The sequence below is a fragment of the Pseudarthrobacter sp. SL88 genome (assembly GCF_026672455.1).
Taxonomy (GTDB): Bacteria; Actinomycetota; Actinomycetes; order Actinomycetales; family Micrococcaceae; genus Arthrobacter.
Map to the genome: position 1 here is coordinate 1536490 of NZ_JAPPRD010000001.1, position 55723 is coordinate 1592212.

The 55723-nt window shown below is 65.9% G+C and carries 55 protein-coding genes, 3 tRNA genes, 1 other RNA gene, 2 pseudogenes and 1 riboswitch (2 of these 62 running past the window's edge); of the genes and pseudogenes, 39 read left to right on the forward strand and 22 right to left on the reverse strand.

Translation table 11 applies throughout. The features are described 5' to 3' along the window. Positions 1-839, reverse strand: the beginning of a protein-coding gene (gene thiC / locus OVA06_RS07040; protein WP_326493573.1) for a phosphomethylpyrimidine synthase ThiC. Its footprint begins 991 nt before the window's first position; 839 of the gene's 1830 nt are visible here — the first part of the coding sequence; its start codon is at positions 837-839; its stop codon lies beyond the left edge, outside the window. Further along, positions 834-941: riboswitch (TPP riboswitch) on the reverse strand. Its footprint overlaps the gene before it by 6 nt. Positions 942-1033: 92 nt before the next feature. On the opposite strand from thiC, the gene OVA06_RS07045 reads away from it, so the two are divergent. From OVA06_RS07045 to OVA06_RS07125, 17 genes are all read left to right on the forward strand, one after another. Next, positions 1034-2116, forward strand: a complete 1083-nt coding sequence (locus OVA06_RS07045) for an amidohydrolase family protein (protein ID WP_268157240.1) — start codon at positions 1034-1036, stop codon at positions 2114-2116. 101 nt (positions 2117-2217) lie between these two features. Beyond that, positions 2218-3093 (forward strand): VOC family protein, encoded by an 876-nt coding sequence (locus OVA06_RS07050; protein ID WP_056085344.1) that lies wholly within the window; start codon positions 2218-2220, stop codon positions 3091-3093. 96 nt (positions 3094-3189) lie between these two features. Next, positions 3190-3630: a hypothetical protein gene (locus OVA06_RS07055; protein WP_268157242.1), complete on the forward strand. Its 441-nt coding sequence runs from the start codon at positions 3190-3192 to the stop codon at positions 3628-3630. Between the two features lie 225 nt (positions 3631-3855). Next, complete coding sequence (gene rpsP, locus OVA06_RS07060; protein ID WP_056085347.1) at positions 3856-4266, forward strand: 30S ribosomal protein S16; 411 nt, start codon at positions 3856-3858, stop codon at positions 4264-4266. Position 4267: 1 nt separating this feature from the next. Then, positions 4268-4510 (forward strand): RNA-binding protein, encoded by a 243-nt coding sequence (locus OVA06_RS07065; RefSeq protein ID WP_015937404.1) that lies wholly within the window; start codon positions 4268-4270, stop codon positions 4508-4510. 108 nt (positions 4511-4618) lie between these two features. Next, positions 4619-5164: a ribosome maturation factor RimM gene (rimM, locus tag OVA06_RS07070; RefSeq protein WP_268157245.1), complete on the forward strand. Its 546-nt coding sequence runs from the start codon at positions 4619-4621 to the stop codon at positions 5162-5164. After that, positions 5165-5974 carry a tRNA (guanosine(37)-N1)-methyltransferase TrmD gene (gene trmD, locus OVA06_RS07075; protein ID WP_261621042.1) on the forward strand — a complete coding sequence of 270 codons (810 nt, stop codon included), beginning with the start codon at positions 5165-5167 and terminating at the stop codon, positions 5972-5974. A 237-nt stretch (positions 5975-6211) separates the two neighbouring features. Then, complete coding sequence (gene rplS / locus OVA06_RS07080; RefSeq protein ID WP_015937401.1) at positions 6212-6571, forward strand: 50S ribosomal protein L19; 360 nt, start codon at positions 6212-6214, stop codon at positions 6569-6571. Positions 6572-6656: 85 nt separating this feature from the next. Then, the gene (lepB, locus tag OVA06_RS07085; protein WP_268157247.1) at positions 6657-7334 is read left to right on the forward strand and encodes a signal peptidase I; all 678 of its coding nucleotides are present in this window, start codon (positions 6657-6659) and stop codon (positions 7332-7334) included. After that, positions 7335-8210: a signal peptidase I gene (gene lepB / locus OVA06_RS07090; protein ID WP_268157249.1), complete on the forward strand. Its 876-nt coding sequence runs from the start codon at positions 7335-7337 to the stop codon at positions 8208-8210. It begins immediately after the preceding gene. A 2-nt stretch (positions 8211-8212) separates the two neighbouring features. Further along, positions 8213-8995 (forward strand): ribonuclease HII, encoded by a 783-nt coding sequence (locus OVA06_RS07095; protein ID WP_268157250.1) that lies wholly within the window; start codon positions 8213-8215, stop codon positions 8993-8995. A gap of 80 nt (positions 8996-9075) precedes the next feature. Then, complete coding sequence (locus tag OVA06_RS07100; protein ID WP_015937397.1) at positions 9076-9402, forward strand: DUF2469 domain-containing protein; 327 nt, start codon at positions 9076-9078, stop codon at positions 9400-9402. Positions 9403-9550: 148 nt separating this feature from the next. Next, complete coding sequence (locus OVA06_RS07105; RefSeq protein WP_268157253.1) at positions 9551-9907, forward strand: YraN family protein; 357 nt, start codon at positions 9551-9553, stop codon at positions 9905-9907. Continuing rightward, complete coding sequence (locus tag OVA06_RS07110; protein ID WP_268157256.1) at positions 9908-11452, forward strand: YifB family Mg chelatase-like AAA ATPase; 1545 nt, start codon at positions 9908-9910, stop codon at positions 11450-11452. It begins immediately after the preceding gene. A gap of 20 nt (positions 11453-11472) precedes the next feature. Further along, entirely contained in the window at positions 11473-12657 is a 1185-nt protein-coding gene (gene dprA, locus OVA06_RS07115) for a DNA-processing protein DprA (protein WP_056085437.1), read from the forward strand. A gap of 167 nt (positions 12658-12824) precedes the next feature. After that, complete coding sequence (locus OVA06_RS07120; protein WP_268157260.1) at positions 12825-13712, forward strand: tyrosine recombinase XerC; 888 nt, start codon at positions 12825-12827, stop codon at positions 13710-13712. A 245-nt stretch (positions 13713-13957) separates the two neighbouring features. After that, positions 13958-14461: a DUF3145 domain-containing protein gene (locus OVA06_RS07125; protein ID WP_268157262.1), complete on the forward strand. Its 504-nt coding sequence runs from the start codon at positions 13958-13960 to the stop codon at positions 14459-14461. A gap of 119 nt (positions 14462-14580) precedes the next feature. Here OVA06_RS07125 and OVA06_RS07130 read toward each other — a convergent pair. From OVA06_RS07130 to aceE, 6 genes and pseudogenes are all read right to left on the reverse strand, one after another. Beyond that, positions 14581-15817, reverse strand: a pseudogene (locus OVA06_RS07130) (beta-ketoacyl-[acyl-carrier-protein] synthase family protein). A 189-nt stretch (positions 15818-16006) separates the two neighbouring features. After that, complete coding sequence (locus OVA06_RS07135; protein ID WP_009359314.1) at positions 16007-16252, reverse strand: acyl carrier protein; 246 nt, start codon at positions 16250-16252, stop codon at positions 16007-16009. Positions 16253-16335: 83 nt separating this feature from the next. Beyond that, positions 16336-17397 carry a beta-ketoacyl-ACP synthase III gene (locus tag OVA06_RS07140; RefSeq protein ID WP_056085368.1) on the reverse strand — a complete coding sequence of 354 codons (1062 nt, stop codon included), beginning with the start codon at positions 17395-17397 and terminating at the stop codon, positions 16336-16338. Next, positions 17394-18323, reverse strand: a complete 930-nt coding sequence (locus OVA06_RS07145; protein WP_268157266.1) for an ACP S-malonyltransferase — start codon at positions 18321-18323, stop codon at positions 17394-17396. The genes OVA06_RS07140 and OVA06_RS07145 overlap by 4 nt, the downstream gene beginning before the upstream one ends. 88 nt (positions 18324-18411) lie before the next feature. After that, the gene (locus OVA06_RS07150) at positions 18412-19656 is read right to left on the reverse strand and encodes a PucR family transcriptional regulator (RefSeq protein ID WP_268157268.1); all 1245 of its coding nucleotides are present in this window, start codon (positions 19654-19656) and stop codon (positions 18412-18414) included. A gap of 224 nt (positions 19657-19880) precedes the next feature. Continuing rightward, entirely contained in the window at positions 19881-22622 is a 2742-nt protein-coding gene (gene aceE / locus OVA06_RS07155) for a pyruvate dehydrogenase (acetyl-transferring), homodimeric type (RefSeq protein WP_268157270.1), read from the reverse strand. Between the two features lie 427 nt (positions 22623-23049). Between aceE and OVA06_RS07160 the strand changes: the two genes are divergently transcribed. From OVA06_RS07160 to OVA06_RS07180, 5 genes are all read left to right on the forward strand, one after another. Next, positions 23050-23469, forward strand: a complete 420-nt coding sequence (locus OVA06_RS07160; protein ID WP_015937387.1) for a DUF3052 domain-containing protein — start codon at positions 23050-23052, stop codon at positions 23467-23469. Continuing rightward, positions 23466-23957, forward strand: coding sequence for a peroxiredoxin (locus tag OVA06_RS07165; protein ID WP_056079876.1), 492 nt, complete (start codon positions 23466-23468; stop codon positions 23955-23957). Before OVA06_RS07160 ends, OVA06_RS07165 begins: the two co-directional genes overlap by 4 nt. Before the next feature lie 50 nt (positions 23958-24007). Then, positions 24008-24883 carry a Sir2 family NAD-dependent protein deacetylase gene (locus OVA06_RS07170; RefSeq protein ID WP_056079988.1) on the forward strand — a complete coding sequence of 292 codons (876 nt, stop codon included), beginning with the start codon at positions 24008-24010 and terminating at the stop codon, positions 24881-24883. 114 nt (positions 24884-24997) lie between these two features. Then, positions 24998-25073 (forward strand) — tRNA-Val (locus OVA06_RS07175). A 122-nt stretch (positions 25074-25195) separates the two neighbouring features. After that, the gene (locus OVA06_RS07180; RefSeq protein WP_268157275.1) at positions 25196-25486 is read left to right on the forward strand and encodes a hypothetical protein; all 291 of its coding nucleotides are present in this window, start codon (positions 25196-25198) and stop codon (positions 25484-25486) included. Between the two features lie 184 nt (positions 25487-25670). Here OVA06_RS07180 and OVA06_RS07185 read toward each other — a convergent pair whose 3' ends face one another. Further along, a complete protein-coding gene (locus OVA06_RS07185) occupies positions 25671-26396 on the reverse strand; it encodes a FadR/GntR family transcriptional regulator (protein ID WP_268157278.1) in 726 nt (241 codons plus the stop codon). Positions 26397-26599: 203 nt separating this feature from the next. Here OVA06_RS07185 and gndA point away from each other — a divergent pair, with 203 nt between their 5' ends. Then, entirely contained in the window at positions 26600-28036 is a 1437-nt protein-coding gene (gndA, locus tag OVA06_RS07190) for an NADP-dependent phosphogluconate dehydrogenase (protein ID WP_268157280.1), read from the forward strand. Positions 28037-28152: 116 nt separating this feature from the next. On the opposite strand, the gene epsC is transcribed toward gndA, so the two are convergent. From epsC to msrA, 3 genes are all read right to left on the reverse strand, one after another. After that, positions 28153-28737, reverse strand: coding sequence for a serine O-acetyltransferase EpsC (gene epsC / locus OVA06_RS07195; RefSeq protein ID WP_091720860.1), 585 nt, complete (start codon positions 28735-28737; stop codon positions 28153-28155). Positions 28738-28776: 39 nt separating this feature from the next. After that, positions 28777-29712: a cysteine synthase A gene (gene cysK, locus OVA06_RS07200; protein ID WP_268157285.1), complete on the reverse strand. Its 936-nt coding sequence runs from the start codon at positions 29710-29712 to the stop codon at positions 28777-28779. A gap of 64 nt (positions 29713-29776) precedes the next feature. Then, a complete protein-coding gene (msrA, locus tag OVA06_RS07205) occupies positions 29777-30301 on the reverse strand; it encodes a peptide-methionine (S)-S-oxide reductase MsrA (protein ID WP_015937379.1) in 525 nt (174 codons plus the stop codon). 101 nt (positions 30302-30402) lie between these two features. Here msrA and OVA06_RS07210 point away from each other — a divergent pair, with 101 nt between their 5' ends. Together OVA06_RS07210 and OVA06_RS07215 are read left to right on the forward strand one after the other, a co-directional pair. Then, positions 30403-31326, forward strand: coding sequence for a Nif3-like dinuclear metal center hexameric protein (locus OVA06_RS07210; RefSeq protein WP_268157288.1), 924 nt, complete (start codon positions 30403-30405; stop codon positions 31324-31326). 103 nt (positions 31327-31429) lie between these two features. Further along, the gene (locus OVA06_RS07215; RefSeq protein WP_268157291.1) at positions 31430-32167 is read left to right on the forward strand and encodes a zinc ribbon domain-containing protein; all 738 of its coding nucleotides are present in this window, start codon (positions 31430-31432) and stop codon (positions 32165-32167) included. Positions 32168-32241: 74 nt separating this feature from the next. On the opposite strand, the gene OVA06_RS07220 is transcribed toward OVA06_RS07215, so the two are convergent. Continuing rightward, entirely contained in the window at positions 32242-33006 is a 765-nt protein-coding gene (locus tag OVA06_RS07220) for a YaaA family protein (RefSeq protein WP_268157293.1), read from the reverse strand. Positions 33007-33062: 56 nt separating this feature from the next. Here OVA06_RS07220 and rnpB point away from each other — a divergent pair. The 5 genes from rnpB (at position 33063) to OVA06_RS07245 (ending at position 36949) form a co-directional block, all read left to right on the forward strand. After that, positions 33063-33448, forward strand: an RNA gene (rnpB, locus tag OVA06_RS07225) — RNase P RNA component class A. 44 nt (positions 33449-33492) lie between these two features. Continuing rightward, on the forward strand, positions 33493-34035 hold the full coding sequence (locus OVA06_RS07230) for a TspO/MBR family protein (protein ID WP_261619016.1): 543 nt from the start codon (positions 33493-33495) through the stop codon (positions 34033-34035). A 239-nt stretch (positions 34036-34274) separates the two neighbouring features. Further along, positions 34275-35753, forward strand: a complete 1479-nt coding sequence (locus tag OVA06_RS07235; RefSeq protein ID WP_082497388.1) for a glyceraldehyde-3-phosphate dehydrogenase — start codon at positions 34275-34277, stop codon at positions 35751-35753. Positions 35754-35828: 75 nt separating this feature from the next. Continuing rightward, positions 35829-36038 (forward strand): hypothetical protein, encoded by a 210-nt coding sequence (locus OVA06_RS07240; RefSeq protein WP_268157296.1) that lies wholly within the window; start codon positions 35829-35831, stop codon positions 36036-36038. A 113-nt stretch (positions 36039-36151) separates the two neighbouring features. Continuing rightward, the gene (locus OVA06_RS07245) at positions 36152-36949 is read left to right on the forward strand and encodes an HNH endonuclease family protein (RefSeq protein WP_268157298.1); all 798 of its coding nucleotides are present in this window, start codon (positions 36152-36154) and stop codon (positions 36947-36949) included. Positions 36950-36966: 17 nt separating this feature from the next. On the opposite strand, the gene def is transcribed toward OVA06_RS07245, so the two are convergent. The 3 genes from def to orn form a co-directional block, all read right to left on the reverse strand. Further along, complete coding sequence (gene def / locus OVA06_RS07250) at positions 36967-37539, reverse strand: peptide deformylase (RefSeq protein ID WP_045731610.1); 573 nt, start codon at positions 37537-37539, stop codon at positions 36967-36969. A 134-nt stretch (positions 37540-37673) separates the two neighbouring features. Continuing rightward, a tRNA-His gene (locus OVA06_RS07255) sits at positions 37674-37746 on the reverse strand. A 129-nt stretch (positions 37747-37875) separates the two neighbouring features. Then, positions 37876-38502, reverse strand: coding sequence for an oligoribonuclease (gene orn / locus OVA06_RS07260; RefSeq protein WP_268157301.1), 627 nt, complete (start codon positions 38500-38502; stop codon positions 37876-37878). Between the two features lie 155 nt (positions 38503-38657). On the opposite strand from orn, the gene mptB reads away from it, so the two are divergent. Next, on the forward strand, positions 38658-40214 hold the full coding sequence (mptB, locus tag OVA06_RS07265; RefSeq protein WP_442793533.1) for a polyprenol phosphomannose-dependent alpha 1,6 mannosyltransferase MptB: 1557 nt from the start codon (positions 38658-38660) through the stop codon (positions 40212-40214). Here the strand turns inward: mptB and OVA06_RS07270 are convergent. The 3 genes from OVA06_RS07270 to OVA06_RS07280 all read right to left on the reverse strand — a co-directional run bounded on the left by OVA06_RS07270 (position 40211) and on the right by OVA06_RS07280 (position 42850). After that, positions 40211-40924, reverse strand: a complete 714-nt coding sequence (locus OVA06_RS07270; RefSeq protein ID WP_268157303.1) for a DNA alkylation repair protein — start codon at positions 40922-40924, stop codon at positions 40211-40213. The genes mptB and OVA06_RS07270 overlap by 4 nt on opposite strands. 61 nt (positions 40925-40985) lie before the next feature. Next, complete coding sequence (locus OVA06_RS07275) at positions 40986-41762, reverse strand: alpha/beta hydrolase (protein WP_268157305.1); 777 nt, start codon at positions 41760-41762, stop codon at positions 40986-40988. Next, positions 41762-42850: a LacI family DNA-binding transcriptional regulator gene (locus tag OVA06_RS07280; RefSeq protein WP_268157307.1), complete on the reverse strand. Its 1089-nt coding sequence runs from the start codon at positions 42848-42850 to the stop codon at positions 41762-41764. Before OVA06_RS07280 ends, OVA06_RS07275 begins: the two co-directional genes overlap by 1 nt. A gap of 169 nt (positions 42851-43019) precedes the next feature. Here OVA06_RS07280 and OVA06_RS07285 point away from each other — a divergent pair, with 169 nt between their 5' ends. Genes OVA06_RS07285 through OVA06_RS07295 form a run of 3 tightly spaced genes read left to right on the forward strand, consistent with a single transcriptional unit; the run spans position 43020 to position 46239 of the window. After that, a complete protein-coding gene (locus OVA06_RS07285; RefSeq protein ID WP_261619021.1) occupies positions 43020-44189 on the forward strand; it encodes a Gfo/Idh/MocA family protein in 1170 nt (389 codons plus the stop codon). Further along, positions 44189-45403, forward strand: a complete 1215-nt coding sequence (locus tag OVA06_RS07290; RefSeq protein WP_268157309.1) for a dihydrodipicolinate synthase family protein — start codon at positions 44189-44191, stop codon at positions 45401-45403. Before OVA06_RS07285 ends, OVA06_RS07290 begins: the two co-directional genes overlap by 1 nt. Continuing rightward, positions 45400-46239 carry a sugar phosphate isomerase/epimerase family protein gene (locus tag OVA06_RS07295; protein WP_268157311.1) on the forward strand — a complete coding sequence of 280 codons (840 nt, stop codon included), beginning with the start codon at positions 45400-45402 and terminating at the stop codon, positions 46237-46239. Before OVA06_RS07290 ends, OVA06_RS07295 begins: the two co-directional genes overlap by 4 nt. Before the next feature lie 135 nt (positions 46240-46374). Here the strand turns inward: OVA06_RS07295 and OVA06_RS07300 are convergent, their stop codons facing one another. Together OVA06_RS07300 and xylA are read right to left on the reverse strand one after the other, a co-directional pair. Then, on the reverse strand, positions 46375-47796 hold the full coding sequence (locus tag OVA06_RS07300; protein ID WP_268157313.1) for an FGGY family carbohydrate kinase: 1422 nt from the start codon (positions 47794-47796) through the stop codon (positions 46375-46377). A 78-nt stretch (positions 47797-47874) separates the two neighbouring features. After that, a complete protein-coding gene (gene xylA, locus OVA06_RS07305) occupies positions 47875-49062 on the reverse strand; it encodes a xylose isomerase (RefSeq protein WP_268157315.1) in 1188 nt (395 codons plus the stop codon). A gap of 142 nt (positions 49063-49204) precedes the next feature. On the opposite strand from xylA, the gene OVA06_RS07310 reads away from it, so the two are divergent. Next, entirely contained in the window at positions 49205-50434 is a 1230-nt protein-coding gene (locus tag OVA06_RS07310; RefSeq protein ID WP_268157317.1) for an ROK family transcriptional regulator, read from the forward strand. A 145-nt stretch (positions 50435-50579) separates the two neighbouring features. Here the strand turns inward: OVA06_RS07310 and OVA06_RS07315 are convergent. Beyond that, a tRNA-Arg gene (locus OVA06_RS07315) sits at positions 50580-50652 on the reverse strand. A gap of 207 nt (positions 50653-50859) precedes the next feature. Between OVA06_RS07315 and OVA06_RS07320 the strand changes: the two genes are divergently transcribed. The 3 genes from OVA06_RS07320 to ettA all read left to right on the forward strand — a co-directional run bounded on the left by OVA06_RS07320 (position 50860) and on the right by ettA (position 53892). Beyond that, positions 50860-51414, forward strand: a complete 555-nt coding sequence (locus OVA06_RS07320; RefSeq protein WP_268157319.1) for a single-stranded DNA-binding protein — start codon at positions 50860-50862, stop codon at positions 51412-51414. Positions 51415-51611: 197 nt separating this feature from the next. Then, complete coding sequence (locus OVA06_RS07325) at positions 51612-52148, forward strand: DUF6993 domain-containing protein (RefSeq protein ID WP_268157322.1); 537 nt, start codon at positions 51612-51614, stop codon at positions 52146-52148. Between the two features lie 61 nt (positions 52149-52209). Then, entirely contained in the window at positions 52210-53892 is a 1683-nt protein-coding gene (gene ettA, locus OVA06_RS07330) for an energy-dependent translational throttle protein EttA (protein ID WP_056079796.1), read from the forward strand. Positions 53893-54021: 129 nt separating this feature from the next. Here ettA and OVA06_RS07335 read toward each other — a convergent pair. Beyond that, positions 54022-55003 (reverse strand): annotated as a pseudogene (locus tag OVA06_RS07335) (acyl-CoA thioesterase). A gap of 63 nt (positions 55004-55066) precedes the next feature. Here OVA06_RS07335 and OVA06_RS07340 point away from each other — a divergent pair. After that, on the forward strand, positions 55067-55723 hold the 5' portion of the coding sequence (locus OVA06_RS07340; RefSeq protein ID WP_268157325.1) for a hypothetical protein. Its footprint extends 3 nt past the window's final position; only the first 657 of its 660 coding nucleotides appear in the window; it begins with the start codon at positions 55067-55069; its stop codon lies off the right edge, out of view.

Sequence of the window (55723 nt, forward strand, 5' to 3'; positions counted from 1 at the left end):
TCCCACGTGAGCGCGTTCGCCTCGCCGTTGACCTTTTCCAGGGCCTGGTAGATGGGCACGGTGCCGATCGGCACGGGGGAGTTGCGGATGATCCATTCCCTGGTCGTGTGGATGTCGTCGCCCGTGGAAAGGTCCATCACCGTATCGGCACCCCACCGCGTGGCCCACTGCAGCTTGTCCACCTCCTCCCTGATGGAACTGGTGACGGCGGAGTTGCCGATGTTGGCGTTGATCTTCACCAGGAAGGCTTTCCCGATGATCATCGGTTCGGACTCTGGATGGTTGATGTTGTTGGGGATGATGGCCCGTCCGGCGGCAATCTCACTCCGGACCAGTTCCGGATCACAGTTTTCCCGCAGCGCCACGAACCGCATTTCCGGCGTCACCACGCCCTTCCGGGCATAGTGCATCTGGGTGACCGTCCGGCCGTCGACGGCGCGGCGGGGCACCGGGCGCCCGCCCCTCCATTCCGCGGAGGCGGCACCGCGGCGCACGGCCGAGCGGCCGTCGTCGAGCAGGTTCCGTTCCCTTCCGCTGTACGCTTCCGTGTCAAACCGCGCCTCAATCCATTCCGACCGGAAGGGGCTGAGGCCGCGCACGGGGTCGCTTCCCGGCCCCGCTGTCCGGTAGGTGCGGAAGGGGGGATTAGGCTGCCCGTTTGGCGACGGTTCGAGCGCGATTTCCGTGACGGGGACACGGATGCCGTGCTCCGGATCATCGATGTAGGCCAGCGAGTGGGACTTCAGCGATTGGGTGACCGGTGCTTCAGGGCTCGCTCCGGCCGGCGTGACGGCCGGGTGGTTTTGGGCAGGGGGCAGCACTGTTTTGGGTGTATTCAAGGAATACTCACTTCCTTCGCCGGCATTACCCGGACAGGTTCGACGGTCGCAGGCCGCGTCAGCCCGATCTCAGCCCCTGCAGGGGCACCCGTGTGGTCAGGAACGAAGCTACCACAACCCCGGCGGTGACAAGCGCTAACGGCCCTGTCATATTTGCCGGTGCTAGCCTGACCGGGCAGGAAGAGGAGGCATCCATGCCATACATCATCGGTTTCAGCGGCACCGTCCTCACGGGACCGGACAGCGAACGGAACGGTCTCTGGTCCGTGGACGGGTGCCTGACATTTACCCGTCCGGAGGCCAGCCCGGACGTTGTACTTGATGGCTGGGTGCTGCCCGGCTTCGTCGACGCCCATTGCCACATCGGCCTGGGCCCTGCCGGGCCGGTGGACGCCGGTGAGGCCGAGGCCCAGGCCCGCGCCGACCTGGACTCAGGCACGCTGCTGATCCGGGACGCGGGGTCGCCCGCCGATACCCGCTGGATGCAGGGCGGCCGAGACTTTCCGCTGCTGATTCGGGCCGGCAGGCGCGTCGCCCGTACCCGCCGTTACCTCCGGGGCTTCGCCCACGAGGTCGAGCCTGAAGGGCTTGTGGAGGCCGTGCGTAAGCAAGCCCGCGACGGCGACGGCTGGGTCAAGCTCGTCGGGGACTGGATCGAGCGCAGCGCCGGCGACCTCGCACCCTCCTTTCCCGCCGGCGTCGTCCGCGATGCGATCAGTGCCGCACACGATGAAGGTGCCCGCGTCACCGCCCACTGCTTCGCCGAAGACACCCTGGACCAAATGCTCGACGCCGGGATCGACTGCATAGAACACGCCACCGGCCTGCTGCCCAGGCACCTGCCGCGGTTTGTGGAGCAGGGCGTACCCATCGTTCCGACGCTGGTCAACATCGCCACGTTCCCGGATATTGCTGCCCAGGCCAAGCCCAAGTTTCCGGTGTACGCCGCCCACATGCTGGCTCTCTGGGAACGCCGGCTGGAGCGGGTGGGCGAGGCATGGGAAGCCGGCGTGCAGATCTTCGCCGGAACGGATGCCGGCAGCGTGATCCGCCACGGCAGGATCGCTGACGAAATCCTTGCCCTGCACGCGGCCGGGCTGCCCGCAGCCCAGGCGCTCAACGCGGCCAGCTGGGCCGCCCGAGCCTGGCTGGGCGCCGACGGGCTGGCAGAAGGGGCGCGTGCCGACGTCGTGCTGTTCCGGGACGATCCCCGGAGGACGCTGGACACCGTGGCGCACCCGTCCCACGTGGTTTTGGGTGGCCAGGTGGTCCGCTAGGAAAACATCCACCCTGCACTTGGAATAAATTGAAGCTTCAAGTAATTTTAACTTATGACAGGCCGTCTCATCCGGACGGCCTCCATTAGAGGGAGCGTTCAATGACTGCAGAAGCCACCAGCCAGGATCTTCTTCCTGCCGACCTCGCCATGGGCACCGTGATGCTCAAGGTCGGCAACATGAAGGTCATGACCGACTACTACCAGCGCGCACTGGGGCTTGAGGTGGTTGCTGAGCAGGACGGCGGCCTGTACCTCGGCCGCCTCGGCAAGCCCCTGGTCCATCTGGCTCCGGCCCCCGGCCTGACGATCCCCGGCAGGGGAGAAGCTGGCCTGTTCCACACGGCCCTCCTGTTCGAGGACCAGGCGGCACTCGCCGCCACGGTGGCCACTGCAGCCCAGTTCGAGCCCCGCTCCTTCACGGGCAGCGCCGACCACCTGGTCAGCGAGGCCTTCTACTTCAGTGATCCCGAAGGCAACGGCATCGAGCTCTACTGGGACCGCCCGCGAAGCAACTGGTCCTGGAACGGCACCGACGTGGTGATGGACAGCCTGGCGCTGCCGCCCCAGCGCTACCTGGAGCAGCACCTCTCCGAAGAATCACTCCAGGGTCAGCGGCAGACCACCGCCGGAGTAGGCCACGTCCACCTCCAAGTGGGCGACGTCCAGTCCGCCCGGGACTTCTACGTAGGAACGCTCGGGTTCGAAAAGACCGCCGGCTGGCACGGGCAGGCTCTCTTCGTCTCCGCGGGCCGCTACCACCACCACATGGCCATGAACGTCTGGAACAGCCGCGGTGCCGGTCCGCGGAAGGACACCCTTGGCCTCGGCGAGGTCCTCATCGAGGTGCCGTCCGGTGACGACGTCGGCGCGCTCGCTGACCGCCTGAAGGTCGCCGGCGTCTCCTCGCACCACACCGGCGCTGAGCTGCGCTTCGAGGACCCGTGGCGCAACAGCATCCGGGTTGCGGTGCGCTGAGCGCCCCTTCCGCGTACTAGGCTGAAGCCGATAGACCGGGGACGCCAGGCAGGTATCCCCGGCGTGCCGGACCGTACACGGAAGAGGTCACTTCCCATGGGTTTTACCGAAATCTTCGTAGCCACCCACGATGCCGCGTTGAAGCGCGCCGGAACCCTTGATGGCGGGGGCGCCCCACCGGCCGCCGATGCGGTCCGGATCCCCGGTATCAGCGACTTCGAAGTGGAGCAGCTCGGAGACCTGGCCGGCACCGCAGTCCACGCCGGCGGCGCCGACTACGAGCTGACGATGGTGGACGTGGCCAGCGATTCCCTGCTGGCCGTCCCGCCGGCAATGGTCCGGGCCCTGGCTGACCTGCTCACCTACGAAACTGAAGGCGAGGGGGATGTCCTCGAGGACGTCGCGGCGCAGTGGGCGGCGCAGGATGACATGCCGTTCGACGCCGGACAGGCGCAAACCTACGTCCGGCAGGTTGCTGAACTGGCCGGCGGAATCGGCGATTCGGAGCGGTCGGGGCTGTACGTCTGGTCCGCCTGACCTTTCCCCGGCGGGGCAATCCGGGCGGGACCCGGCGCCGTGCCCGCGGACGCAGGGTGCCAAGTCGAAATCCTCCCGATGATCTGGCACAATAGACAGGTACTCGATCTGCGTGGCCCCTCTCTCCGCGTCTGGATCCTGTCCTTCGAACCCGCAAGTACGGCCCGCCCCACGGGTGCAGAACGCCGGGCTCACCCCTTTTCTGAAACAGGAGTGACCACAAAAGTGGCCGTAAAGATTCGCCTTAAGCGCTTCGGCAAGATGCGCGCCCCGTACTACCGCATCGTCGTCATGGACTCACGCGCCAAGCGTGACGGCCGTGCCATCGAGGAGATCGGCAAGTACCACCCCACCGAAGAGCCCTCATACATCGAGGTCGCTTCCGAGCGTGCACAGTACTGGCTCTCCGTCGGTGCCCAGCCGTCCGAGCAGGTTGCCGCCATCCTCAAGATCACCGGTGACTGGCAGAAGTTCAAGGGCCTCCCGGGCCAGGAAGGCACCCTGAAGACCAAGGGCGAGAAGGAAGCCTTCGTCGCACCGGAGAAGGGTTCCGTCATCATCCCGGAAGCCATCACCAAGAAGGCTTCCAAGCCTGAGGCAGCCGAAGCCGAAGCAGAGACCACCGAGGCTGAGTAAGTTGCTGGCAGACGCGCTGGAGCACCTGGTCCGCGGAATCGTTGATTCCCCGGACGACGTCACGGTCAATTCGAAGAACAACCGCCGCGGGGATACCCTCGAGGTTCGTGTTCACCAGGATGACCTGGGACGGGTGATCGGCCGCCAGGGCCGCACGGCGCGTGCACTGCGCACCGTCGTGGCAGCGCTGGCCGGGGGCGAGCCGGTCCGGGTCGACGTCGTCGACACCGACCGCCGCCGCTGAGCGTCCGGCAACACCAGTTTTGCTCTCCGGCCCCTCCACCACCTGGTGGAGGGGCCGGAGTTTTTTCACGAACCAACACCATGTGCACCAACCCGAACAGAGGAACATATGCAGCTCCAGGTGGCCCGCATCGGCAAGCCCCACGGCATCCGCGGGGAAGTCACGGTCCAGGTAATGACCGACGCTCCCGGGGACCGGTTCGTCCCCGGCGTGGAGTTCGTGGTGGAGCCGGCGCAGTCCGGGCCGCTGACAGTGAGCAGCGCCCGCTGGAACAAGGACATCCTGCTGCTGGCCTTCGAGGAAATCTTGGACCGGAACCAGGCTGAGACTCTCCGCGGCGCCAAGCTCTTCATCGAATCAGCGGAACTGGACGAGGACGATGAAGACGGCTGGTACGAGCATGAGCTCGTGGGCCTCGAGGCCCGTGTGGGCAGCATGGTCGTGGGCAAGGTGACTGCCCTCAACACCGCGCCGGCGCAGGACCTTCTGATGGTCACCACCCCGGACGGCGAGGAGATCCTGATCCCCTTCGTCGAGCAGATTGTCCCCAAAGTCAATGTCAGCGAAGGCTATATCCTCCTCACCCCGCCGGACGGGCTCTTCGAAGTCAACTCCGGCGAAGCCGCACCGGCGGAGCCGGAAGGCACCGACTAGATGCGCATCGACGTCGTCAGCATCTTTCCCGAGTACCTGGCGCCCCTGGAGCTGTCCCTTATCGGCAAGGCGCGCCAGGACGGCATCCTGGACCTGCATGTCCACGACCTCAGGTCGTTCACCACGGACCGGCACCGTACCGTGGACGACACTCCCTACGGGGGTGGTGCGGGCATGGTCATGAAGCCGGAACCGTGGTCGCAGGCGCTTGCCGCTGTTGCCGAAGCCCGGCCCGGACACCGGGGTAAGCCCGTCCTCATCGTTCCGTCACCTGCGGGTGAGCGCTTCACGCAGGCCCTGGCCCACGAGCTGGCAGGCGAAGAGCACCTTGCCTTCGCCTGCGGACGCTACGAAGGCATCGATGAACGGGTGATCGAATGGGCCGGCGAACACTTCGACGTGCGTCCCGTAAGCTTGGGCGACTACGTCCTGAATGGGGGAGAAGTTGCCGTGCTCGCCATGGTGGAGGCCGTTGGGCGGCTGCTGCCCGGCGTCGTGGGAAATCCCGAATCCCTGGTGGAGGAATCCCATTCCGACGGCCTCCTGGAGTACCCGGTGTACACCAAGCCCGCCGTCTGGCGCGACCGCGAGGTGCCCGCCATCCTGCTGAGCGGAAACCATGGCAAGATCGCCCAGTGGCGGCGGCATGAGCAGTTTCGCCGGACGTCCGAGCGGCGTCCGGACCTGCTGGAGGCGTTCGATGCCGGGAAGCTTCCGAGGGCCGACCGCTCTGCCCTGCAGGAGCTCGGCTACGACATCGTCGACGGCAGGCCGGTCCGACGGCCGGGCAAGGCGGAATCCGCCGGCTGAAGCCGCGCAGGATTGGCTGTACGGGCACTGCTGTGGCAAAATTAGTCCTTGTGTCTGCTGGGTCCGCACCTGCCACAGGGGGAGCGCAACCAACAGCCTGACAACCGGCCTCGTCAACCAGTGAGGCGGCCGGACCACTTAACTTCGGGCGGGATACTCCCAATGCGCCATCGGCGCAGGGCTTTCCCGGCCGTGACCTAAAGTGAATGACCTGTGGCGTTCACCAGGAGTGCAATTATGCATATTCTCGATTCCGTCGATGCAGCTTCGCTGCGCACTGACGTCCCCGCGTTCCGCGCCGGCGACACCCTCAAGGTGCACGTAAACATCATCGAAGGCAAGAACTCCCGCGTCCAGGTCTTCCAGGGCTTCGTCCTGGGCCGCCAGGGTGACGGCGTCCGCGAGACCTTCACGGTCCGCAAGGTGTCCTTCGGCGTCGGTGTGGAGCGTACCTTCCCGGTACACTCCCCGATCATCGACAAGATCGAAGTTGTCACCAAGGGCGACGTCCGCCGCGCCAAGCTTTACTACATGCGTGCACTGCGCGGTAAGGCTGCAAAGATCAAGGAAAAGCGCGACTTCACCTCTGCCAAGTAAGTCCTCCCGGACCTACGAAGGCTGGGCCGCAGTCGTATCCGGCCAGCGCCGGAGCCATCAGCACCAGTGCCCAGGATACGGACTTATGGACCAGACAAAACGCCAGCCCAGGAAACCGGGCTGGCGTTTTGCGTTCCTGGCACTGCTCCTCGCCGTCGTCATCAGCGGCCTGGTCCGGTCGCTGTGGCTGGACATCTATTTCATCCCTTCGGAATCGATGGAACCCCTGCTGGAAGGCGGGGACCGGATCCTGGTGTCCCGGACCGACTTCACCGCCGAACCCATTCGGCACGGGGACGTTGTGGTCTTCGATGGACGCGGCACGTTTGCTCCGCTCAACAGCGGCAAGGGGCCGTTGGCGGACGCCGCGGCCGCAGCCACCCGGTGGCTGGGGCTCACGGGGAGCGACACCACGTACGTCAAGCGGGTCATTGGGCTGCCCGGGGATTCCGTGGTGTGCTGCGATGCGGCCGGGAAAGTCACCGTCAACGGTGAGCCCGTGGACGAACCCTATGTCTTCCCGGGAGACGTGCCCAGCACGCAACAATTCAACTCAGTGGTCCCGAAAGGCAGACTCTGGCTGATGGGCGACCACCGGGCCGTGTCCGCCGATTCGCGAAGCCTGCTGGGCGCCCCCGGTGGTGGCATGGTTCCGCTGGACCGTGTCATCGGCCGGCCCGTCCAGATCGTCTGGCCGCTTGATAGATTTGCTCCAGTACCAAGGCCGGCTGCGGCTGCACCAACCCCAGAGAACGGACAGTAGATGCCCGAGAACCACGCGCGGACACCCGAACCGCGGCGCGATGGAGCCGCGGACGAGCCCGCCGGGCAGACACCCGAAGCAGCAGCCGCGGCCCCGGATTCAACGCCTGACACCGGGACCGAAGCAGGGCGCGGCAACGCAGAGCCCGCGCAGGCCCCCAGCCGCTCGGCTGCCAAAGCCGCGGGCAAGCCAGCCGGCAAGGACTCGGGCAGCCCGGTGTTTGCCTGGCTCAAGGAAGTAGCCACAGTGGTGGTGATCGCCGTCGTGCTGTCCTTCCTCATCAAGACCTTCCTGTTCCGCGCGTTCTTCATCCCCTCCGAGTCCATGGTGAACACCCTGGACATTGACGACCGGATCTTCGTCAACCTCCTGGTGCCTGAACCCTTCGCCCTCAACCGCGGAGACGTCGTCGTATTCCGTGACACGAAGGGCTGGCTCCCGCCGGCAGCACCCGAGGCAAAGGGACCCTTTACCTGGGTGCAGGACGGGCTGACATTCGTTGGCCTGCTCCCCGACAACACAGACCAGCACCTCGTCAAACGGGTCATCGGCCTGCCCGGCGACCATGTGGTCTGCTGCGACGCCGGCGGTAAACTGACCATCAACGGCACCGCGGTCGATGAAACCTATGTCAACCCGGCAGAAGTCCCGCAGGTCCGCAACTTCGACGTCACGGTCCCGGAAGGCAAGGTGTGGGTGATGGGCGACAACCGGAACCACTCCGCCGACTCCCGCGCCCACATGGAGTCTGATGGCGGCTTCATCGACCTCAGCGACCTTGAAGGCAAAGCAGCGGTGATCGCCTGGCCGCTCAACCGCATCACCACCCTCGGCAATTATCCGGACGTCTTCCGCAACGTCCCCGCCGCGCCCTGACCATGACCCAGGCAGTACAGGCCGGGACGGTCAAGGCGCCCGCCAAGCCGAGGTCCGGATCACCGAAGGTCACGGGCCGCGGCAAGGCGCCCACACTGCGCCACGAGCGGACCTTCAAGGCGCAGGGCGTGCGGCTTCTTGCGGGGGTAGACGAGGTGGGCCGCGGGGCATTGGCCGGTCCGGTAAGCGTGGGGATTGCCGTCGTCGACCTTGAACGCCAGAAGTCCCTGGCAGGCGTCCGCGACAGCAAGCTCCTCAGCGCCCCGGAGCGGGAGCGGCTGGAGCCGTTGGTACGCCGCTGGAGCGTGGCCTCCGCGGTGGGGCACGCCTCGGCGCACGAGATTGACGCCTTGGGAATCATTGCGGCCCTGCGGCTGGCGGGAACGCGCGCCTGGCAGGACATCCTGTCGGCCGGGGTCATTCCGGACATGGTGCTGCTGGACGGAAGCCACAACTGGCTGTCCCCGGCAGGGCAGCTGTCGCTCTTTGACCAGGAGGTGCCGGAGGCAGCATGCGACGCTCCGGTGCACACCAAGGTCAAAGCGGACATGCAGTGCCTGAGCGTGGCTGCTGCCAGCGTCATCGCCAAGGTGGAGCGGGACCGGACCATGCGTGAACTTCACGCCGAGTACCCCGACTTTGGCTGGGACATCAACAAGGGCTACGCCACGGTGCTGCACCGCGATGTGCTGCGTACCGCCGGACCCACTCCCTACCACCGGGTGAGCTGGCGCCTCCTGGGCGGGGAACTGCAGGGCACCGGCGACATGCCGGACGGAGTCTGACTCCTTTTCCGGGTCTGCCCAGAGCCTGCTCCCGGGCCGTTGCGGCTCCGGCACCGTCGGACATGGTGCAAGATGGAAGCATGAGTGCCGAGGACCTTGAAAACTATGAGACCGACATGGAGCTGCAGCTCTACCGTGAATACCGCGACGTTGTCGGACTGTTCAGCTACGTAGTCGAGACTGAACGGCGCTTTTACCTGGCCAACCACGTGGACCTGCAGGCCCGCAGCGCCGATGGCGAGGTCTACTTCGACCTGACCCTGTCTGATGCATGGGTCTGGGATGTCTACCGGTCCGCACGGTTTGTCAAGAGCGTCCGCGTCCTGACCTTCAAGGACGTCAACGTGGAAGAACTTCCGCGGAACGAGGAACTGGCACTGCCGAAAGACGTAGACCTGGGCAACTAGGGCACGCAGGTTCCAGTACCGCCACGGAGTCCGTGGCGCCTGGTCCTCCACGTGGACTATCCCTCCACACCACCGCCGTCATGCACATAGGGGATGAGCTCCCTGTCCTCCGCAACCTCACGCCCTCAGGCTGGTTGCGGAGGTAGAAATGAAAGCCAAAGATTTACTGGGCCGGCATGGCGAAGACCTCGCCGTCGGTTATCTTGAGACCCTCGGCATGCTGATAGTGGAGCGCAACTGGCGCTGCAGCGAGGGCGAAATCGACGTCGTCGCGCTGGACGGGGACGTGCTGGTCATCGCCGAGGTGAAGACGCGCCGGTCCCTTGATTACGGCCACCCGTTTGAGGCAGTGGGACCGGACAAGCTTGCCCGGCTGCACCGGCTCGGCGCAGCCTGGTGCCGGGACCGTGAGCTGAGGATGCCGCTGCGGCGCGTGGACGTCATCGCGGTGGTGGACGACGGCGGCGGCAGCCCCGTGCTGGAACACCTCAAGGGGGTGGGCTGAATGGCGCTCGGACGAACCTGGTCGGTGGCGCTGGTGGGCCTGAACGGGTACATGGTTGAGGTGGAAGCCGATATTGGCCAGAGCCTTCCCGCATTCGTGATTCTGGGACTTCCGGATGCGGCGCTGAACGAAGCCCGGGAACGCATCCGCTCCGCGGCAAAGAATTCGGGGATACCGCTCAGCCGCCGCAAGATCACCGCAAACCTTATTCCCGCTTCGTTGCCCAAGCGCGGTTCCGGCTTCGATCTGGCTGTAGCCATGGCGGCGCTCCGGGCGGCCAATGACATCCGGCCCACAGGGCGCACCGTTTTCATCGCCGAACTGGGCCTTGACGGCAGGCTCAGGCCTGTCCGCGGCGTACTCCCCGCGGTCATGGCGGCCGTGCAGGCCGGGTACCCCGATGTTGTGGTGGCGCAGGCAAACCTCGCCGAAGCTTCGCTGGTGCCCGGAGCCAACGTCAGCGGGTACCGGACCCTGGCACGGCTCGTCCTGGATTTCGGTGCCGACCCCCAGGAGCTTGCGCTGGACTTTGAGCCCGACGACGCCGACGACGATCCAGGTGCGTCCGGGGAAGCGGCCCCTTGCCCGGACATGGCAGACGTGTCCGGGCAGGGAGAGGCCCGCAGGGCGTTGGAAGTGGCGGCGGCAGGCGCCCACCACCTGCTGCTCACCGGGCCGCCCGGAGCCGGGAAGACCATGCTGGCGGAGCGGCTGCCAGGGATCCTGCCGGACCTGGAAGACCACGAATCCATGGAGGTGACGGCCATCCATTCCCTCTGCGGACTGCCCTCGTCGCAGGTCCAGCTGCTGCGGCGGCCGCCCTTTGAGAACCCGCACCACACAGCTACCGCCGCGGCCATTATTGGTGGCGGTTCCGGCCTGCCTCGGCCCGGGGCAGCATCCCGCGCCCACCGTGGTGTGCTCTTCCTCGACGAGGCGCCCGAGTATGAACGCAGGGTGCTCGATGCGCTGCGGCAGCCGCTGGAAAGCGGCGAGCTGGTGATCCACCGGTCGGCAGGGACAGCAGCCTACCCTGCACGGTTCCAATTGGTGCTCGCAGCCAATCCCTGCCCCTGCGGTAAGGCTTCAGGGAAAGGGCTGGATTGCACCTGCACACCGATAATGCGGCGCCGGTACCTTGCCAGGATGTCTGGGCCCCTGCTGGACCGGGTGGACATCCAGCTGCAGGTGGAGCGTGTTTCGCTTGCTGACTTCGGGCAGGGAGGCGCCGAGGAAGACACCGCATCAGTGGCCCGTCGGGTCAGGGACGCACGCCAACGCCAGGTACAGCGGCTTGGTCCGCTCGGGCTGGAGACGAACTCCCAGGTGTCGGGCCGGGTCCTCCGCGGCGAGCTGCGGTTGGCGCCTGGGGTTACCCGGATTCTGGACCACTCGCTGGAACGCGGGATACTGACGGCACGGGGATACGACCGGGTCCTCCGGCTGGCGTGGACGCTTGCTGACCTTGGGCTCAGGGACGCTCCGGACGCCAACGACGTCGGGCAGGCACTGGCCCTGCGGCAGGCAACGGCGGCCGCGGCATGACCGGCGCCAATGAAGCAACCATGAGCCCAGAACGTGTTGCCCGCGCTGCGCTCTCGCGTCTGATGGAGCCGCAGGATGCCGCAGGCCTGGCATTGGTCCACGTGGCAGGAGCAGTGGACGGGCTTCGGATTGCCACGGGCCAGGTGGCCGCGGGGCCGGGGCTCGAACAGGAAATCTCAGGCCTGCTGGCGGACAACGGTCCACCGGCAGGCTGGTCCGGACTGGCCGCGGCCCTGAAGCGGTGGCAACCGCGGATCCCGGATCTCGCACCCGAGCGGGACCTGGCCACCATGGCCCGGCTCGGCGGCCGGCTGATCGTTCCTTCGGATGATCTCTGGCCTGGACAGCTCGCCGATCTCGGTATCCAGGAACCCATCTGCCTTTGGTGGCGGGGCCACGAACAGCCCCTGCCCGCCCTGGAGAGCAGTATCGCTTTGGTGGGGTCCCGTGACAGTACAAGCTACGGGGCGTCGGTTACCGGTGACCTTGCGTACTCCCTGGCGCAGCGCGGGATGACCGTTGTCTCCGGCGGGGCGTACGGCATTGATGCCCACGCCCACCGGGCCGCCCTTGCCGGCGGCTCGGGCGCCGTTCCCACCATCGCCGTCATGGCCGGTGGAGTCGACCGCTTCTACCCGTCGGGAAACGAGGACCTCCTCCGGGCTGTCAGCAACCGGGGAGCTGTCCTCGCCGAAGTGCCTCCCGGTTCGGCACCGACCCGGTACAGGTTCCTGCAGCGGAACCGCCTGATTGCCGCGTTGTCCGCCGTCACGGTAGTGGTTGAGGCAAGGTGGCGGTCCGGAGCCCTCAACACCGCGCACCACGCGGAAAACCTGGGCCGCGCCGTCGGCGCGGTTCCTGGTTCGGTACACAGCGCCAACTCGGCCGGCTGCCACAGGCTCCTCCGTGATGGGGGAGCGGTCTGCGTGACCGACGCCGCCGAGGTCGCCGAGCTTGCCGCACCCAGCGGAACTGCCCTCCCGGACCAGCGGCAGGTTGCTGCGCAGGTCCAGGACGGGCTGACGCTTGAGGACCTGATCCTCCTGGACGCACTGCCCCTGCGCTCCACCACATCGGTGGAGAAGCTGGCAGCAGTCGCCGGACTGGGCCAGGACTCTGTCCGGGCCGGGCTGGGCCGCCTGGGACTTCTGGGGCTGGCCGTCTCGGAGCGGGGCGGCTGGAAGCGGGGCAAAGCGACTGACTGACTGAATACAACCCCGCCAGCTGACAATGCGCCAGTAATTACGGCGGCGGTGGCCCCGGAGGGCCGGTGTGCCGTGTCCGGCCGCGTTGCGGGGCCGGCACCTGAGAAAGTAGGAGGGTGGAACATGCTGAACAGCCCCCCGGGCTGCCCCCGAATCTCCTGCGGGCAATGGAAGGCTTTGCCGCGTACCTTTCCGGCGAACGGGCGGTATCCCCACACACCAGGCGCGCATACCTTGGCGATCTTGAAAGCCTCCTGGCTTTCGCCGCGTCCGAGGGGGCCACTGAACTCCAGGACCTCGAACTGGGAACCCTCCGGCGCTGGCTGGGGGCCCAGAGCCAGTCCGGGGCGGCCCGGGCCACACTGGCGCGGCGCTCCGCCACGATCCGGGCCTTCACCGCCTGGGCCCTGCGGGAAGAGCATCTGGACGCCGATCCTGCCCTCCGGCTCAAAGCACCCAAGCGTGAGCGGTCGCTCCCGGGGGTTCTCCAGGCGTCGCAGCTCGAACGGCTGTTCAAGGACCTCGAGGACCGCGCTGCCGATGGTGATCCGATGGCCGTCCGGAACCGGGCCATCGTCGAACTGCTCTACGCCACCGGCGTCCGTGTGGGTGAGCTGACCGGCCTGGACGTGGACGACCTGGAGCCGGACCGGAGGACACTTCGCGTGATCGGCAAGGGCAACAAGGAGCGCACCGTTCCCTACGGTGTACCCGCTGCCCTGGCTGTCGATGACTGGCTGCGCCGGGGGCGGCCGCTGATGGCAAAGGACACCAGCGGGCCGGCGTTGTTCCTCGGGCTCCGGGGTGGCCGGGTGGACCAGCGCCAGGTCCGCTCCGTTGTCCATGGACTCTTCGAAGCCATGGGGGACACCTCGGCATCGGGTCCGCACGCACTGCGCCACTCGGCGGCCACCCACCTTCTGGACGGCGGCGCGGACCTGCGTGCCGTGCAGGAAATCCTGGGCCACAGCAGCCTTGCAACCACCCAGATCTACACCCACGTGTCCGTGGACCGGCTGCGTAAAAGCTACCAGCAGGCCCACCCGAGGGCCTGAACCGACGTGAGGCGCATTGCACTGGCGTAACCAGGCGGGGTACGGCACAATAAGAGTCACGTCCGGCAACTTTCAAGTGCCTCTTGAAGCTCTCAGGCCTCTTGCGGCACATCGAGTCCGGACACTATTTAATCTGAATACAGCTGAATAACCAGGCAGGACACAGCCGCCGCAGCACAAGGCGCAGAAGTTCCATCCAGGCACAGGTCGTTGGGGAAGACGTACCTATAGCTATGGAGGATGGAATGTCTGTTGCATTGACCCGCGGTGTGCTGTTTGTTCACTCGGCCCCTACGGCCCTGTGCCCTCACGTCGAGTGGGCCATTGGATCCGTTGTGGATAAGCGCACGGATCTTGAGTGGACCCCTCAGCCTGCCGCGCCCGGAATGTTCCGGGCCGAGTTGTCCTGGGCCGGTACTCCCGGCACCGGGTCCAAACTCGCGTCGTCGCTGCGCGGGTGGGCCCACCTGCGCTACGAAGTCACTGAGGAACCCAGCCAGGGCGTCGACGGCGGCCGCTGGTCCCACACTCCAGAACTGGGCATATTCCATGCCGTCACGGATGTGCACGGAAACATCATGGTCTCTGAGGACCGGATCCGCTATGCCTATGAATCGGGCGCCGGCGATCCGTCCGCCGTCTATCACGAGCTGTCGCTCGCATTGGGCGAGGCCTGGGACGAGGAACTCGAACCGTTCCGGCACGCCGCAGAGGGCGCGCCCGTCCGCTGGCTCCACCAGGTGGGCTGACCGCCGTCGTTCCTTCTGCAGTACCGGAAGTCTCCATAGCAAAAGGAGGAGGCCCCGCCTGATGGCGGGGCCTCCTCCTTTTGCGGCAGTGCCGGCCCGAAAGGCCGGCGGCCGGAGTCCTAGACGCTGCGGACGGCAACGACGGCGTTGTGGCCACCGAAGCCGAACGAGTTGCTGAGCGCCACAATGTTACCGGCGGGAAGGTCCCGTGCGGACGTCACGACGTCGAGCGGGATCTCGGGGTCCTGGTTTTCCAGGTTGATCGTTACCGGAGCCTTGCGCTCGTAGACGGCCAGGACCGTCAGGACCGCCTCCACGGCGCCTGAGGCTCCTAGCAGGTGGCCCATCTGCGACTTGGTGGCGGAGACTGCAACGTTGTCGATGTGGTTCCCCAGGGCGGCACGGAGCGCCGTGTACTCGGGCTTGTCCCCGACGGGGGTGGAGGTGGCGTGCGCGTTGACGTGGACCACATCCTCAGCCTGGATGCGGCCGTCGAACATGGCTGCCTTGAGTGCGCGGGTGGCGCCCAGGCCCTGTGGGTCCGGAGCCGTGATGTGGTAGGCGTCGGCGGTCACGGACGTGCCGGCCAGTTCGCCGTAGATGCGCGCGCCCCCGGGCGAGGGCATGTTCCTCGGCCTCCAGGACCAAGGCACCGGCTCCTTCGCCCATCACAAAGCCGTCGCGGCCCAGGTCATACGGGCGGGAGGCGCCCTGGGGGTCGTCGTTGCGACGGGAGAGCGCCTGCATGGAGGCGAACGCGGCCAGGGGCATGGGGTGGATGGCAGCCTCGGCGCCGCCGCACATGACCACGTCAGCCTTGCCGGAGCGGATCAATTCCAGGCCCAGGTGCATGGCCTCGGTGCCGGAAGCGCAGGCCGAGACAGGGGTGTGGGCGCCGGCCCGGGCACCCAGGTCGAGGCTCACAGCCGCGGCAACACCGTTGGGCATGAGCATGGGAACGGTCATTGGCAGGACCCGGCGGGGGCCCTTTTCCTTCAGCGTGTCCCAGGCGTCCAGCAGCGTCCAGACGCCGCCGATTCCGGTGGCGAACGCGACGGCCAGCCGGTCCTGGTCGATCTCGGTGATGCCTGAGTCGGCCCACGCCTCGCGGGCGGCGATCACGCCGAACTGGGTGGAGGGGTCCATGCGCTTTGCCTCGACGCGCGAAAGGACGTCGAGGGCGGGGGTGCTGCAGCGTGCCGCGAAGTGCACGGGAAGTTCATACTTGGCCACCCAGTCGTCCTCCAGGGTGCGGGCACCGGAGACCCCCTTGAGCGCGTTCTTCCACATTGTGGGTACATCGCCGCCGATGGGTGTGGTGGCACCCAGTCCGGTGATGACTACTTTGCGTGTCATGGGATCACTCTTTCGTCGGTGGGAAACCGTCTCCGTCTGCCGGAGGGTCCCGCATCTTGATGGCCGGCGCGGCCGGTGTGGAGGCCGGCGCCAGGTAAAGCAAAAGTGGCTGGAAAATACGGCGGGCTGCCGGCCCGGTCATCCGGACCGGCAGCCCTGGCCATGCCGCAGGAGCGGCGGAAGCTGTAACTAGGCCTGTGCTCCGGCGATGAAGCTGACGGCGTCGCCAACGGTCTTGAGGTTCTTGACCTCTTCGTCCGGAATGCGGACGCCGAACTTCTCTTCGGCGTTGACCACAATGGTCATCATCGAGATGGAGTCGATGTCCAGGTCCTCGGTGAAGGACTTGTCCAGCTCCACGGCCTCGGGGGCCAGGCCGGTTTCCTCGTTGACGATTTCAGCCAGGCCGGCCAGGATCTCTTCGTTGCTAGCCATTGATGGCTCCTTTTCTTGTATTGCCGGCAGGGGCTGCCGGAAATGGATCAGGCCGCGGATGCGGCCCCTTTGATGGGACGATGCTAGGGAAGGACAACCACCTGTGCGCCGAAAACCAGACCCGCACCGAAGCCGATCTGCAGGGCCAGCCCGCCGCTGAGCTCCGGGTTTTCCTGCAGCAGGCGGTGGGTTGCCAGCGGAATGGAAGCCGCGGACGTGTTGCCGGCGTCGGCAATGTCCCGTGCAACTGTAACCGTCTCTGGCAGCTTCAGCTTCTTGACCATCTCGTCGATGATGCGCATGTTCGCCTGGTGGGGGATGAAGGCCACCAGGTCGTCGGCCTCCACGCCGGCAGCGTCCAGGGCCTGCTGGGCAACCTTGGCCATTTCCCATACGGCCCACCGGAAAACGGTCTGGCCGTCCTGCCGGAGGGTGGGGTAGAGTTCCTGTGCTTCTTCCAGGAGGGCAAGGTCGCCGGTGGAATCGGACTGGCGGGCGGCCATGCCCAGGTCCCGGACATCGAGCAAGGAACGGGTCATGCCAATGGCATCCCACTTGCTGCCGTCCGAGCCCCAGACGGAGGGTGCGATTCCGGGAGTGTCGGACGGCCCGATCACCACGGCGCCGGCACCGTCGCCGAGGAGGAATGAAATGGTGCGTTCGCGGTTGTCGATGACATCGGACAGCTTCTCGGCGCCGACCACGAGGACGTACTTTGCGGCCCCGGAGCGGACGAGAGCGTCAGCCTGGGCGATGCCGTAGCAGTACCCGGCGCAGGCTGCCGAGATGTCGAAGGCGGGCGCGGGCGTTGCCCCGAGCCGGTCCGCAAGGCTTGCAGCCGCTGACGGGGTTGCATACGGGTGCGTCACGGTGGACACGATGACAGCGCCAAGGTCCGTGGCTTCGATGCCTGCCTTCGCCAGGGCTTCACGGGCAGCGCCCTCGGCCATGTCGATGACGCTGACGTCAGCCGCTGCGCGGTGCCGCGTCACGATGCCCGTGCGCTGGCGGATCCACTCATCCGACGAGTCGATCCACTGGCAGACGTCGTCGTTGGTGACGATGACATCGGGGCGGTAGGCGCCCAGTCCCAGGATACGGGTGTGCTCCTGCAGGGGAGCCTGCTTCAGCGTGGGAACGCTCATGCGCCGCCCTCCAGTTCTGCGAAGAGTGCCAGCGCGGCGGAGAGGTCATTGGGGGTCTTGACCGCCACGGTCTTGACGCCGGGCATGCCGCGTTTGGCCAGTCCGGCAAGGGTACCGGCCGGGGCCAGTTCAATGACTCCGGTGACGCCGCGCCGGACCAGGGATTCCATGCAGAGGTCCCAGCGCACCGGCCGTGACACCTGGGCGATCAGGCTTTCGACGGCGGCAGTACCGTCGGTGACTTCGCCGCCGTCGTAGTTGGACAGCAGCGGCACGGTGGGGGCCTGCGGCTTCAGCTGGGGCGCAATGGCCTGCAGGGCGCTGACGGAGGGGGACATGTGGCTCGTGTGGAAGGCGCCGGCGACCTTGAGTGGGATGACCCGCGCCTTGGCCGGCGGGTTATCCGCCAGGGCCTTGAGCTGTTCGAAGGTACCGGCGGCTACGGTCTGGCCTGCCCCGTTGACGTTGGCTGGCGTGGCGCCGGCAGCCTCAATGGCTGCCAGGACTTCCGCGGGATCGCCACCCACGATGGCGCTCATGCCCGTGGGCGTGACGGCAGCGGCGGCTGCCATGCTGTTTGCGCGTTCGCGGACAAACGTCATGGCTTCGTCCTTGGTGAGGACGCCGGCCAGGGCCGAGGCGGTGATTTCGCCAACGGAGTGGCCTGCCAGGACCACCGGCAGGGAGCTGAGTTCGACGTCGAAAAGCGAGGAAGCTGCGATGAGTCCGGCGGCGACGATCAGGGGCTGCGCAACGGCAGTGTCCTTGATGGTTTCCTCATCCGAGGTGGTGCCATGGGCGGTCAGGTCGATCCCCGCGATCTCGCTGAGGGCGGCCAGCTGGCCTGCCACCGGGGGCAGTTCCAGCCAAGGGGCAAGGAAACCCGGGGTCTGTGAGCCCTGTCCAGGGCAGACTATTGCAAGCACGTAACCAGCTTTCCAAATTACTGTGTGGTCCAGCGGTGTTTGTCCGCACCAACCTCACGGGGTCAGGTTGTAGGAAGTCTACAACGCCTCAGGTCTGATTCCGGGACGGCTGCCGCTCCGTGGCGGACTTCGGCGGCCCGGAAAGGCGCCCCACGACGAGGGCCGCCTGCAGGACGAATGCTTCGCGCGGCAGGAGCGGATCCCACCCGGTGACGTCGCAAACCCGCTTCAACCGGTACCGCACTGTGTTGGCGTGGACGAAGAGTTCACGTGCTGTGGCCTCGAGCGAATGGCCCAGTTCAAGGTAAGTACCAAGCGTCTCCACCAGGCCGTTGGAAGCGGCCAGGAGGGGCCGGTAGATGTTCTTGACGAGGGAGCGGCGGGCCGCGTCGTCACCCGAGATGACACGCTCGGGAAGGAGGTCGTCCGCGGCCACGGGACGCGGCGCCGAGGGCCAGGCGCGTGCCGCCGTCAGGCCTGCGAAGGCTGACTGCGCCGAGCGGCTGGCCTCCAGCAGCGAACTGGCTTCGGGGCCGTACACTACCGGCCCCGGGGCGAACATTTCGCTGAGCTTCACATAAGCAGTTTCGCGGTCCTGCACGCCGCCGAGGATGAGGATCAGACGGTCCCCCTGGATTCCCACCAGCGCATCTTCGGCGTACCGGCCCGCCATCCGCCGCAGTTCACTGACGTAGCTGGCGCTGGGCTCAGAGGGGGAATTGCCCACCATTACGGTGAAACGCTCCTGCGCCTTCCAGCCGAGCGCTGCGATCCGGGAGCGCAGGGCATCCGTGTTTTCACCCCGCAGGATGGCATCGACAATGAGCGCTTCAAGCCGCGTGTCCCAGGAACCCCGGGATTCGGCCGCGCGGGCGTAGACATCGGCTGCGGCGAAAGCCACTTCGCGCGAATATCGCAGCACCGCCTCCCGCAGCGAGGGCTGGTCCGCCTCGGGCGCGATGACCGGCACCTGGTCTTCGACCACTTCAACGACGATCCGGATGAGCTGCAGCGCCTTTTGCAAGCTGATGGACCGCGTCAGCTCGGTGGGAGCGGTGCCGAACACGTCGGTCAGGATCCAGGAGGGGGAGCTGGGACGCTCATACCAGGTGACGAACGCGGCGATGCCGTTCTGGGCCACCATGCCCAGCGCCGACCGTTCATCGGCGCTCAGACGGCTGTACCAAGGCAGCGCCTGTTCCAGTTGCCGCATGGTGGTGGTGGAGAGCTGGCCCACGTTGGCCCGCAGCTTCTTGAGGGTTTCGGACTTTTCCGGAGTGACCTTCGGCTGGGACGGTTTACGCTTCGCGGGCTGCGTGGATGGTGCTGGCATTCTCCGAGCATACGGCCAGCAACCGGCAAGCTCCATTTGTGCGAAGGCTACAACACGCTTTGCCCTGTGTCACAGCGGCCAGTGCCCGGAAACGGACGACGGCGGCCCCCGCGCGTGGTGCGGGGGCCGCCGTCGTTGCTGCTGCCGGAAGGAGTTCGAGGTCAGTTATGCCACTTCAGCACCGATGAAGTCCGCATATCGGGTCGAACTCCCTGAGGGTGAGGTCAGGCCTCGCCTCCGGTGTTGCCGGTGGTGCCGGCATTGACGTTGAGCAGCTTGTACTTCTCGATCGCCTTGACCGGGGCGCCGGCATCCACTTCGCCGCGGCGTGCCAGCATCTCCAGGGCACGCACCACGATGGAGTGGGTGTCGTTTTTGAAGAAGCGGCGGGCTGCTGCGCGGGTGTCGGAGAAGCCGAAGCCGTCGGCGCCGAGGGTGGCGTATTCGTTGGGGACGAATTGGCGGATCTGGTCGGGGACGGCTTTCATGTAGTCGGAGACGGCGACGACGGGGCCGGTGGCGCCTTCGAGCTGCTGGGTGACGAACGGGACCCGGGCGGGTTGTTCGGGGTTGAGGAAGGCTTCTTCTTCGGCGGCGAGGCCGTCGCGTCGGAGTTCGTTCCAGGAGGTGACGGACCAGACGTCGGCGGAGACGGACCAGTCTTCGGCGAGGATGCGCTGGGCTTCGAGGGCCCAGGGCACGGACACGCCGGAGGCCAGGATCTGGGTGCGGGGGCCGTCGATCTTTGCCGGGGCGAGCAGGTAAATGCCCTTGATGACGCCTTCGACGTCGAGTTCGGCAGGTTCTGCCGGCTGGACGATCGGCTCGTTGTAGACCGTGAGGTAGTACATCAGGTTCCGGTCATCCGAGTCCGGCCCGTACATGCGTTCGAGGCCGTCGCGGATGATGTGGCCCATTTCGTAGCCGTAGGCGGGGTCGTAGGTGACTACTGCGGGGTTGGTGGAGGCGAGCAGGGGGGAGTGGCCGTCGGCGTGTTGGAGGCCTTCGCCAGTGAGGGTGGTGCGTCCTGCGGTGGCGCCGATGATGAAGCCGCGGGTCATTTGGTCTGCTGCGGCCCAGAAGGCGTCGCCGGTGCGTTGGAAGCCGAACATGGAGTAGAACACGTAGACCGGGACCAGGGGTACGCCGTGGGTGGCGTAGGCGGTGCCGGCGGCGGTGAAGGCTGCCACGGCGCCGGCTTCGTTGATGCCGGGGTGGATGAGCTGGCCTGCGGGGGATTCTTTGTAGGCCAGGACCAGGTCGCGGTCCACGGAGAGGTAGTTCTGGCCCTTGGGGTTGTAGATCTTGGCGGTGGGGAAGAACGCATCCATACCGAACGTACGGGCCTCATCCGGGATGATCGGGGCGATGTGCTTGCCGAAGTTCTTATCCCGCATCAGGTCCTTCAGGAGCCTGACGAACGCCATGGTGGTGGCGGCCTGCTGCTTCCCGGAGCCGCGCTTGGCAACCTCGTAGGTCTTCGCTTCCGGCAGCACGATCTCGGCGTGCTTGGAACGGCGTTCCGGCACCGACCCGCCGAGGGCTGCGCGGCGCTCCATCATGTACTTGATTTCCGGAGCGTCCGTGCCCGGGTGGTAGTACGGAGGGCGGTAGGTGTCCTGCTCGAGCTGCTCGTCGGTGACCGGGATCCGCAGGTGGTCGCGGAACTTCTTCAGGTCATCAAGGGTCAGCTTCTTCATCTGGTGGGTCGCGTTGCGGCCCTCGAAGTGCGGTCCGAGTCCGTAGCCTTTGACGGTTTTGGCGAGGATGACGGTGGGTTTGCCCTTGAATTCGGTGGCGGCTTTGTAGGCTGCGTAGACCTTGCGGTAGTCGTGGCCGCCGCGTTTGAGGTTCCAGATCTGGTCATCGGTGAGGTCCGCGACCATGTCCTTGGTGGCGGGGTCCTTGCCGAAGAAGTGCTCGCGGACGAACCCGCCGGATTCGGCCTTGTAGGTCTGGTAGTCCCCGTCGGGGGTTTCATTCATGATCTTCACCAGGGACCCGTTGGTGTCCCGGGTGAGGAGGTCATCCCATTCCCGGCCCCAGACGACCTTGATCACGTTCCAGCCCGCGCCGCGGAAGAACGCTTCGAGTTCCTGCATGATCTTCCCGTTGCCCCGGACCGGCCCGTCGAGGCGCTGGAGGTTGCAGTTGATCACGAAGTTCAGGTTGTCCAGGTTCTCGTTCGCGGCGAGCTGGAGCAGGCCGCGGGACTCGGGCTCGTCCATTTCCCCGTCGCCCAGGAACGCCCAGACCTGCTGGTCAGAGGTGTCTTTCAGGCCGCGGTTGTGCAGGTACCGGTTGGACTGGGCCTGGTAGATCGCGTTCATCGGGCCGATACCCATGGACACGGTGGGGAATTCCCAGAAGTCCGGCATCAGGCGCGGGTGCGGGTAGGAGGACAGGGCATGGCCGGCCCGGGACTTTTCCTGCCGGAACCCGTCCAGGTCCTCCTCGGTCAGGCGCCCTTCCATGAACGCACGGGCGTACATGCCGGGGGAGGCATGGCCCTGGAAGAAGACCTGGTCCCCGCCGCCGGGGGCGTCCTTGCCACGGAAGAAGTGGTTGAAACCGACCTCGTAGAGGGTCGCGGCACCGGCGTAGGTGGAGATATGCCCGCCCACCCCGATCTCGGGCCGCTGCGCCCGGTGCACCATGACCGCGGCGTTCCACCGCATGTACGCCCGATACCGGCGTTCGTACTCTTCGTTGCCCGGGAACGGTGCTTCCTGGTCCACCGGGATCGTGTTCACGTAATCGGTGGTGGTCACCATCGGCACCCCGACACTCTGCGCGCCCGCACGCTGCAGCAGGCTCCGCATAATGTACTGGGCACGCTCGGTACCCTGTTCCCGGATCAACGCATCCAGGGACTCAACCCACTCCGCAGTCTCTTCCGGATCACGATCAGGCAGCTGGTCAGTCAACCCGCTGAGGATATGGGAGGTATCTTCTCCTGCAGCCACGTCCAACCTCTCTTTGCGCGCATAGATCGGCGCACTCAGGCCAGGCAGGGTGACTGCCCGGCAAACGTACGCCGTGTGCGACGTATCGGTTACATCAGCCCGGTCATGTGTGCCGGGCAGGGTTCCTAGAGCTCCTACGTCTGCACGGAGTTACAAGGTTGTTGTCCTGCAGGCATAGTCGTCATCAGCCACTCTAACCGCCGGGGCAAGCCGATGCGTAGCCGTGGCTTTGGCGCGACAGTTGTATTTCGCCGTCATACTGGTTGTGTGACGAAGGGCCGCTGCGACGCAGGCAGAAAGCCCCGGTGTGACGCAGAATATGCGCAATTCCGGGTATGCCAGCTTGAAGCGCAGGCACAAAGGGTGTTGGCTTGGGAGTAATGGAAATCACTATGCAGACTGCATATCAAACGTATTGGAGGAACACGTGAGCGAGGCCGACGCCGCCACTTCGGTAAATGTGGCGGAAAAATTGGGTTTCAAAAATGGGGATCTGATTCAGGAGTTCGGTTACGACGACGACGTCGACTTCGACTTGCGTGACGACATCGAGGACCTCACCGGCGCAGACATGCTCGACGAGGATGACCATGAAGTGGCGGACGCCGTCATTTTCTGGTGGCGTGACGGCGACGGTGACCTGGTGGACAGCCTGATGGACTCGCTGACCACCCTCAGTGAAAGCGGTGTGGTCTGGATCCTGACGCCGAAGTCCGGCCGGGACGGATACGTCTCGCCTGCCGACATCCAGGAAGCAGCGCCCACCGCCGGGCTGCACGTCACTACGTCGGCCGGGGTCTCCAAGGACTGGAGCGCAACAAGGCTGGTCAGCAGGAAGAACAAGTGACGCCTGCGCCTGCTGCTGCCACCACCCTGCTGGCTGCCGGCGACCCGGCGCCGGACTTTGAACTTTCCAACCAGTTTGGCGAACCGGTCCGGCTATCGTCGTTCCGCGGCCAGAACGTTGTACTGGTCTTCTACCCGTTTGCCTTTTCCGGCATCTGCACGGGCGAACTCTGCGAGATCAGGGATAACCTCGCCTCGTTTGAGGACTCGAATGCCGCCGTCGTGGCTGTCTCCGTCGACAGCAAGTTCAGCCTCCGGGCATACGCCGGGCAGGAAGGCTACAGCTTCGACCTGCTCGCTGACTTCTGGCCACACGGCGGCGTTGCCCGCGCCTACGGTGTCTTCGATGAAGACAGTGGCATGGCCAAGCGTGGCACGTTCATCATCGATGCCGGCGGCGTCATCCGGTACACCGTGGTCAACCCCCGCGGCCAGGCACGTGACTTCTCCGCCTACCGCACCGCGCTGGCCGGGCTGGAACAGGCCTGACAGCAGTGGAAAAGGGGCGGCATGGGGTGGGACTCACCGGGTTCGCCAGCATGCCGCGCGTCGAACCGGCGCACCCATCCAGCCGGGACCTTGAGGTCCTGGGCCTGATCCGCGACCTCCTGTCGGGGGCGCCGTTCGCCTTGCTCACAGGGGCGGGCCTGAGCACTGATTCCGGGATTCCCGACTACCGCGGGCCCGGGTCCCCGCCACGCTCGCCCATGACCTACCAGGAGTTCGTCAGGGACCCGGCTAACAGGCAGCGGTACTGGGCACGGAACCACATCGGCTGGTCCCACCTCCGCCATGCCGACCCCAACCATGGACACCTCGCGGCAGCAGAGCTCGAGCGCCGGGGATACCTGACGGGCCTCATTACGCAGAATGTAGACCGGCTCCATGAGGACGCAGGAAGCACCAATGTGGTGGACCTCCACGGCCGGTATGACCAGGTGGTCTGCCTCGATTGCGGCCGCACCTACTCCCGTGGGCTCCTGGCCGGCATGCTGGGTGAACTCAATCCGGGTTTCCTGGAGCAGGCCGAGGCATCAGGCCTCGTGGAGATGGCCCCGGACGCGGACGCCACGGTGGAGGACCTGGGCCTGATTGGCGGCTTCGTCGTTGCAGTTTGCCCTGCGTGCGGCGGGACACTGAAACCGGACTTCGTGTACTTCGGGGAGAACGTGCCCAAGGACCGTGTCGAACGGTCCTATGCGATGGTGGATGAGGCTGCGGCCCTGGTGGTGGCCGGTTCATCCCTGACCGTCATGAGCGGCCTGCGTTTTGTCCGCCATGCAGCCAAGGAAGGCAAACCGGTGGTGATCATCAACCGCGGCGAGACCCGCGGGGACGACAAAGCCACCATCAAGCTTGAGGCCGGCGTGAGCGAATCACTGAAATGGTTGGCGGAACGGCTCCCACCGCTCTGACCTGCCGGAATACCCATAAGTCAGGCCCGTGATCCCGATTCGCGTTTAGCCGCCTCTGTCCGGTAGAGTCTATGTTCGTTGGTTTGCGGCTTATCGAAAGCAATCCAATGGCAAGGGTCTTTAGCTCAGCTGGTAGAGCGCCACGTTTACACCGTGGATGTCATCGGTTCGATCCCGGTAGGACCCACCAATAACCCGCCTGCCATGCTTCCCGACGCACGGCAGGCGGGTTTTTCCTTTCCCTTTGCAGGCACAATGCCGGCATGGTCCAGCCGGAGTGCGGTGTCAGACCCCCGCCATAACGTACAGGGCATGGAACACGTGATAGTCCGCGACGGCGGCAATGGAATACCTGCATCTGTGGTTTGCCGGGGGCGGGAGTGGCTGCTGGGCGCCGAACCGGTCAGGTGGTTCGAACGGGTCAACTGGTGGGAGACCAACCGCCGGATGCCCAAGGGCCGGAGCAGGGTGGACGTGGAGGTCCTGCAGGTCCAGGTACGCCTGGGAAGCAACGCCCGCTCAGCGCTGACCACCATGCTGCTTGAGCGGGACGGGCTCGGCGGAGGATGGCGGCTGCGGGATGCCGTGGCGGACGCCGCTTAGGGGGCGGGAATAGGCAGCGCGAGGCTTCCGGGCATTGGAAAACCCTCCACCGCGACTATTGGGGGATGCCGCGGTGGAGGGCCTGAAATGAATATACAGTGAAGTTCCGGAAACAAAAAGTCATTCCGGACTGTGTGCCGCCGGGGAAGCGAAGAAAGCGCTAACCTGCTGCCGCCCGTGCCGCTCAGCGCTTCACCGGGATGAAAACCCGTGGCTGTTCGGTCCAGGAATCGGACATTTGCGACATCGTCCTGCGCATGATGTGGTCGGATGCCTCTCGGGCAGCGGCCGCGTCGCCCCGCGAGATTGCTTCTGCAACATCCACGTGCCACTGCAGGGCGGCTTCGTGCGGGTGGTCGGGCATGAGACCGTGGACGGTACGTCCTGTCAGCGTCTCGGCCACCTGACCCATCAGGTTCGCGAACATCTCGTTCCCGGAGCCGGAAAGCAGCAGCGAGTGGAAGTGGATGTCGAGCTCAAGGAAGCGGGGCACCTCACCTCTGTTGCCGGCGTCCCGCATGGCGTAGGCAACGTCAACCAGCTCCAGGCGCAGCGGCGCGGGTGCATTCTGGGCCGCCAGCTCAGCCGCCACAGGCTCAACGGCCGCGCGGAGTTCTGCAAGGGACCGCAGCTGGGCGCCGCGGGCGCTGCTTGCCAGCCGCCAGCGAATGACCTGTGGATCGAACGGATTCCACCGGCTGGCGGGCAGGACGCGGATACCCACCCGTTTGGTGGTCTCCACCAGCCCCAGGGACTGCAGCACACGGACAGCTTCCCGGATCACCGAGCGGGAAACCTTCAGCTCGACTTCGAGCTGTTCTGCAAGCATGAGGTGGCCTGCGGGCAATTCACCCGAGATAATGCGGGTGCCAAGATTTTCGATGGCACGGTGGTGCAGGCTGCTTGTCATGCTGCAAGCCTAGTGCGCAGCAGCGCCCGGCCATGCTCCTGGGATGGACCGCGGCAGGCCCGGTCTGGTCCACTGGGTGGGCGTTACTTTCCTGCGACCCGAAGAATATATATGCTTTATTCCGACAGCTTGATCAGCGCAGCGCCGCCCCGTCCGGGCAGGACTGCCGCATTTTCCGCCGTACGCAATGAATTGGAGTTTTGATGTCTGCACATATCGGTGTCACCGGCCTCGCGGTGATGGGCGCCAACCTGGCCCGTAACCTGGCCCGCAACGGCTTCACCGTGGCCCTGCACAACCGGTCCGTGGAAAAGACGGACACCCTGCTGGAAAAGTACGGTACCGAAGGCGACTTCGTCCGCACCGAGACCCTGCAGGAGCTTGTCGATTCGCTGGAGAAGCCTCGCCGGGTGCTGATCATGGTCAAGGCTGGCAAACCGGTCGACTCGGTCATCGAGCAGCTTGAGCCGCTTCTCGAAGCGGGCGACATCATCATCGACGCCGGCAACTCGCACTACGAGGACACCCGCCGGCGTGAAGCGGCCCTGGCCAAGAAGGACCTGCACTTCGTGGGCGTTGGCGTGTCCGGCGGCGAGGAAGGCGCACTGAACGGCCCGTCCATCATGCCCGGCGGCTCCAAGGAGTCCTACAAGGCCCTCGGCCCCCTGCTCGAAAAGATCTCCGCCAAGGTTGACGGCGAGCCCTGCTGCGCTTGGGTAGGCACCGATGGCGCCGGCCACTTCGTCAAGATGGTCCACAATGGCATTGAGTACGCCGACATGCAGGTTATCGGTGAGGCCTTCGACCTGCTCCGCTCCGGTGCAGGCATCGAGCCCGCCGAACAGTCCAAGATCTTCACGGAGTGGAACAAGGGCGACCTGTCCTCCTTCCTGATCGAAATCTCCGCTGAGGTCCTGGGGCACGTGGACGCCAAGACAGGCAAGCCCTTCGTCGACGTCGTGGTGGATGCTGCCGGCCAGAAGGGTACCGGCCGCTGGACCGTTATCTCCGCACTGGAACTGGGCTCGCCGGTGTCCGGCATCGCCGAATCAGTCTTCGCCCGTGCATTGTCCTCGCAGGCGGGCCAGCGCAAGCTCGGCCAGGAACTGCTGGCCGGCAACGAGGTTTCGGTTGGAGTCCCGGAGACGTTCGTCGAAGACGTCCGCCAGGCGCTCTACGCTTCCAAGCTCGTTTCCTACGCCCAGGGCCTGGACATGCTGACCTCCGCGGCCAAGGAATACGGCTGGGAGCTGAAGCTGGATGAGATCGCCTCGCTCTGGCGTGCCGGCTGCATTATCCGTGCGGAACTCCTCAAGGACATCACCAAGGCTTACGCGGCAGACGAGAAGCCCGCCAACCTGCTGTTTGCACCGGCCTTCACCAAGGCCATCGCGGACGCACTGCCGGCCTGGCGCCGCGTCGTGGCCACCGCTGTGCAGCTGGGCATCCCGGTGCCTGTGTTCTCGTCCTCGCTGGCCTACTACGATGGCCTGCGCCGCAAGCGCGTCGCTGCCGCCCTCATCCAGGGCCAGCGCGACCTGTTCGGTGCCCACACCTATGGCCGCGTGGACGCCGAAGGTACGTTCCACACGCTCTGGGGCGAAGACAAGTCCGAGATCGAAGCGGTAGACACTCACTAGCATCCGCTGACACACAGCAAAAGGCGGGCAGTTCCCGGAAAATCCTGGAACTGCCCGCCTTTTGCGTGCCGCCGGCCATGGTGCGTCCGGCTTCATTGGGCGCGCCCGGCCGGGCGTCAGATGCGGTATTCGATGTCGTACTCGGCGGGGTCGACGGCGGGTTTGGTCTCCCGCTGCGCGTCACGATGCCGCCATTTGGCAGGCACGCCAGTGACGATCGACTCCGGCGGAGCGTCCTTGACCACCACGGCGTTGGCGCCCACAGCGCTATCACGGCCGATGGTGATGGGGCCGAGGATTTTCGCGCCGGCCCCGATGGTCACGCGGTCACCAATGGTGGGGTGCCGCTTGATTCGGGCCAGCGAGCGGCCTCCCAGCGTGACGCCGTGGTAGATCATGACGTCCTCGCCGATCTCGGCGGTTTCGCCGATGACCACGCCCATGCCGTGATCGATAAAGAACCGGCGGCCGATGGTGGCGCCGGGGTGGATCTCGATTCCGGTGGTGAATCGGCCAAGCTGTGAAATGAGCCGGGCAGGAAAACGCAGTGCCGGGTTCTGCCACAGGCGGTGTGTCAGCCGGTGGATCCAGATGGCGTGCAGGCCGGAATAGGCGAAAAAGTTCTCGACGGAACCCCTCGACGCCGGGTCATGCGACCTGGCGGCGTCGAGGTCTTCCTTTAGTCGTGCAAAAAAGCCCACAAACTTCTTTCTACAGGAAACGGGCGGAGGGCGGTCTGATCAGCCGCGGATGTCGTCATAGAGAACGGTGGAGATGTACCGCTCACCGAAATCGCAGACGATGGCCACAATCAGCTTCCCGGCGTTTTCCGGGCGCTTAGCCAGCTCCAGGGCGCCCCAGACGATGGCACCGGACGAGATGCCGCCCAGAATGCCTTCCTTGACGCCAAGTTCGCGGGCAACGCGGACGGAGTCCTCAAGCGTTGCGTCCAGCACCTCGTCGTAAACGTTGGTGTCCAGCAGTTCGGGAATGAAGTTGGCACCCAGGCCCTGGATCTTGTGCGGGCCCGGAGCGCCGCCATTGAGGATGGGGGAGTCTTTGGGCTCGACTGCCACGATCTGGACGCCGGGCTTGCGCTCCTTGAGGACCTGGCCCACGCCGGTGATGGTGCCGCCGGTGCCGATGCCGGCGACGAAGACGTCCACTTCGCCGTCGGTGTCGGCCCAGACTTCCTCGGCGGTAGTGTCACGGTGGACCTGGGGGTTGGCCTCGTTGGCGAACTGCTGTGCCCAGATGGAGTTTTCGGTGTTGGCCACAATCTCTTGGGCCTTTTCCACCGCACCGCGCATGCCCTCGGATCCAGGCGTCAGAACGATTTCGGCACCGAAAGCGCGGAGCATCACACGGCGTTCCGTGGACATGGTTTCGGGCATGGTGAGGATGACCTTGTAGCCGCGGGCTGCACCCACCATGGCCAGGGCGATTCCGGTGTTGCCGGAGGTGCCTTCGACGATGGTGCCGCCCGGCTTCAGCGCACCTGACTTTTCGGCAGCGTCGATGATGGCCACACCGATGCGGTCCTTCACGCTGTTGGCCGGGTTGTAGAACTCAAGCTTTACGGCAACGGTGGCACCCAGCCCCTCGCTGAGCCGGTTCAGCCTGACCAGCGGTGTGCGGCCTACCAGCTGCGTTACGTCGTCATAAATCCGTGCCATGTAGATACGCCTATCTCTGAGGGGTGAATACTGAGGTCAGCCTAACGAGGCCGCGTAATGCTGGCTAAGCGTTAAGCCATGCAGAGTAATATTTCCTGGCCTTGGCGAGTTTGGGGTTGATGATGACCTGGCAGTAGCCCTGCTCGGGATGTTTTGCGTAGTAGTCCTGGTGGAACTCCTCGGCAACATGGAACCGGGGGAGGCGGCTGACCTCAGTGACGATCGGATGGCTCCACAGGGCCTGGTTCCGGTCGATGGCTTCCTCGAACAGAATCTTCTCCTCGGTGGTTTCGTAGAACATCGAGGAGCGGTACTGGGTCCCCACGTCATAGCCCTGCCGGTTCAGCGTGGTGGGGTCGTGCAGGGCGAAGAACATGTCCAGGATGACCTCGGCCGGGATGATTTCCTCGTCGAAGGTCACGGCGACCACCTCGGCGTGACCGGTGGTGCCGCTGCAGACTGAGTAGTAGTCAGGGTACGGATCGTGGCCGCCCGTATAGCCGGACACCACCGCCGTGACGCCCTTTGTTTTCTGGTAGACGGCGTCGAGGCACCAGAAGCAGCCTCCGCCTAGAACAAAAGTTTTCATGACCTCTTCAATGGTTGGCAGCGCCGGATGATTCCCCGCGCGTCCCGCGTCACACCGGCGGCATGCCTGCGCCTGCCGGGTGATGGGGTAAAACTAAGACTATGGAACCTGTGGACACCGACGTTACCGGTCCGGACGAGCACGACGGCGACACCTCCTTCGGCGGGCAGGCCGGCGACGAGCCGGACGGGGCTCCCACCCTCGGAGACCTGCTGCTCGCGGTGGAGGAACTGTGGCCTGAATCCCTGGCCGAAGGCTGGGACGAAGTGGGCCTGGTGGCGGGCCACCCTGCAGCGCCGGTCACCAAGGTGATGTTCGCCGTCGATCCCACGCTGGAGGTGATCGAAGAGGCCGTCGAATGGGGTGCAGAGCTCCTGATCACCCATCATCCGCTGCTTCTTAAAGGGGTCACGTCTGTGGCGGCCACGACTCCCAAAGGCCGGGCGGTCCACCGGCTGATCGAGTCCGGAACCGCCCTGCTGACGGTTCACACGAACGGTGATTCCGCCGTCGGGGGTGTGTCTGATGTGCTGGCTGACGCGCTGGGTCTCCAGGACGTTGCCCCGCTTACGCTGGCGGCCAACGGGCTGCCGGAGGAGGGAATTGGACGCGTAGGGGACCTCGAGGACGCCATGACACTGGGCGATTTCGCGGCCAGGGTGTTCGGCATCCTGCCGTCCGTAGCCGGGGGAGTGCGCGTCTCCGGTGACAAGGACGGCCTGGTCCGGCGGATCGCTGTGTGCGGTGGCGCGGGCGATTCGCTGTTTAACGAAGTCCGGGCCAGCAACGCCGACGTCTACGTCACGGCCGACCTTCGGCACCACCCGGCTTCGGAGGCGCGGGAAGCCGCGCTGAACGGACGCCCCTACCTCGTGGATGTGTCCCACTTCGCCAGCGAATGGCTCTGGCTTCCGGCCGCCGCGGCGGCCTTGGGCAACGTCCTCGCCGACCAGGGGCACGACGTCGAAATCCAGGTCAGCGCCACCAACAGTGATCCGTGGGACTTCATCCTTACTCCGGGCTGACCTTTCGCGTAGCCGGCCACGCAGGGAAGCGGTCCAGGCGCTAGAGTCGAGGAAGCGCCGGCAAGGTGCCCGGCCCGGCCGGAGGGATCAAGCGGAGGTAACAGTGGCAAAGGCAGCACCGGCGGAACAGATCAAGTTGCTCGACCTGCAAGGCCTGGATGCAAAGCTCAAAGCCCTGGCCAGCCGCCGCCGTTCGCTGGAAAACGATCCCCGGATCAAGGACCTTGAAGCTGCCCTCTCCGTGGCCAGCGGCGAACTCGGTGCCGCGAAAGTTGCCGTGCACGACGCCGAAGCCGAGCTGAAGCGGGCCGAGGCGGACGTCGAGCAGGTGGCCACACGCATTGAGCGCGACGAAGCGCGCCTGAACAGCGGGACCGGCCTGTCCAAGGACCTGGTGGCACTCCAGAAGGACATCGCCTCGCTCAACAGAAGGCGTTCGGACCTCGAAGACGTGGAGTTGGAAGTCCTGGAACGCCTGGACACGCTCCGTGAGCGGCAGTCTGCGCAGCAGCAGATCGTGGACGATATCCAGGGCTCATTCGGCAGTATTCGTGCGGAGCTGGACAAGGAGCTCACCGCAGTCGACGCGGAGGCTGCAGACGTGCGGGGCAGGCGCAATGAGTTCGCCGCCGGACTGGACGCCGGGATGCTGGCCATTTATGAGAAGACCCTGGCCAAACGTGGCGTGGGCGCTGCCCGTCTGTTCCACGGCACCTCGGAGGCCTCAGGCATGAAGCTCAGCCCCGGCGACCTCGCGGAGATCACCGCCGCTTCCGTTGACGACATCGTCTTCTGCCCAGACTCAGGTGCCATCCTGGTCCGCTCGGAGGAGTGGGCCTGACCCAGGTACGCAGCAGCTGGCGCCGTCTTCCCCGGCCAAACGGCGCGGGGCGCTAACCGTTGGGCAGGGGAGCCTCAGCCCGGCAGGATGACGTTCAGCGCATGGGGCTTCCGGGCAGTTCCGGGCACGAGCTCCGCAGTCCACCGCTCCTGTGCGGCCTTCAGGAGGCCGGCAGGCGTTGAGGGCGCTTTGCCGCGGCGCGAGAGCAGGTGCCGGGCCAGCTCGCCGCGGGTGTGCTTGGCAAAGTGGCTGACGACTTTCCGCACGCCCCCGGCGTCGGTGAAGACATTCACGGACACCGTCTGTCCTGCCGGCGGAGCCCACGCTGCCGCGTAGGTGCTGGACCGGCAGTCCACCAGCAGTTGGTCCCCCACGACGGAGGCGAGGGCCTCGGAAAGCTGCGGCTTCCAGAACGTGGCGAGGCGTCCGACGTCGGGCAGCGCCGTCCCCATCGACAGCCGGTAGGCGGGCACAGAGTCGCCGAAGCGGATGGCGCCCCACAGGGCCGATACCACCAGCACCGACTCATCAGCCTTGCGCCGCTGCGCCGGCGTCATGGTCCGGTAACCAAGGGCATCGTAAAGGACGCCGGAGTAGATGCGGTGCGCAGGGGCCGCCGGTTCAGCGTGCAGCCGCGTGTTGCGTACGACGTCGTCACGCAGCGATGCGCCCACGCCCAGGAGGTCGAGGGCGTCCTCGTGGGCACTGACGGTTCCCAGCGCCTCCAGTACCTTCGCCCGCGCAGGGTTGAGGCCGGGAAAGCCCAAGGACGACCAATCCACGGCGGCACCGTTGACCGCGGGGGTCTTGCCTTCTGAAGGGGGGAGCAGAATCAGCACCGTCCGATCCTACCGGCGGCACCAGCAGCCGCCGGCGCCGGTAGACTGGAAGCGGATGGGACAGCCAGGCGGCCGCGCGTCACGAAAGTGGCTCGAGGAACGTCCGGGCTCCACAGGGCAGGGTGGTGGGTAACGCCCACTCGGGGTAACCCGCAGGCAAGTGCCACAGAGAACAGACCGCCTGCTTTTTCCGTTTTCGGAAAGCAGCAGGTAAGGGTGAAACGGTGGTGTAAGAGACCACCAGCTTCCCGGGCGACCGGGAAGGCTAGGTAAACCCCACCCGGAGCAAGGCCAGACAGGGCACGTTTGAGGGCTGCCCGCCCGAGTGTCCGGGTAGGCCGCTAGAGGGTGCCGGCAACGGTACCCGTAGATGGATGGCCGTCGCCCCCGTGCCGGCAACGGCACGGGGGAACAGAACCCGGCGTACCGGCTGTCCCATCCGCACAACCGGTTTGACCTTGGAAGATGTGTTGGGGATCCTGAACCGTGCCCGCAAATACCGATCCGCAGCCGGCCGGCCGACCCGCCGGACCCCAGACCCGCAACCTGCCCACGCAGGTCCTGGGCCTGCTGGCCTTCCTTGCCCTCTCCGTCACGGCCTGGGCATTGGCCACGGTTCCGATCCTGCTGAACATGCACGGCTGGTTCGCGGCCTCCGTGCAGGCACCCTGGATGCCGCCGCAATGGATGTTCCGCTCCGTGTGGCTGCTGCTGTACGCCAGTATCGCCGTTGCCGCCTGGCTGGTCTGGCGGAAAGGGGCGCTCACCGGCGGCACCATGGCCGGCTACCTGATCCAGCTGGTGCTCAATGCCGCCTGGCCGCTGAGCTACTTCGGCCTTTACCCGCTGCTGGGCCCGGCCGCCCTTTGGGCCGCACTGGTGGTCCTCACCGGACTGGCGGGATGCCTGGTGTTCCTGATCCTGCGGTTTGGCCCGGTGAACGGCCTGGCCGGGCTGCTGGTGCTGCCCTACTTCTCCTGGGTGGTCTTCTCCTGCAGCCTCAACCTCTACGCCGCACTTCACAACTGAACGCCGTGTGAGTGATTTCACGCCCGGCGGGCCTGTTCCCCGGGCCGCGCCAAATTAGAATGGATTCCGGACGTAGGGGTTCTTCCGCTGGAATTGCGTTCGCATCCGGCGGTTTTTCTTTGCACACGATCCAGGCGCCTGGGGGCCGAACTCCGCAGGCGTGGATGCCCCTGGACATCATCAGGTGGCCTACATCCGCATACGAGGACGTATGCGGCTGAACCGAGGAAGGTATTTCTGTGAGCCAGACGTCAGATTCTTGTCTTGATACGTGGATGGGCCGCGAGGCCCTCGCCGAGGCCATGATTCCGGTGATCGGCCGGCTGTACCGCGAAAACAACGTGGTCACGAGCATCCATGGCCGGAGCCTGATCAACAAGTCCACCATGAACATCCTCAAGGCACACCGTTTCGCCCGCCGGATGAGCAAGGACGAACTCCTCCTCGAGGAGACCGCACCCCTGCTGAACACCCTTGCCGGGCTGGAGCTCGGCGCCGCGGCCATCGACATTGCCCGGCTCAACCAGAAGTTCAAGGAAGAGGGCAACGGCGCCACCCTTGAAGAGTTCCTCCGCGCCGAGCTGGCCGACGTCGTGGGCAAGCGGGGCGGCGACGACCGCACCAGCACCGACGTCGTCCTCTACGGTTTCGGACGCATTGGCCGGCTCCTCGCCCGCCTGCTGGTCGAAAAGGCCGGTGGCGGCCACGGCCTGCGCCTGCGCGCCATCGTGGTCCGCCGCGGCTCCGACAACGACCTGCTGAAGCGCGCCAGCCTGTTGCGCCGCGACTCCGTGCACGGCTCCTTCGAAGGCACCATCCGCGTCGACGAGGAGGCCAACACCATCACGGCAAACGGCGTCCGGATCCAGGTCATCTACTCGAACGATCCCGCCACCATTGACTACACCGCCTACGGCATCAACAACGCCCTGGTGGTGGACAACACCGGCCGCTGGCGCGACGCCGAAGGCCTCTCCCAGCACCTGCAGAGCAAGGGCGCCGCCCGCGTCCTGCTCACCGCACCGGGCAAGGGCGAGCTGAAGAACATCGTCCACGGCATCAACCACGGCACCATCGAGGACACGGACACGATCGTCTCTGCGGCGTCCTGCACCACGAACGCCATCACCCCGGTGCTGAAGGCCCTCAACGACAAGTTTGGCGTGATCCACGGCCACGTTGAGACGGTCCACTCGTTCACCAACGACCAGAACCTGATCGATAACTTCCACAAGGGCGACCGCCGGGGCCGCTCCGCTGCCCTGAACATGGTCATCACCGAAACCGGAGCCGCGAAGGCAGTTGCCAAGGCCCTGCCCGAGCTGCTCGGCAAGCTCACCGGCAGCTCCATCCGCGTCCCTACCCCGGATGTGTCGCTGGCCATCCTGAACCTGAGCCTGGAAAACGGGACCACCAAGGACGAGGTCAACAACTACCTTCGCGAGATGTCGCTGCACTCGGACCTGCGCAAGCAGATCGACTACATCGATTCCCCTGAAGTCGTCTCCACCGACTTCGTCGGTTCCCGCCGTGCCGGCATCGTCGACGGACTCGCTACGGTCTCCACCGATAAGAACCTGGTGGTCTATGTCTGGTACGACAACGAATTCGGCTACAGCTGCCAGGTGGTCCGGGTCATGGAAGAAATGGCCGGCGTGAACCCGCCGTCGTTCCCTGCCAAGGAGAGCGCCAAGGCCCTGGCGGCCATCGCCGTCTGACCTTTCGTGTTCCTCTTGGGTGAATTCCCGGCTGGTTCTCTGGAATCAGCCGGGAATCGGGCCCACACTTGGGGAATGGAAAACGATCAGGCCCTTGAGCACGAAACCACGCTGGAACACGCATTTGACGTAGCGAAGGCCAATCACAAGGAAGCGCTCCGGCTGCTGGACGGCGCCAAGGCCGCCCATGCTTCGGGCGACGTCACCGCTGAACGGGTGCAGCAGCTTGAAAGTTTGCTGGCCGTCGCCGAGGAGGATCTCAAGAGGGTGTCACGGGAGTTGTAGCGGTGACGGCGTGAACCCTCACTCGTCCTGCACACTGTGGATATCCGAGGGCGGCGGTTCCCTCTGACCTAGGCTCATGGGGTGCACCACTCCCGCCCCCGAACTGCAGTCCAGTGACCGTCAGTTGGTCCGCCTACCGGCGGGCGCGACGCCGTTCCCGGCAGGCCTGGGCACTGCTGGCAGTGGGCGGTGTCGCTGCCCTGGGGCTACTGGGCTGGTTTTTAACAGCAGGGCAATTCAACATTGCCGCACCCGCGGCGGACGGCCCCACAGCGGCTCCCGTATTTGATGCCGCGTGGATGAAACCGGTGGCGGCGGTCCATGAAGTGCCCCGGGGCTCAGCCGCGGATGCGTTGGAAGACCTTCCCGTCAAAGGCCGGGCAGGCAAGGACAACTACAGCCGCGAGGCTTTCGGGCAGGCCTGGCTCGACGTTGACCGCAACGGCTGCGACACGCGTAATGACATCCTCCGCCGGGACCTGGCCGGCGCTGTCTTTGCGGAAGGCTCGAAGTGCCGCATCTCCGCAGGACACTTCCAGGAGCCCTATACGGGAAAGCTCATCGAGTTCCGCCGCGGCCAGGACAGCAGTGCCGCCGTCCAGATCGATCACGTGGTGGCCCTCTCGGACGCCTGGCAGAAGGGCGCCCAGGCCCTGGCCCCGCGCCAGCGGCAAAGCCTGGCGAATGATCCCCTGAACCTGATCGCCGCAGACGGCCCGAGCAACCAGCAAAAGGGCGCGGGCGACGCCGCCACCTGGCTTCCGAAAAACAAGTCCATCAGGTGCCACTACGTAGCGCGGCAGGTGTCCGTCAAAGCGGCGTACGGGCTGTGGGTGACGGAGGCCGAGAAGGACGCGATGAAGCGGGTCCTGGGCTCGTGCCCCGGCCAGCAGACCATCAGGGCGAACTGAGGCAGGTCAACGGCTGGTCAGTGCCCGAACGGGTCCGGGTCCACGCCCGGCAGCCAAGTCAGGCCGGGAACGCCCCAACCGTTCTTCTTTGCCGTCTTCTTGGCCTTGCGGGCATACCTGTCCATCAGTCGGTTGACGTACAGTTTGCCGTCCAGGTGGTCGTATTCATGCTGGATGACCCTGGCAAACCATCCGGTGGCCTCGAACTTCACGGGCTCGCCGTTGCCGTCAAAACCTTCCACCCGTGCCCACTCGGCGCGCTTGAGCGGGTACTGGTCGCCGGGAAACGACAGGCACCCCTCCTCTTCCTCATCGGGGTCGGGAGCAGCTCCGGAGATCTTTGACAGCGTGAGCACAGGGTTGACCAAAACGCCGCTGGCGGGTGCGCCGTCGTCGTTCGCGTACTTGTAGACGAAGATCCTCTTGCCCACCCCTACCTGCGGTGCTGCCAGCCCCACGCCGTTGGCGGCATCGTTCGTCTCAAACATGTCCGCAATCAGGGTGCGCAGTTCGTCGTCGAAAACTTCCACTTCGGAAGCCCGGCGGTGCAGCACGGGTTCGCCCCAGATGGTGATGGGCAAAACGGTCATCTTCGCTGTCCTTCGGCTTGCGGCCCCGCAGCGGGCGCAGGGCGGTGATGCAAAAAATAGTGAAAAACAAAGGAGGCCGCACCGGAATAATCCGATGCGGCCTCCTTTGGGCGGCTGCAATGCCGCCCTCTGAGGGTGAGCTACGGGGGTTGAACCCGCGACCTCCTGGACCACAACCAGGCGCTCTGCCAACTGAGCTAAGCCCACCATGTGCCCCACAGTGTGACCGGCTTCCCGGCCCTCTGGAAAGGCAACTCAAATAGCTTACCTGCTCTTTGGGGATGCTTCGTCCACTTTTGGCGTTTTCAGCAAAAAATCCTGAAAGTGTGGCGCAGATTACTTTTCGGGCAGGCCAGCCTCAGGGCTGGTAATCCGCCGGGCGATCTTTTGCGCCGTTGAGCTGTCCGGGCCGGGCGCCGGTACGAAGACTGCGTCCCGGTAGTAGCGGAGTTCGTCGATGGAGTCCCGGATATCACCCAGGGCGCGGTGGCCGCCCTTCTTGGCCGGGGACTGGAAGTACGCGCGGGCGAACCAGCGGCGGGACAGTTCCTTGATGGTGCTGACGTCGATCACGCGGTAGTGCAAGTGCTCCACGATGGCGGGCATATCCCTGGACAGGAAGACCCGGTCTGTTCCCACCGAGTTGCCGCCCAGCGGTGCCTTCCGCGGCTCCGGCACCCATTCGGCGATGTACTGCATCACTGCCGTTTCTGCCTCGGCCATCGTCTTGCCCGCCGGCAGTTCCTTGAGGAGCCCGGATTTGGTGTGCATGTCCCGGACAAAGTCGTTCATCTGCGCGACGGCGGCGTCATCGGGTTTGATGACGACGTCGACCCCCTCGCCGAGGATGTTCAACTCGGAGTCGGTGACCAGCGCGGCCACCTCGATCAGGGCGTCGTTCTTGATGTCCAGACCGGTCATTTCGCAGTCAATCCAGACGATTCTTTCGTTTGTTATAGGCACCGGACCAGCCTACCGTTACACCTCCTGCCAACCGGCCGGTGCTAGGATTTCGAATACGTGGCGGGTCACCCCGCTGTATGGAAACGCGCCCCGGACAGGCCCAGCGGCCTGCGGGCGCGGCCTGCGAAAACGCACGAAGATTGGACAACCCTGATATGACGGCGCCTTTGCCCGCGGCGGGCGGAATGGCTGCCGCCGCCCCGGCCGTCAACGGCGGTGCCGAGATGGACGATCCGCGGTCGCCGATCCTTGCAGGCTTCGTTGGCTCCATGTTCATGCTGGTCGGATCCCTGGGGGTCGGCTGGCTGGCGCCCGTCTCCGAACTGCGCAGGATGCCCCTCTTCATCTGGATGCGCGCCGAGGCCGCCGGGGTGGCACTGTCCATCATCCTCCTGGCCGTCGGCGGCATGCTCCTGGTGCGGGCCTGGCTGCGGCTGGGCCAGAAAGTCCACGTGTGGGGAGCGCAGGCGCGCAGCGCCACGCTCAAGGCGATCCTGGCATGGGGCCTGCCCATGGTGGTGTGTGTCCCGCTGTTCAGCCGGGATGTTTATGCCTACATCGGCCAGGGCCGCCTCATGGTTGAAGGGTTCAACCCCTACGAGAACGGCATCTCAGCCCTGTCGAACTATTTCCAGCTGGGCGCCGACAAAATGTGGACCGAAGCGCCGGTTCCGTACGGCCAGCTGTTCCTGTGGATCGAGCAGTTCGTGGTCTGGTCAACCAATGTCCAGCCCGAAGCCAGCGTGATGCTGTTCCGGCTGGTGGCGGTGGCGGGGGTGGTGCTGTGCGTCATCTACGTGCCAAAGCTGGCGGAACTGCACGGCGTCAACCCGCACCGGGCGCTGTGGCTGACGGCGGCCAACCCTCTGTTCCTGACCAACTTCATCGCCAGCGTCCACAACGATTCCCTCATGATCGGCCTGGCCCTCGCCGGCCTGTATTACTGCGCTACGCACCGGGTGGTGCGCGGCATTGTCCTGGTAACGCTGTCCATCGCCGTCAAGCCCATCACGATCGTCTTCCTGCCCTTCATCGGCCTGCTTTGGGCCGGACAGAATGCGGGCTGGGTCCGCAAGTTTTCCTTCTGGGCGCTGACGGCCGGCATCAGCCTGGGCCTCCTGGTTCTGATGGGCCTGGTGAACGGATTCGGGTTCGGGTGGATCAACGGGCTCTCGGCCCCTGGCAGCATTGCGATCTGGTACGCCCCCGTGGGCCTGATCGGGATGATCGTGGCCTCGCTGGCCAATTCGTTTGGCCTGGACGGCAGTGTCTTCGCAGGGTGGGTGTTCGACGCCGGAAAGCTCCTGGCGGTGGGCATCGTGGCATGGCTGATTTTGCGGGGCGACCACGACAGGCTGATGCGGCGGCTTACGCTCGGATTCGCTGCCATCGTCCTGCTGGCCCCCATCATCCAGTCATGGTACGTGGTGTGGCTCATTCCGCTCTTTGCGGTCACCGGCATCCGTAACGACTGGCAGGTCAAGGCGCTCTATTTTGTGGTGTCTTTCTTCATGATCTACGCCATCTCGGACCAGCTTGAAGTCTTCCCGTACCTCCAGGCCGATGACCTGGGCTTCGCGCTGACCCTGGCCCGGGTTGCGGCAGCTGTGACAGGCCTGCTGTTCGGCCTCTACCTGATCTTCTGGGATCCCTCGACGAAACGTCTGTTCCGAAAGTCCGGCGACCTGGTTGTTGAACGTCCGGTCATTTAGCGGCGCGCAGCCCGGCCGTTGAGCCTTCGCAGGGCTTCCCGCCGCGACAGGGGGCTGATGACGGCCGAGTGCTTAGCCACGAAGGCCGCCACCCAGTCCGGTGAGGTTTTGGCGTACTCCCGCAGCGCCCATCCGATGGCCTTCCGGACGAAAAATTCTCCGTCTCCCAGGTTTGGTTCGATCACCGCGGCCAGCAGTGCAGTGTCCGTGGCGGCCTTAGCCTTCAGTTGGGCGATGATGGAGGCCCGCCTGAACCAGAAGTCCTCATCGGTGCTCCAAGCGCGCAGCACCGCAGTCATTTCCTCGCGGTGGGCCTGAAGCAGGCCGAAGATGCGCCCAGAAACGCCATCCACGAAGTCCCACCAGGCGCCGGTACGGATTATTTCCTCGTAGACCGGCAGCATGTGCAGGTCCCGGGACACCATCCTGTTCGCGGTCAAATCAATGGCAGCGTACCGCTCCTCGCGCACCTCGGAGTGGCGCCACAGATCGAGGACGGTGGCACGCAGTTCCTCCCCGGACCGGAACGGCGCCGCGGCAGCCGCGTCCTTCGCAATCCGGCGAACTTCCGGCACCCGGACTCCCAGCGAAGGAAGGCTCGACCTCATATATGCCTGGGCGCCCGCTGCCCGCGCGGGATCGGCATGTTCCCGCAGCTCAGACCGGATTGTGGCAAGCACCTCGGTGTTGGAAGTTGCTGGGCTTTCCATGAGGCAACCTTAGCCAGCGCCGGGCCACCGCAGCCATGACCTCCACAGCCCCGGTGAACAGTCAGCGTTCCGCTGTTGCAGGTTCGGGGGCGGCTGGCTGACCGGCGTACGTCCAGCCAGCGCGCTTCAGCCAGGCCGCGCACAGTGCCGGCCACTCCTCTGCGCCCGGCGCTCCGGCCGCGAGGCCGATGCCGTGCCGGCCGTGCGGGAAGATATGGAGTTCCGCAGGCACGCCGGAGTCGAAAAGCGCCTGCGCGTATCCCAGACTGTGGCTGACGGGCACCGCCTCGTCGTCGGCCGTGTGCCACAGGAAAGCCGGCGGGGTCTGGGAGGTCACCTGACGGTCCGCGGAAAGAGTCGAGAGCAGGTCCGGGGACGGTGCGTGGCCCACGAGGTTGTCTACCGACCCCTGGTGCACGTCCCGGGCCAACGACACCACGGGGTAGCACAGCACTGCCAGGTCAGGCACGGAGCCGGGGACATCGAGGGCTGGGACTCCCGTGGAAACCGCCGTCGACAGTGTTGCAGCGAGGTGGCCGCCTGCCGAGAATCCCAGCACCCCGATCCGTTCCGGATCCACCGCCAGGCCATGGGCGCCGCTGCGGATGTACAGCATGGCTTCCTTGGCATCCACCAGGGGAGCGGGGTGCCGGTGGGGAGCTACCCGGTAGCGCAGGACAAATGCGTGAATACCCAGCGAGGCGAGCCATTCGGCCACGGGTTCGGCCTCATGGTCCGCCTGCCGCGCATAGCCGCCGCCGGGCAGGACCAGGACGGCGGGCCGCAACCCGCCATCAGGGCAACGGGCGGGAACTGAGGTCAGGCCGTTCGGCGCCATCAGTCCGTGGTCTCCGTGCTGCGGCGCAGCACGACCTTGCCGGTCACGGGGCGGGATGCGGAATCCTGTTCGTCGCCGTCGGCCGTGGGTGGTGCAGTGGCCCTGGTGGCGAGCCGGCCAATCTCCTCCAGCGGCAGGCTGACCGTGGAGAGTGCAGGCCTGAAATCGCGCAGGGTCTCGATGTCGTCGAAGCCCGCGATCCGTGCGTCGCGCGGGATGCGGAGGCCTTCTGCCCGTAAAGCGGCGGCCGCACCGATGGCCATGACGTCATTGACAGCGAAAATACCCAGCCCGTTGCCAGCCGGCCGGCCGCCTTCGCCGGTTCCCCCGGCCTTGATCCGTGCCGCCAGCTTGAGGCCGGCGTCGTATCCTCCGGACCGGTTGAAGGAGTTCCGCAGTACCCCGGCGGGGCCGCGGCCTGCCCGGCTGAGCCCTTCCTGGAAGCCGCGGATCCGGTCATCGGAGGTGAATAGCCCTTCCGGGCCGCCGATGATGACGAAGTCGCCGTCCCAGCCCGCGGCCAGTTCCACGGCCAGGTCTGCGGCAAGTTCCTGGTTGGGGACAGACACCACGTGGTAGCCCTCCGGGGCGGCGGCGCCCACTACGGGGTGTCCCACCACAGCAACCTGCCCTCCGTTGCGGCAGTAGCGGTCCAGCTCCGCGGCCAGTTCCGCGTTGTCGTCCCCGTCTTCAGCCCGGGACGAGCGCGAGCCCGCGATCACGATCGAGTCGGCACGCCGCGCAGCGAAGGCGGCAACTGCTTCCTTTTCTTCCCCGGGGGCACCGCCCGTGGTGGCCAGCAGGACCATCCGGCGCTGTTCGCGGGCAGCCTCCTGGACGCCCCTGGCAATTGCCGCGAAGTAGGGGTCCGCGATGTCGTGGACGATCAGGCCTATCAGGCCGGAACTCGACTTCGCCAGTCCCTGTGCCTGTGCGTTGGGAATGTAACCCAGTGAATCTGCCGCCTGGCGGACCCGCTCGGCGATGTCCTTGCCGGGCTTGCGCGCTGAGCCGTTGAGGACGCGGGAGGCGGTGGCGGGAGACACCCCGGCAAGCCGGGCCACCTCGGTGAGGGTACTAGCAGCCACAGCAGCTCCTGGACGTCGGGGAAGATAACGGTCACCACATTATGGCAGTTGAAAGTTCTTCCGGAAAGCGCTTGCCAACTCCGGCGGGAGCGGTGCATGATGTAACAAGTGGGAATGCGCTTTCCCAATCAGGATTGAGTAAAACTTGCTCACTCACCGTGGAGGACACATGGGCTTCGAAACAAAGACGATCCGCATTGCCATGAATGGCATCACCGGCCGCATGGGATACCGCCAGCACCTGCTGCGTTCCATCCTGCCGATCCGTGACGCCGGCGGCTTCACGCTGGAAGACGGCACCCGCGTGCAGGTTGAGCCCATCCTGGTGGGGCGCAACGAGGCGAAGATCCGCGAACTGGCGGAGAAGCACAAAGTCGCCGAATGGACCACCGATCTGGAATCGGTCATCAACGATCCCACTGTTGACGTCATCTTCGACGCCTCAATGACCAGCCTGCGTGCGGCCACCCTGAAGAAGGCCATGCTGGCCGGCAAGCACATCTTCACCGAGAAGCCCACCGCGGAAACCCTGGAAGAAGCCATCGAGTTGGCCCGCATCGGCAAGGACGCCGGCGTCACCGCGGGCGTCGTCCACGACAAGCTGTACCTCCCGGGCCTGGTCAAGCTCCGCCGCCTGGTGGATGAAGGCTTCTTTGGCCGCATCCTCTCCATCCGCGGCGAGTTCGGCTACTGGGTCTTTGAAGGCGACGTACAGGCAGCCCAGCGCCCGTCCTGGAACTACCGCAAGGAAGACGGCGGCGGAATGACCACGGACATGTTCTGCCACTGGAACTATGTCCTTGAGGGCATCATCGGCAAGGTCAAGAGCGTCAGCGCCAAGACCGCCACGCACATCCCCGCCCGCTGGGACGAGGCCGGCAAGGAATACAAGGCAACGGCCGACGACGCCTCCTACGGCATCTTCGAGCTTGAGACCCCCGCGGGAGACGCAGTCGTGGGCCAGATCAACTCGTCCTGGGCCGTTCGCGTCTACCGTGACGAGCTGGTGGAATTCCAGATCGACGGCACCCATGGGTCCGCCGTCGCAGGCCTCAACAAGTGCGTTGCCCAGCAGCGCGCACACACCCCCAAGCCCGTGTGGAACCCGGACCTGCCCGTCACCGAATCCTTCCGCGACCAGTGGCAGGAAGTTCCCGCCAACGCCGAACTCGACAACGGCTTCAAGCTGCAGTGGGAAGAATTCCTCCGCGACGTCGTCGCCGGCCGCGAACACCGCTTCGGCCTGCTCTCCGCCGCCCGGGGTGTCCAGCTTGCAGAGCTCGGACTGCAGTCCAACGACGAACGCCGCACCATCGACATCCCGGAGATCACGCTCTAATGACGTCCCTCATCCTTCCCTCCCACGACGGCGGCACCAGGGAATACCGCCTGCAGGGCGGCACCACCTGGGCCCGGCCCTCCGCACCCCTGACAGCGCGGCGGGCGTACGCCGCAGCCCACGTCATCCCCGAGGTCCTTGCCGACAACACCCCCGGTGCCCCGGCACGCCTGGACTGGGACGCCACGATGGCCTACCGCCACGAACTGTGGTCCTACGGCCTGGGCGTCGCCGATGCGATGGACACCGCACAGCGGGGCATGGGCCTTGACTGGGCAGCCACCCAGCAGCTCATCAAGCGCACCGGCGTTGAGGCGGCGTCCGTGGTTACAGCGAACAACGCGGCCACTGCTGGCAAGTCGGTCCGTGACCTCGTCTCCTGCGGCGCCGGCACCGACCAGCTGGACATCGATTCCCTTCCCGTGGGCGAAGCCGGCCTCAAGGCTGTCCTCGAGGCCTACCGCGAACAGATTGCCGTCATCAGCGAAGCCGGGCCGAAGGTCATCCTGATGGCCTCCCGTGCCCTGGCCAAGGTAGCCAAGGGTCCGGAGGACTACCTGAACGTGTACTCCACGCTGCTGCAGGAAGTTGACCAGCCGGTCATCCTGCACTGGCTCGGCACCATGTTCGATCCCGCACTTGCCGGCTACTGGGGCTCCGAGGACGTCGCTGCTGCCACCGAGACCTTCCTGGGCCTCATCAAGGACAACGCGGACAAGGTTGACGGCGTCAAGGTCTCCCTGCTCGATGCAAGCCACGAGGTGGCCCTGCGCGCAGCCCTGCCCGCGGGCGTTCGCCTCTACACCGGCGATGACTTCAACTACCCTGAGCTCATCGACGGAGACGGCACGCACCACTCGGACGCACTGCTCGGCATCTTCGCAGCCATCTACCCGGCCGCCTCGGTAGCCCTGCAGAACTACGACGCTGGCAACGCCGCCAAGGCCCGCGAGATCTTGGACTCCACCCGCGAACTGGGCAAGCACATCTTCAGCGCCCCCACGTTCTACTACAAGACCGGCATTGCGTTCATGTCGTGGCTCAACGGCAAGCAGCCGGGCTTCCAGATGGTGGGCGGCCTGCACTCCGGCCGCTCCGTCTGCCACCTGGCCAAGACCTTCGAACTCGCCGACCGGGCGGGCCTGCTGAAGGATCCCGCCCTCGCCGCCTTCCGGATGTCCGATTACCTGCGGATCAACGGGGTGGGCGTGTGAGCGACTTCTCAAGGTTGGCCATCAACAGCGCCACCACCAAGAAATGGACACTTGCCCAAGTGGTCGAGGGATGCGTCAACGCCGGCATTCCCTCCATTGGCCCATGGCGCGACCGCGTGGAGGAAGCCGGCCTGGACAAGGCTGCCCGCCTGATCAAGGACGCGGGACTGCGGGTGTCCTCGCTCTGCCGGGGCGGATTCCTGACCGCAGCCGACGCCGAGGGGCAGGCGGCCGCGCTCGCTGACAACCGCGCTGCAATCCTCGAGGCCGTGGCATTGGACACCAGGGAACTGTTCCTGGTGGTCGGCGGCCTGGCGCCCGGGGAGAAAGACGTCGTGGCGGCACGGCAGCGTGTGGCGGACCGGTTGGCGGACCTTGTTCCGGTCGCCGCGGAAAACGGGGTCCGGCTGGTGCTGGAACCGCTGCACCCGATGTACGCCGCGGACCGCGCACTCATCTCCACCCTTGGCCAGGCGCTGGACCTGGCGGCGCCCTTCGACACGAAGGATGTTGGCGTCGCCGTCGACACCTTCCACGTCTGGTGGGATCCGGAACTGAAGGCGCAGATCGAACGTGCCGGCAGGGAAAACCGCATTGCGTCCTATCAGGTGTGCGATTTCAACATGCCCATCGCCGCGGATCCGCTGCTCTCCCGCGGTTACATGGGCGACGGCGTCATTGACTTCGCCACCATCGGCACCTGGGTCAGGGACGCCGGGTACACCGGCGACATCGAGGTCGAAATCTTCAATCAGGAGATCTGGGACACGGACGGCGACACCGTGCTTTCCACGGTCAAGGAGCGCTACGCGGAGCTGGTACTCCCGTACGCCTGACCTGATGCAGACCGCGGGCTCCTGCCAACGTCACGGCAGGAGCCTGCGCCCCACCAGAAAAGGACCTGCACCGCTCCGGCGATGCAGGTCCTTTTGCGTTGCGGTCCATGCACAGGGCACGGCCCGCCACCGGGCTCAGGCGAGGTACGCGGCGGCGTACCGGCGGTACCTGGCCAGGATGCCGCCGTCGGACGGTTTAGCCGGAAGATCCACACCGGTGAGGGTCCACTCCGGGATCGACCCGGCCAGCACAGCGGCGGCCTGGCGGGCCGCGCCGTCGGCCACGTACTCGCCGGGCGTCGGCACAAAGGCGGGAAGGCCAAGCAGCTGGCTGGCTGCCAGCTGCACGGCCGGCGACTGCGCACCGCCACCCACCAGGATGACGCGCCGGGCCTCCACGCCCTGCGCCTGAAGGGCTGCCAGGCCGTCGGCGAGGGAACAGACCACGCCTTCGACGGCGGCGCGCGCCAGGTTTTCGGGCGTGTAATTCGTTCTAGTGATGCCGTGCAGCGATCCGGCCGCGTCCGGAAGGTTGGGTGTCCGTTCGCCGTCGAAGTATGGAATGAGCGTCAAGCCGCCGGCTCCTGCCGGGGCCGCCAGCGCGAGCTCGTTGAATTCTTCCAGGCTGACATCCAGCAGCGCGGCCGTCGCATCGAACACCCGTGTCGCGTTGAGCGTGCAGGCAAGCGGCAGGAAATTGCCCGTGGCGTCCGCGAATCCCGCGACAAGCCCCGACTCATCGGCCGCAGGGGTTGCTGACACCGCAAACACGGTTCCGGACGTGCCCAGCGAGAGGACAACATCGCCCACGCCCGCGCCCACGCCCAGGGCGGCGGCGGCGTTGTCCCCGGCGCCCGGACCGATGAGCGACCCTTCCGGGGTTTTCCCGGCGATGTCCAGCGGGCCGACGACGGCGGGAAGCCGGGGGACGTGGCCAAGGGACTTTTCGAGGGCGTCAGGAAGGTACTTGTCCGCAGCCGCGGAGTAATAGCCGGTTCCCGAGGCGTCGGACCGGTCGGTCCGGAGTGCCGCCAGGCCCGCCTCGCCGCTGCCGGGGCCGAATCCAGCCAGCCGCCAGGTGAGCCAGTCGTGGGGGAGGCAGACGGCAGCGACGCGGGACGCGTTGTCGGGTTCGTTTCCGGCGAGCCAGCGCAGCTTGGTGATAGTGAGCGAGGCAACAGGGACTGTTCCCGTGGCGCGGGACCAGTAGCGGGCACCCGCGGCGGAGTCGCCGTCGCCGGCTTCCCGGACCAGGTCCAGGGCGGCGGGAGCACTCCTGGTGTCGTTCCACAGCAGGGCCGGCCGGATGACGTCTCCGGTGCCGTCGAGGCAGACCATGCCGTGCTGCTGGCCGCCCACGGACACGGCGCTGACATCAGCGAGCCCGCCTGCCTGCGTGATGGCGGCCTGGAGGGCGTTCCACCAGTGCTCGGGGTGGACTTCGGTTCCGTCGGGGTGGCTGGCGCGTCCCTGCCGCACCAGCGCGCCGGTGTCCGCGTCGCGGATCACCACTTTGCAGGACTGGGTGGAGCTGTCGATTCCGGCAACGAGGGCCATGTGGTTCCTTCTCATGCGCCGGTGCCGCCGGATCGTGGCTCCGGCGGCACCGTGGTGCTGGTGGTTGGTTGCCTGCGCCTAGCGTGCGTTAAGCACGTGCTCGATGGCCAGCTGGTTGAGCCGCACGAAGGCGAAGGAGCGTTCGGCGGCGGCATCGGCGTCGAACGTTTCGAACGCGCTGGCGTCGGCCAGCAGATCCGCAGTGGTCTCACCGGCAGCGAGAGTGGGTTCCCCGAGTTCGAACACGCCGGAGGTCTTCAGTGCTTCCTGGACCTCAGGGTCTGCGCGGAAGGCGAGCGCGCGTTCCTTGAGCAGGAGGTACATGGACATGTTGGACTTCGCGGATTCCCAGACGCCGTCGTAGCCGTCGGTGCGGGAGGGCTTGTAGTCGAAGTGGCGCGGGCCGTCGTACATGGGGCCGCCGTTGGGGAAGCCGTTCTCGAGGAGGTCAACGGTGAAGAAGGCGCTGGTGAGGTCGCCGTGGCCGAAGACGAGGTCCTGGTCGTACTTGATGCCGCGCTGGCCGTTGAGGTCGATGTGGAAGAGCTTGCCTGCCCAGAGGGCCTGGGCGATTCCGTGGGTGAAGTTCAGGCCTGCCATCTGCTCGTGGCCGGTTTCGGGGTTGAGGCCCACGATGTCGCCGTGTTCGAGCTGGGCTATGAAAGCCAGCCCGTGGCCGACGGTGGGCAGGAAGATGTCGCCGCGGGGTTCGTTCGGCTTGGGCTCGAGGGCGATCCGCAGGCCGTAGCCCTTGTCCTTGATGTATGCGGCGGCGGTGTCCACGCCTTCCTTCATTCGGTCCAGTGCGGCGGACAGGTCCTTGGAACCGTCGTATTCGCTGCCTTCGCGGCCGCCCCACATCACGAACGTTTCGGCGCCGAGCTCGGCGGCGAGGTCGATGTTCTGGAGGACCTTGCTCAGGGCGAAGCGGCGGACGGAGCGGTCGTTGGAGGTGAAGCCGCCGTCCTTGAAGACCGGGTGGCTGAACAGGTTGGTGGTGACCATGGGGGTCTTGAGGCCGGTGTCGGCCAGGGCAGCCTTGAAGTTCTTCAGGATCAGCTCGCGCTCGGAGGCCGTGGCGTCGAACGGGACCAGGTCGTTGTCATGGAAGGTGATGCCGTAGGCGCCGAGGTCCGCCAGCTTGTGGACGGCTTCCACCGGGTCAAGGGCTGCACGGGTGGCCACACCGAAGGGGTCGGCGCCGGTCCAGCCCACCGTCCAAAGGCCAAAGGTGAACTTGTCGGCAGGGGTGGGGGAGAGAGTCATGATGCGTCCTTGCAATCGATGGTCCGCAACGTGCGGATCTTTAGTTTATTGCCTGAACTTTATGTCTGGACGTAGGCTGTGGTCAAGGGTCCGGCGGTGCGGGCCACCGGTTTTCTTGGCGGGATCCGCAGCGAGGAGTGCCATGAGGTTGCCTGTTCCGGCGTCGACGCCCCAGGGGCCGGCGGCTCCCGGCAGCATGGGGGACGTGCGCAGGAGCAACCTCGCCCTGGTCCTCGGTGCCATCGCGGGTGCGCCCCGGGGAGCGTTTCCCACCAGGGCCCAGGTTGCTGCCGCCACCGGCCTGACCAAGGCGTCCGTTTCAAGCATGGTGATGGACCTCGTGGATGCGGGCCTGGTGCGCGAAGTCGGACTCAACGCACGGGGGGAGCGCGGCCGTCCCGGGGTGGGCCTGGACCTGAACACCATGCGGGCCGTCATGGGTATGGAGGTCAACGTCGACTACATAGCTGCCGGCGTGATGGACCTGTCCGGGGCGGTCGTCTTCCTGGAGGTCCGGGAACGGGATAACCGGGGAAGCCAGCCGGAACCGGTCCTGGAGGCGCTCGCAGTCCTGGCGGCCAAAGCGCGAAGTGACACGGGGGAGCGGGGCGTGGAAATCCTCGGCGGCGGCCTCGCCGTGCCCGGGCTGGTGGGACCCGGAGGGACGGGAATCCTGACCGCCCCGAACCTGGGGTGGACCGACGTCGACCTTGACCTTGGTGCCTTGCTTCCGGAAGCGCCACTGGCCGTCGCCCTCTTCAACGAGGCCAACGCTGCGGCCTTGGCTGAACTCCGGCACAGGCCCGGCAATGAAGGCGACTTCCTGTTCATTTCCGGGGAGGTGGGCGTTGGTGGCGGCCTGGTCCTGGGCGGCGAACTCTTCACCGGACCCGCCGGCCACGCCGGCGAAGTGGGACACGTGGTGGTGGACCCGGGAGGAAAGCGCTGCTCGTGCGGAGGGACGGGCTGCCTTGAAACAATTGCCGGCCAGGATGCGATATTCGCTGCCGCGGGCGTGGAAACCACCGGCGAAAGCCGCTCCTCAGCCATGCGCAGCCTCCTTGCAGCGCTCGCCGCGGGCGACACCCGGGCGACATCCGCCGTCGAACGTGCCGGCAAGTACCTGGGCATTGCCATCGCATCAACTGCGCGGGTGGTGGACATCGGTTCGGTGGTGCTTGGCGGCCACTTTGCCGTCCTTGACCAGTGGCTGCGTGCTCCGCTGCTGGGCAGCCTTTCCACCTATGCGCCAGGGAAGCTGGCCGCCGAACATGTTGTCACCTCGGCCGTGGGTGAGGAGGGCGCGCTCCTGGGCGCGGCCGGAAGCGTCCTGCGCTCGCTGGTGGACTCGCCGCACTTGCTGCAGGGCTAGCCGCGGGGCGGTCAGGGGGCTTCAACGATCCTGCTTGAATGTCAGGCCCGGCTCTCACGCGGACGCAAGAACCGGCCGGATTCCTGCGGCCGCTTAAGCAATAGAGGTCCTGGCCTGCATCGGCAAGGCCAGGACCTCCTTTCGGTGCCCCAGGAGGGAATCGAACCCCCGACCGGCGGATTAGAAGGCCGCTGCTCTATCCCCTGAGCTACTGAGGCATCCGGTCTCCGGCCTCTCGGCCAGTGCCTCAAAAAGTTTACCCTGCCCGGGGTGCCGGTGCCGTCATCTGCAGATGACTCTCCCTCCACATCCGCCTGCGCCGGTGCCTTATGCACATAGCCCAACCTGCCTCTCCTGCCGGCTGCCCGGCGGCGCAATGCTGGTACTGCCTGCAAGGGCACCACCATTGAGACAGGACGTGAAAGATGAAAGACCTAATGACCATCCGGGGCTTCGTGGCCACGGATGTAACGAGTTCCACCACTGGCCGCGGCACCGCGAAGGCATCATTCCGCGTAGGTGTTACCTCACGCCGCTTCGACGAGTCCGCCAAGGCATGGGTGGATGAACACACCAACTGGTTTACCGTCCACGGGTACCGCCAACTCGCGGGGACCATCGGATGCAGCATCAGGAAGGGCCAGCCGGTCATCGTGGTAGGGAAACTGCGGCTCAGCACCTGGGAAAAGGACGGGCGCGTCTACCATTCGACAGTCATCTACGCCGATGCTGTGGGCCATGACCTTTCGCTCGGCTCGGCAAACTTCACCCGCACGTCATCCAAGCCCTCGCTGTCCCTGGTGGAGCCGCCCGCCGTACCCGACGACCCCCAGTCAGCCATGGGCCTGACCCAGGACGAGGCAGAAGACCACGACTTCGACCACCCCGATGACGACGCCCAACTAGCCGTTGTCATCGAGGACAGCAACGGCGAACTCGCTTCCCTGGATCTCGAAACGGGGGAACTCGCCGAAGTCTAGGGCCCATCAGCGTTCACCGTCCTGCCAGTCCCGGGCGGACGGAACGCGGCACCCCCCCGGCCGTATTCCGTCCGCCCGCCACACCCCGCCGGCGCTCAAGCGGAGCCCGCAACCGGTTACGGCGGGCCATGCCAGTCTGCGGACTGCCGGATGCTGCCGCGACCGGGCGGCAGCCCGGCACATGGCACAATGACACCATGCGGCACTCTGTAACCTCCCGTCTCACCGCCACAACGGGAGCAGCTTTGGTGCTGCTGTTATCCGGGTGCGTCAGTGGCCCTTCGCCTGCCGGGCCGGGCGTGGACAATCCGGCCATGGACCAGCAGGCGCAGAGCCAGCCGGCCCCGGAGCAGCAGTCAGGCAGCACCACGCCTTCCGCCTCTCCTGAAGCGGCGGCCACGCCCAGCGGACAGGCCCTGGCCGCCACATCCGACGCGGACAAAGCCGCCACCGAAGTGATGAAACGTACGGTTACCCAGACCCTCACCGGGTTGGCGGGAGGCACGCCCAAACCCGCAACTGCCCAGGTCACAGAGGTGCTCACAGCGGCCGGTATCGCCCCCGCAGCGCTTCAGGTATCGCAAAGCCGGACGCCCACAGGGCTTGAAGCAGATGCCATCGAAGCCGCCGTGCTGCAGGGAAAGGATTGCGTGATCGGCCAGGTCCGCGAAGGGTCCGTCACCGTGACGGTCCTCCCCGTTCTCGCGAGCGGCAAATGCTTCGTGGGGTCATGAGGCCAGTGGCCCATTCCACGCAAATGTGAGATATGCCCGCCAACCCACTAGATTTGGAACCATGGCGGAATTTATCTACACAATGACCAAGGCCCGCAAAGCCGTTGGCGAAAAACTCATCCTTGATGACGTAAGCATGTCTTTTTTCCCGGGCGCCAAGATCGGCGTTGTGGGTCCGAACGGTGCCGGTAAGTCCACCATCCTGAAGATCATGGCCGGGCTGGACACCCCATCGAACGGTGAGGCCCGGCTGAGCCCCGGCTACACCGTGGGCATCCTGCTCCAGGAACCGCCCCTGAATGAGGAAAAGACCGTCCTGGGCAACGTCCAGGAAGGCGTGGGCGAGATCTACGGCAAGATCCAGCGCTTCAATGAAATCTCCGAGGAAATGGCCAGCCCCGACGCTGACTACGACACCCTCCTCGACGAGATGGGCAAGCTCCAGGAAGCCATTGACGCCGCAGACGCCTGGGACCTCGACTCCCAGCTGGAACAGGCCATGGATGCCCTCCGCTGCCCGCCGGCCGATGCCGACGTCACCAACCTCTCCGGTGGTGAACGCCGCCGCGTGGCACTGTGCAAGCTCCTGCTGCAGAAGCCGGACCTGCTGCTGCTCGACGAGCCCACCAACCACCTCGACGCCGAAAGCGTGCTGTGGCTCGAACAGCACCTCTCCAGCTACCCCGGCGCAGTGCTCGCCGTCACCCACGACCGGTACTTCCTGGACCACGTGGCCGAGTGGATCGCCGAGGTTGACCGCGGCCACCTGTACCCGTACGAGGGCAACTACTCCACGTACCTCGAAAAGAAGCGTGCCCGCCTGGAAGTCCAGGGCAAGAAGGACGCCAAGCAGGCCAAGCGCCTCACCGAGGAACTTGAGTGGGTCCGCTCCAACGCCAAGGGCCGCCAGACCAAGTCAAAGGCCCGTCTGGCCCGCTACGAGGAGATGGCTGCCGAAGCCGACCGGACCCGCAAGCTGGACTTCGAAGAGATCCAGATCCCGCCGGGACCGCGCCTGGGTGGCGTCGTCCTCGAAGCCAAGAACCTTCAGAAGGGCTTCGAGGACCGCACGCTCATCGACGGATTGTCCTTCACCCTGCCGCGCAACGGCATCGTTGGCGTCATCGGCCCCAACGGCGTAGGCAAGACCACCCTGTTCAAGACCATCGTGGGCCTGGAACCGCTCGACGGCGGCGACCTGAAGATCGGCGAATCCGTCAAGATCTCCTACGCTGACCAGAGCCGTGGCGGCATCGACCCCAACAAGACGCTGTGGGAGGTTGTTTCCGACGGGCTCGACTTCATCCAGGTGGGCAACGTCGAAATGCCGTCCCGCGCCTATGTTGCCGCTTTCGGGTTCAAGGGCCCGGACCAGCAGAAGAAGGCCGGCGTGCTTTCCGGCGGTGAGCGCAACCGCCTGAACCTGGCGCTGACCCTGAAGCAGGGCGGCAACCTCCTGCTCCTTGACGAACCCACCAACGATCTCGACGTCGAAACCCTCAGCAGCCTGGAGAACGCGCTGCTCGAATTCCCCGGCTGCGCCGTGGTGGTTTCGCACGACCGCTGGTTCCTGGACCGGGTGGCCACCCACATCCTGGCCTACGAAGGCGACGAGGAGAACCCGTCGAAGTGGTACTGGTTCGAGGGTAACTTCGAGTCCTACGAGGAGAACAAGGTGGAGCGCCTCGGCCCCGACGCCGCCAAGCCCCACCGCGTGACCCATCGCCGCCTGACCCGCGACTAAGTCATGCGCCGGGGCCGCGGCTCCGGGCACGAAAAGGCCGGCGCGGGTGGACTATGGTCCACCTGCGCCGGCCTTTGCCATGTGGTGAAGCGCCGCCAGGGGGCCGGCAGGAACGCGGCAGCCGGAGCCCTACGCCCGGCCGGCCTTGCGGAGCTGGTGCTCCAGCACCTTGGACTGGACGGCCCCTGCCACCTTGCTTTTCAGGTCAGAGGGCACGCGGACCATGCCCTCCTGGGCCACGGAGGCAACGTGCTGTCCGGCCCGGTTGAAGATCTTTCCCGTTGCCAGGCCCCGGGCCGACTGAGCACTCGGTGACTCCTGGACGTACAGCAGCCACTCGTCCACGCGCGCCGGGCGGTGCCACCACATGGCGTGGTCCAGGCTGGCCACGTTCATGCCCGGCGTGATCCAGCTGAGGCCGTGGCGCCGCAGAATGGACTCCAGGAGCGTGTAATCACTGGCGTAGGCAAGCGCAGCGCGGTGCAGGTTCGGGTTGTCCGGCATGGGGCCGAAGGTCTTCATCCAGACGGCGTTCGCGGCCTCTTTCTCGCCAGTCGCCGAAACATACAACGGGGGATTGACGTGGCGGATGTCGAACGGCCGCTCATAGGCCCAGTGCCGTGCCACCGGGTGGTCGAACTTCCCCAGCAGGTCTGCCGTGGTGGGGAGGGACTCGGGGTCGGGGGATCCCGGCCGGCATCGCAGACTCGTGCTCGATGCCTTCATCCTCAGTCTGGAAGGACGCGATCATCGACAGGATGGGCGTGCCTTCCTGGTAGGCGTGGACCCGCCGGGCGGAGAACGACCGGCCGTCACGGAGCCGCTGGACACCAAAGGTGATGGGCTTGTTGGCGTCACCGGGCCGCAGGAAGTACCCGTGCATGGAGTGGACAGCGCGGTCCTCCTCCACCGTCCTCGTGGCCGCAACGAGCGACTGTGCCAGCACCTGGCCGCCGAACACCCGGTGGTGCGGCTGTTGCTGGGACGGACCAAGGAAAATATCCTCGTCCGTCCGCGCGCCTTCCAGCTCGCCCAGGTCCAGGAGGTTGATGAGCGACGACGTGGGGTCGCCGCCGGGAAGAGCCAGGATTCCGGCTTCGGCTTCAGTCATGGTTTGACTCTAGACGGACCCCCGGCACCGCTCAAACAAGGCGCAGCCGGTAATGTTCTTGGTGTGTCTGATCTTCTTACTTCGTCCTTCCGCTTCGCCGACCCGCGGGATCTTGCCGACCTGAAGACCTTTGCAACCCGTGCCAAAGCGATTGACGACGGCGCCATCAGGCTGCAGGCTGCAGGCTCCGTGCTGGCAGCCTACGTCTGCGTGCTGCGGCCGCGGATCCTGGGCGAAGCCACCCCCACCATCCTTGGCCTGCGCACCATGGAGCTTGCCGCGCCATCGGAAACCGATGTCACGGTGCCGCTGGCGGCGGTCCTGGACCGGCTGGCCCGGGCAGGGGCGGACGACGTCGAACTGCCCGTTCCGCCCACCACCGTCACCGAGTCGTGGACGGGCGTGGGCGCCCCGCGGGGCGGCTGGGAGCTGCTGGGTTCGGTTCCGGACGCCGAGCTTAAGTCGGCCGCGGAGGCCGGTATTGGCGAGGTGACCGGCGCCGTGCCCAACAATCCCGGGGCGCTGATGGTGAACAACGCCCGCGCCGCGGTGTGGGGCCGGGAACTGGACGCCACCGGGCTGCCGGCCGGTGCCGCATTTGCAGCACTGGCCCTTGGCTTCCTCGCCGACGGCGACCAGAAGCTCTACCGGGCCGGCCGCTGGTTCCGCCTCTCCGGCAGCCGCGGCCATGTCCTGGCGCGGACCGGCAGCGGACTCCTC

Bases quoted from the DNA above. Each gene is read 5' to 3' on its own strand.
- OVA06_RS07045 (WP_268157240.1), top strand. From the start codon at position 1,034: ATGCCATACATCATCGGTTTCAGCGGCACCGTCCTCACGGGACCGGAC.
- OVA06_RS07050 (WP_056085344.1), top strand. From the start codon at position 2,218: ATGACTGCAGAAGCCACCAGCCAGGATCTTCTTCCTGCCGACCTCGCC.
- OVA06_RS07055 (WP_268157242.1), top strand. From the start codon at position 3,190: ATGGGTTTTACCGAAATCTTCGTAGCCACCCACGATGCCGCGTTGAAG.
- rimM (WP_268157245.1), top strand. From the start codon at position 4,619: ATGCAGCTCCAGGTGGCCCGCATCGGCAAGCCCCACGGCATCCGCGGG.
- trmD (WP_261621042.1), top strand. From the start codon at position 5,165: ATGCGCATCGACGTCGTCAGCATCTTTCCCGAGTACCTGGCGCCCCTG.
- rplS (WP_015937401.1), top strand. From the start codon at position 6,212: ATGCATATTCTCGATTCCGTCGATGCAGCTTCGCTGCGCACTGACGTC.
- lepB (WP_268157247.1), top strand. From the start codon at position 6,657: ATGGACCAGACAAAACGCCAGCCCAGGAAACCGGGCTGGCGTTTTGCG.
- lepB (WP_268157249.1), top strand. From the start codon at position 7,335: ATGCCCGAGAACCACGCGCGGACACCCGAACCGCGGCGCGATGGAGCC.
- OVA06_RS07095 (WP_268157250.1), top strand. From the start codon at position 8,213: ATGACCCAGGCAGTACAGGCCGGGACGGTCAAGGCGCCCGCCAAGCCG.
- OVA06_RS07100 (WP_015937397.1), top strand. From the start codon at position 9,076: ATGAGTGCCGAGGACCTTGAAAACTATGAGACCGACATGGAGCTGCAG.
- OVA06_RS07105 (WP_268157253.1), top strand. From the start codon at position 9,551: ATGAAAGCCAAAGATTTACTGGGCCGGCATGGCGAAGACCTCGCCGTC.
- OVA06_RS07110 (WP_268157256.1), top strand. From the start codon at position 9,908: ATGGCGCTCGGACGAACCTGGTCGGTGGCGCTGGTGGGCCTGAACGGG.
- dprA (WP_056085437.1), top strand. From the start codon at position 11,473: ATGAGCCCAGAACGTGTTGCCCGCGCTGCGCTCTCGCGTCTGATGGAG.
- OVA06_RS07120 (WP_268157260.1), top strand. From the start codon at position 12,825: ATGGAAGGCTTTGCCGCGTACCTTTCCGGCGAACGGGCGGTATCCCCA.
- OVA06_RS07125 (WP_268157262.1), top strand. From the start codon at position 13,958: ATGTCTGTTGCATTGACCCGCGGTGTGCTGTTTGTTCACTCGGCCCCT.
- OVA06_RS07135 (WP_009359314.1), bottom strand. From the start codon at position 16,252: ATGGCTAGCAACGAAGAGATCCTGGCCGGCCTGGCTGAAATCGTCAAC.
- OVA06_RS07140 (WP_056085368.1), bottom strand. From the start codon at position 17,397: ATGAGCGTTCCCACGCTGAAGCAGGCTCCCCTGCAGGAGCACACCCGT.
- OVA06_RS07150 (WP_268157268.1), bottom strand. From the start codon at position 19,656: ATGCCAGCACCATCCACGCAGCCCGCGAAGCGTAAACCGTCCCAGCCG.
- OVA06_RS07170 (WP_056079988.1), top strand. From the start codon at position 24,008: ATGCCGCGCGTCGAACCGGCGCACCCATCCAGCCGGGACCTTGAGGTC.
- OVA06_RS07180 (WP_268157275.1), top strand. From the start codon at position 25,196: ATGGAACACGTGATAGTCCGCGACGGCGGCAATGGAATACCTGCATCT.
- OVA06_RS07185 (WP_268157278.1), bottom strand. From the start codon at position 26,396: ATGACAAGCAGCCTGCACCACCGTGCCATCGAAAATCTTGGCACCCGC.
- gndA (WP_268157280.1), top strand. From the start codon at position 26,600: ATGTCTGCACATATCGGTGTCACCGGCCTCGCGGTGATGGGCGCCAAC.
- cysK (WP_268157285.1), bottom strand. From the start codon at position 29,712: ATGGCACGGATTTATGACGACGTAACGCAGCTGGTAGGCCGCACACCG.
- msrA (WP_015937379.1), bottom strand. From the start codon at position 30,301: ATGAAAACTTTTGTTCTAGGCGGAGGCTGCTTCTGGTGCCTCGACGCC.
- OVA06_RS07210 (WP_268157288.1), top strand. From the start codon at position 30,403: ATGGAACCTGTGGACACCGACGTTACCGGTCCGGACGAGCACGACGGC.
- OVA06_RS07240 (WP_268157296.1), top strand. From the start codon at position 35,829: ATGGAAAACGATCAGGCCCTTGAGCACGAAACCACGCTGGAACACGCA.
- def (WP_045731610.1), bottom strand. From the start codon at position 37,539: ATGACCGTTTTGCCCATCACCATCTGGGGCGAACCCGTGCTGCACCGC.
- mptB (WP_442793533.1), top strand. From the start codon at position 38,658: ATGACGGCGCCTTTGCCCGCGGCGGGCGGAATGGCTGCCGCCGCCCCG.
- OVA06_RS07270 (WP_268157303.1), bottom strand. From the start codon at position 40,924: ATGGAAAGCCCAGCAACTTCCAACACCGAGGTGCTTGCCACAATCCGG.
- OVA06_RS07275 (WP_268157305.1), bottom strand. From the start codon at position 41,762: ATGGCGCCGAACGGCCTGACCTCAGTTCCCGCCCGTTGCCCTGATGGC.
- OVA06_RS07285 (WP_261619021.1), top strand. From the start codon at position 43,020: ATGGGCTTCGAAACAAAGACGATCCGCATTGCCATGAATGGCATCACC.
- OVA06_RS07290 (WP_268157309.1), top strand. From the start codon at position 44,189: ATGACGTCCCTCATCCTTCCCTCCCACGACGGCGGCACCAGGGAATAC.
- OVA06_RS07300 (WP_268157313.1), bottom strand. From the start codon at position 47,796: ATGGCCCTCGTTGCCGGAATCGACAGCTCCACCCAGTCCTGCAAAGTG.
- xylA (WP_268157315.1), bottom strand. From the start codon at position 49,062: ATGACTCTCTCCCCCACCCCTGCCGACAAGTTCACCTTTGGCCTTTGG.
- OVA06_RS07310 (WP_268157317.1), top strand. From the start codon at position 49,205: ATGAGGTTGCCTGTTCCGGCGTCGACGCCCCAGGGGCCGGCGGCTCCC.
- OVA06_RS07320 (WP_268157319.1), top strand. From the start codon at position 50,860: ATGAAAGACCTAATGACCATCCGGGGCTTCGTGGCCACGGATGTAACG.
- OVA06_RS07325 (WP_268157322.1), top strand. From the start codon at position 51,612: ATGCGGCACTCTGTAACCTCCCGTCTCACCGCCACAACGGGAGCAGCT.
- ettA (WP_056079796.1), top strand. From the start codon at position 52,210: ATGGCGGAATTTATCTACACAATGACCAAGGCCCGCAAAGCCGTTGGC.